This is a genomic window from Paenibacillus sp. J5 (assembly GCF_054955055.1).
Genome location: NZ_JBUEDD010000008.1, coordinates 288,358 through 338,949, shown reverse-complemented (window position 1 = coordinate 338,949; position 50,592 = coordinate 288,358). Strand labels below are relative to the sequence as shown.

The window sequence follows — 50,592 nt, the reverse complement described above, 5'->3', positions numbered from 1 at the left end:
CAATATGCTGTGTATTCGGATAAGAGGCTAATCAAGTTGATGATGACTCGGCCTATACCGCATCGGTCAGGAAGTCCAGACGCAGCTTCAGCTCCAGCTCCTCCATCTGTTGCATCAACTGATTGCGCGAGATGCGAAGCCGCAGACGATCCCAATCCGGCTCGGCTAATTCGGGAATGTCACAGCAGATGGCCGACAGCTCCTTGCTGATGATCGAGCTCTCCTTGCCCGCGAGCAGCTTCTTGTGATAGCGTGAAAATTGAGGCTCTAGCTGCTCTAACTGTTCATATAGCCGTTCCAGTGAACCGTAATGGTGAAGAAGCGGCAAAGCGGATTTGGGGCCAATGCCAGGACAGCCAGGAATGTTGTCGCTTGTATCCCCGAGCAGCGCCTTCAGATCAATCCACTGCTGTGCTGTCAGGCCGTACTCGCTGGCATAGTCCTTCAGTCGGTAGACCACATCTCCCTGCTTGCCTGCAATAATCTGCGAGGTGCTCTCGCTGAGCAGTTGGAACAAGTCACGATCATTGCTATAGATATAGCAGGCTCCGCTGCTCCAGCGCGCTGCCAGCGTCCCTATTATATCATCCGCTTCATGGGGAGCGATCGCCAGTTGAGCGATCCCGGCCGCTTCCAGCAGCGCTGTACATGTCTCATACTGAAGAATCAAGGCTTCAGGCAGCTCGCCGCGAGTTCCCTTGTAAAAATCATACTTCATCCTTCGAGCCGTCTCATCGCGCTTCACATCCCAGGCTACTGCCAGATGAGTAATGCCATGGTCGCGCGAGAGGTTGAACAGCTTCTGAAAAAACACGCGCAGTGCATTCGTATAGATGCCCTTGCTATTCTTCAACTGATCGTCCCTTCGTCCGTAAGCTGTTGCAAAATAACCGCGGCTCAGCAGGTTAAAGCCATCGATTAGCAACAAAGTCGAGGTTGTCATCCTTCATCCTCCCATTCTTCTCTATTATTCTAGTATAGGAGATGAGAGGGAGTTTGTCATGAGGGACCGCCATCCAGTTGATAGATGCCGAGCCCCCCACAAGAATGTGCCTACTGGAGCGGCTTGTCCTCTGCGGCGCTGCCATTTCCCTGATCGCCATCATATTCCCGCTCCATGCCAGCGTGCAGCTCGCGATTCTCGTAATCGAAGCGGACCGCGGAGCGCTGGTCGCTTCTCCATGGCGTGCTTTTGCCCAGCGATTCGGTTAGCAAGTCTGATCCGTAAGGCCCCTCGGGGAACTCTTCAAGCGTAAGGTCATTGCGTTGGGATTCTACAGTGGATAGATCGGTATATTTTTGCTTGTTCTCTTTGATGAACGGATGATCCATATATTGGCCCCCTCACTGTGCGCTGTTTATCCGTAACAGTGTGCCCCTACAGATCGGAAAAATTCACCGTACCGACGACCAGGCTCAAAAATTGCTTCAGCTCCAGCTCCTCCTCTTCCGTCAGCTTGAAGGTATATTCCAGATAGCCCTCCTCCTCCAGATCATCCGGCCCGATGATAGCCGTCTTGCCCGCTTGCAGGTCGGTTACGAGCTTCTTGCCATAGAAGCTTGCTGTTGTCGTAATGGCCAGGTCATAGCGCCTCAGGCTTGGCCCGATGAAGGTGACGAACCGGGTGCGGGTCTCCTCCGTTTTATCAGATAAAAAATCATATTCCGTCAGTGTCATGGCTTCCAGCCTCCTCATTGCAGATGCTAGTATTATACACTTAGAGCGGACAAGGAGCTATAAGGCTGCAACACGGAAATAAATACTTGTAAAGCTGGATAATATTATGGTAACATATAAGCAACCGAAACATATGTGCGTGTGAGGAAGCACCTCCAAGTTATTTTTAACTTGGGGGTGCTTTTTTTTGCGTCCACTTACGATAGCCAGGGGTCTGCACCTTATCAAGGCATAGGGGCACGCGGCGCGCAGGATGGCTCGGTATATTGATGGAGGTGGCGAATATGAGACTTATTTTTGCAATGATGATGGAGAAGCAGATGGAGGAAGGGCGCTTCCTGCGAGCGCAAGTCGCGATTGCGGAGCGTGAGGACAACTGGCAGGTGATCTGGGAGGAAGATGGGGCCGCGGGTGCGCCGGAAGTATGGTTCGAGGGGGCTAGCTGGGAGGAGATGCTGACCTCCTTCCGATATGGTTCCGCAGTGAAGATGGGCGAAGGGTTCGTCCCTCTGGTGGATGGCGTGCTGGAGGATCGCAACGCCCAGCAGCGGGGAGGGAGCAAGCTCTCTTATCTTCAATGCTTCGGCGAGCTGTATGCCAATGAGGAGCTATTCGAGGAGCTGCGGAGCTGGCGACGACGCAAGGCCAGGGAGCACAGGAAGGCGGCCTATCTTGTATCTACCAATCGGATGCTGCGGATGATCAGCGCCTTCATCCCGCATCATCAGGAGGAGCTGCTGCAAATCCCCGGCTGGGGAGAGGCCAAGCACAGCGCCTATGGCGAGGAGGTGCTTGAGCTCACGCGCAGCTTCGAGCAGCCGACCGCCTTTCCGCTCGATTGGGTGCAGGAGGCGTTAAACCCCACTGTGTACACGCAATGGCTATACAAGCAGAAGGAACAGAAATTCAAGGAGGAGCTGGATCGCCAGCAAGAGAAGCGCGCCATACTGGATGGTGCGGGGAGAGGACTATCCCTCAGCGAGCTGGAGACCACACTGGAATTGGGGAGGAGGGAATTGATTGAACGGATGGAGCAGCTACATCTGGAAGGCTACGATATGGAGCCATTGATTCAGCAGGAGCTGTCTCTAGTGCCTGATGAGGAGCTGAGAAAAATCAGGGAGACGTTGATTGCCGTAGGTGACCGCTACTTGAAGCCGATATTAAGCCAGGTCTATAAGGAGGAGGAACTAAAGGAGCAGCAGCTTGGCCAATTATACGATAGATTGAGATTGGCGCGTATCCGCTTTCGACAAGAACAGAGCAATTCACAGGCTATTTAACCGGGACTTAAGTCGTGTTTATTAGACTCTCTTACAAAAAATAGTATACTTGGCCTAATGTTTTAAGTATAATGTAACTAACGCTAATATACTATTTATGCTTACACAAAGGGGAGCTTCCATTATATGAAGGCAGAATTAGTTAATCCGTTTCTCGAGTCGGCCAAAAACGTCATAGAGCAAATGATTATGATTCGGCCTGAAACTGGTGAGCTTCAAGTGAAGAATGTAAAGCTGGTGCAAGGACATATCTGGATACAGATCGGTATGTCAGGACAATTGAGCGGCGATGTGATGTTTGGGTTAAGCGAGTCGGTAGCATTGAAGATTATATCTGCAATGATGGGTGGCTTTGTCATCACTGAGATTGACGAGATGGGCAAGAGCGCAATCTCCGAGCTTGGCAATATGATTAGCGGCAACGCGAGCACACTGTTATCGAATCAAGGAGTGCACGTAGACATAACGCCGCCCCGGGTGTTGTCCTCAGGACCGGATGGCGAAATGGAGGCTCGTGCGCTGACAATCCCGTTAATTATAGATGGCATAGGTGAGTTGGACATTCAAGTGCTTATCGCTTAACGATAGGAGAAGACGACCCGGTTCCTTAGCTTCATAGAGGAACGTGGTCGTCTTTTTGTTTAGTTTTGCGCTAGGGCGGCTTTATACAGTACACTGTTGTTAGGTGATGTAGATGGTGAGAGGAAAAAAGATTGTCATAACTGGAGCGACAAGCGGGATCGGGCTGCTGGCTGCCCAGATGCTGTCAGCCGAAGGCGCAGTGCCGATCATTACAGGACGCAATTCCGACAAGCTGACGAAGGCGTTAAGCCTGGTTCAAGGAGAGCGTTATGGCTATGTCATGGATGTGACCAGCACTGAGCAGGTGGCCGATGTGATGGGACGCATCGTGGCCGAGCATGGTCATGTGGATGTACTGATTAATAATGCCGGCTTTGGACGGTTTGAACGGCTGGTTGATGCTCCTGTGGAGCAGTTTGAGCAGATGATGGATACTAACTATATGGGAATTGTTCGTTGTACCAAAGCGATCCTGCCGCATATGCTACAGCGCGGAAGCGGGCAGATTGTGAATATTGCCTCTATGGCGGGTAAGCTGGGCACAGCCAAATCTTCAGGCTACTCGGCGACCAAGCATGCGGTGCTAGGCTTGACGAACGCACTGCGCTCCGAGCTGGCCAACACTGGTATTACGGTATCGGCAGTCAACCCCGGGCCGATCGACACGCCTTTCTTTGACATTGCCGATCCGCAAGGCACATATGTAAGCAATGTGAAATGGTTTATGATGCCGCCTGAAAAGGTGGTGCGTGCGCTAATTAAGGTGATTGATAAGCGGAAGGCAGAGATTGATATGCCGGGTCTTGCAGCCGCAGGCATCAAGCTGTATCAGATGTTTCCACGACTGCTGGATAAGCTCATCGCAAGCTGGCTAAACAAAAAATAATTGAGCGGAATATAAAGGAGAAGTTACCTATTATGAGTACAACCTGGAGCAGTCTGGCGGTATCTGCTGAGATTGCTAATCTTCTACAACAACATGAGATTCATGAGCCCACCGCAGTACAGGCCGAGGCGATACCGCTGCTGCTGGGTGGACGAGATGTCATCGCGCATTCGCAGACTGGAAGCGGCAAAACATTGGCCTATCTAATTCCGTCGCTGCAGCGGATCGATCCTGCACGCAAGCAGGTGCAGGCTATCGTCATTGCGCCCACGCAGGAGCTGGCGATGCAGATTGTGCAGGTGGCGCGTACATACGGGGAGCCACTGGGCATTCGCATACAGCCGCTCATTGGCGGGGCTGCGCTCAAGCGGCAAATCGAAAAGCTCAAGGAGCACCCGCAACTGGTCATTGGAACGCCAGGAAGGATGCATGAGCTGCTCAAGCAGCGCAAGCTGAAGCTAAACGAGGTGCAGACATTCATCATCGATGAGGCGGATCAAGTATTCGAGCTGGGATCGACACGAGATGTGGAGGAGCTGCTGCGTGCAAGTGGCAAGACGAAGCAACTGGCCTTCTTCTCCGCTACATACCCGCAGACGATGGCTGATCTGGAGGCAGCATGGATGAGCAACCCGGAGCGTGTGGCAATCAATCCGGGACAGCGGGTTGCCGCCTCCGTGGAGCATCAGTTCATCGTATGCGACAAACGCGACAAGGTGGAGACCGCGCGCAAGCTGATCCGGCTGCTGGAGCCGCGTTCGGCGCTGCTGTTCCTCAACGATACAGATAACATCAGCAACTGGCAATCGAAGCTATCCTACACGGGCTTCAACATCGAGGCGATCTACGGTGATGCCGACAAGGTGAAGCGTGCGCTGACGCTGGAGCGGTTCCGCAACGGGAGCTGTCAGCTACTGCTTGCAACTGATGTGGCGGCCCGTGGCCTGGACATCGAGCAGTTGCCGCTCGTGCTGAACCTGGACCCGGCGGTGGATGCCGACCATTATGTGCATCGCGCAGGGCGGACGGGTAGGATGGGCCGTCCTGGGACGGTGATTACTCTGATTACGCCGGATCAACTGTTCATTATGGACAAGTTCAGCAAGCAGCTACACATTCATATTCGGCAGATGGTCATGTCACATGGTCGGCTGTTGGAGGCTTCCGAGCTCAGGCAGACGGGGAGAGGCGGCTCAGGCCAAGCGGGTGCAGGAGCTGACAGACGCAGTGCAAGGCCAGGAGCGGGCGGCCCTGCGGGAGATCGACGTCAGCATAGCGACAACGGCCGGGCACATGGTGCAAGCTATGAGCGTGCTACGAATCGTCGCGGAGCAGGAGCCGCCGCTGCTGGACGTTCAGGAGAGGCGGGAGCCAGCGCTGCTGCGACCGGAAGAGTGAGCGGCACCTCAGGTCATGCTTCCGGCAGCCAAGCCAAGGTGCGCCGAGCGAAGCCACAGGCAGGCAAGGGTGCAGGCGACAAGGGAACAACCGCCAAATCCAAGGCGGTGCGCGAGCGCGAGCGCAAGGACAAGGGAGCGCCGAAGTGGCTCAAGGCCAAACGCAGCGAAGGCAAGCCGGAGGACGGCAACTAAAGCCGCTGCTTGCGAGCCGCTTGATGTGCAGCCCATCTCAGGAGATTGGCTGCATTGTGGCGGCAGGCTACATATTGAGAGAAGGAGCGATGAAGGTTGGAAGCTGTATTGCGTGTTGCGGGCTTGACAGGCGGCTACAGTCCGCGTCGGCCCGTGCTTCATCAGCTTGATTTTGCTATTAAGCCGGGAGAGATGGTCGGGCTGATCGGTCTGAACGGAGCGGGCAAGAGTACGACGATCAAGCATATTCTTGGATTAATGAAGCCGATTGCGGGCGAGATTTCGATCCGCGGCACGACGCTTGCCGAGGACGCACAGCGGTATCGTTCGTCCTTTGCCTACGTGCCGGAGACACCGATATTGTTCGACGAAATGACGGTACAGGAGCATCTGCATTTGACGGGGATGGCTTATAATGTTCCGCAGGAGCTGTATGCGCGACGCAGCGAGCAGCTTCTGCGGGAGTTCCATATGACCGCCAAACAGAATGCCTTCTCCAGCCATCTGTCCAAGGGGATGAAGCAGAAGGTGATGATTATGAATGCGCTGCTGCCGGAGCCGCCGCTGTATATTATTGACGAGCCATTCCTTGGTCTTGATCCGCTGGGGATACGCTCGTTGCTGGAGCTGCTGGTGGAGGTGAAGAACAGCGGAGCGGCCATATTGATGAGCTCGCATATTCTGGCTACCGTGGAGATGTACTGCGACCGCTTCCTAGTGCTGCATCAGGGTCGACTGGTTGCGCAGGGGACGCTGGAGGAGGTGCGGGCGCAATCCGGCGATCCGAAGGCTTCGCTGGAGGAAGTGTTCTATCGTCTGGTTACAGGAGGGGATGGAGATGCGCCAACCGCTTGAGGAGCTGTGGCGCAAGCGCCGTGCCGCCTTTCGCAAGGAAGTGTTTCCCTATGCGCAATCTATGGTGCAGAGCGGTTTCCCGGGCTTTGTCATATTGCTGTTGATCCTCGGGATGCTGGGCTATGGCTCGCTGCTTCGCCATATGCCGCCCTCGTTCCCGTATGTGGCAGTCGGCATCGCGGCCTTAACGCCGGTGCTGTGCTACAGCCCGCTGCGCACATGGCTCAGGCCCGCGGATGTCGCGTTCCTGATGCCGCGTGAGAGCGAGATGGGCGATTACCTGAGGTTGTCCTGGCGACATAATCTAATTGCCGGTGTACTGCTGTCAGCGCTCATGCTGGCGCTCTACATGCCGCTGTATGGGCGTGCCGCGACGGCGCCTCAGCCATGGCTGGCGATGGGCGCGGCGGCGCTGGGGTTGAAGCTGCTGAATGCAGCCGCTTCATGGAGAGAGCGCCAGTTGGCCTGGCCTGCCGCCAGGCGGGGGCTGCGGCTGCTGCGCTGGAGCTGCACAGCGCTCATCTTGGCCGCGCTGCTGCTGACGGCGCTATGGAAGGCTGCGCTGTTCGCTCTGCTGCTGGCGGGGGTGCTGGCGCTGGCGCTTCGTCTGCCGGCTCGGCATACGCTCCCGTGGGAGCGGCTGATGCTGGAGGAGGAGCGAACCCGGCAGCGATATTACCGATTCTTCGGCAGCTTCACGGATGTGCCGGAGCTGCCCTCATCCATTGCCCGCAGGCCATATCTGGCGTGGATGGCTGCCCGCATCCGTTACAGCCACAGCCACACGTATCGCTACATGTTCGCTCTGACACTGCTGCGCACGGAGCTGGGCGGCATCGTACTGCGGCTGACACTGCTTGGACTGCTTGCAGTCACGCTGGCTGTGCGATCCGCGCTGTTCGAGGGCTGGGGAGCGGTCTTCTTCACCCTGCTCTTTCTCTTCCTGCTGCGCATTCAGGCCAGCTCGCTGCTGCAGTCGCACCGCCATTCGGTATGGCGGCACATCTACCCGCTGCCACAGCAGCAGCATAATGATGCGTTCAAGCAGGTGGTGGTCACGACGCTCCTGATCTGTGCCGTAGCGCTCTGCCTGCCGCTCATCTGGCTGCTTGCGATCGGCATCATCTGGCCACCCATCATAGCTGTAGTCGTCTCCTTTGGCTATGTGCTGCTGCGGCTGCCGCGCCAATTGCTCCGCAAGATCGATGCGGAGCTGGAGGACTGATCGATCGTGTAGACAACAAGGGGCCGTCCCATAAACCGAGAAAACGTAATGATTTGCTCCCATTATAGTAGGGCGACCATGATGGGAGCTTTTACGAGAAGAGTTGACACCTGATCTACTACTGCCATTCCTCCCCGTTCAGGCCGAAATAGCCTCCCGCAATGCCACTATCCTTAACAACGGGGAAGGCATTTCCTCCAATTACAGCTCCGGAGGACATATATACAGAGACGGTTGTTTTCCCCAAGCCCTTCAGGCCGTTTGCTTGATAATGATCCAGCGGATGATTGCGAACGATAAATTGTTCGATATGGATCATCTGGTCAAGATACGGATCGGGGTCATTCCCGGGCAGAGTCCAGAACATACGATAAGAGAATAAAAAATAGGGCAAGCCCTATAAGGTGGTTGTGATTGCTTGCGCTAATAAGCTTTCCCATCACATTGACGCATCCTTAATATAAGCCAGCCCTACAAAGTCTAGTGCTATATTGAACTACATTCCTAACGATATAGATCCGAACTGCACGAAGGCGTGCCGCCAACAGGGGCACGCCTTCGCTTACTTGAGGAATAGATAATGTCTAATTGCTGCTGACATCGAGCACAGCCTTATGGATGCTGTCGAACAGCTCCTCCAGATGCTCTTCCTCGATACAGGAGAAGGCGACACGCAGATCGGACTTGCCCAGGGCGATCGTACCGATGCCGTAGCTATCCAGCAAGCGGGTGCGCACCGCTTCGGCATCCGCGTTCTTCAGCTTGAGGCACATGAAGTAGCCAGAGTTGAACGGGTAGTATTCCCATGCATCCCCGAAGTCTCCGCTGTCGAGAATCTGCTTCACCTTATTGGCGCGACCCTTCATAATCTCGAATTTCTCCTGCTTCTGTGCAGTGAAATCCGGCGATTGCAGCGCCTGCAGCACAAAGGTCTGCGATGGATGCGAGCAACTGGAGATGGTCGCGCGGATAATACCCATCGTCTTCTGCTCCAATGCCTTCAATATCGCCTCAGACGGGGAGGCATAGGTAATGAAGCCAACACGGAAGCCCCATACATATTCTTCCTTGGTTGCGCCGTCGACCTTCACAGCGAGCACGCGCGGATGCAGCTCGGCAAGCTGTCCGAACAGCGATTCCTGCAGCGAGTTCTCGAAGAACAGGCCGAAGTAGGCATCATCCGTTACGACAACGACGTTAATGCCCGCTTCCGCGGCATCGCGGATTGCAGCGACGATCGCAGCGCCTTCCTCAGCTCCAGGCGTGTAGCCGGTCGGATTGTTCGGGAAGTTCAGCACGACGATCGCCTTGCCCTTGTCCTGCTGGGCGAGCAGCGCTTCGCGCAGACCGGCTGCATTAAAGCGGTAGCTGCTATCATACAGCTCGAACTCCACGATGCTGGCGCCACGGCGAAGGCCGAAGGTCAGCTCGTAATTCTCCCAGTTCTTATTGGGAATGATGACGGCATCGCCAGCATCTGCGAACAGATCGGCTACGATGCTCAGGCCATGCGTGAGCGCATTGGTCACAATCGGGTTACCGAAGGACTTGCCCTCTAGCGCAGGATTCTCTTGCAGCATCTTGACGCGCCATGCGGATCGAAGCTCAGGCTTGCCCTCCGGTGGTGCATATGGGTAAAGGTCCTTGGGTTGATAGGCTGACAATGTATCCTGAATGGTCTTCAAGTGCATCGGCTTGCCGCCTTCAAGCGCGATGCCGATCGTTGCATTGAACTTGTTGGCCTTGTTCTTGGCTTCTGCAGACTGGCTTAGAATGCCCTCTTTTGGAAAATAGATGGCCTTGCCGATTCCGGACAGCATGTCATATACATGCGGATTGTCCTTCTGAATCGCTTCATTAAGCTGCTGGGCAAGTGAGTTCATGGATCTTCATCCTTCCGAGAGTGTTCGATTCGTTCGGGAGCTATTATATCACATTTTTAAAACCTTACATCACGGAGTTATGAATTTTTTAGAAATAAAACAGAAAGACCGCCAAAACAGGCGCAAAAGCTTGCGCGGTGATTTTGGAGTGTTGTATGATGGCATCGTTAGCACTCGGATGCATCAGGCCTTCAAGGAGGTTATCGAACTATGTTAAACGCCGCACCGTCGTCCTTCATCCTCAAGCCGTCGTTCGCCAAGATTGTATGTGAACCGGGCTGGAAGTGGCAAAAGCGAGAAAAGCCGCTCGCCAACTATGATCTGTTCTTCGTCTGGAGCGGCGAGGGAGAATTGGTGTTGAATGGACAATCGTATACGATTGGCAAAGGGAGTTGCTTTCTATTTCGTCCAGGCGATCACACGAGTGCAACGCATAACCCGCAGAAGCCGCTGGTGCTGACATACATACATTTTGATGTTCTGGATCATGTCGAGCTGGTGCCCAAGCCTTACCGGGTGCTGGAGGATACGGTGGACTTTGAATATCTGCTCTCCCGCTATGTTCGCCTGTTCCTGGTCAAAACCTATGCCGCCGAAGAGGAGGCGCAGCTGATTCTGAAGCAGTTGCTGATCCATCTGCTGCGGGATGACCTCGTGGAGCGGAGCGCGGTGGAGACGAGAGCCAGCAATCAACTGACAGAGGCGATTCATGAGATTGCCAACTATATTCGGCAAAATCCGGGTCATGCGCATCGGGTGGAGGATCTGGCTCAGCGAGCGCAGTTGTCGCCGCGTTATTTCTCTATCAAATTCAAGGAGCTGATCGGCGTCTCCGTACAGGCTTATATGATCCGCACCCGAATCGATCGGGCGAAGCATCTGCTGATGCACGCGGGGATGAATGTGACCGAGGTGGCCGATGCGCTCGGCTATCGGGACATCTTCTTCTTCAGTCGCCAGTTCAAGCAATATACGGGCAAGAGCCCGTCCGAGATTCGCTGAACGATGGACTCTGTCCATCCGCTGTCTTCAGAACGATGAGAGGCCACGCGCGCGGCAACGCTTCAGGTGTGCTCTTCGCCCAGCGCGAATCGGCGATCCTGCATGATCTTATCTATCGTCTCGGTCATAGCCTCGGAGCCTTGTCCGCTCGTATCGAGCATATGTCTGCTGCTCAGGCCCGAGGCTCGAAACTCTTCCAGCAGCACGAGGGATCGCTCTCCCATCCGGTGCTGAGGCTCCCTCAGCCCGTCTCGATGCAGCAGCGTCGCCGGATCGGTCCACAGCACGACATAGATGAACCTCGCATTCAGATCGCTGAGCTGCTCTTGCAGGCGGTATGCCTCATCAGGAAATGCCACATAATCGATGACGACGTCGATTCCCTCACGAATGAAATTACGCGTCAGACTCCCGATATTATTCCAGATGAGCGCCGTCTCCCGCTTGCTCTCCCACGGCCTGCACCTTCCCTTGACATGCATATGACTGACATCATCACCCGAAATATAGGCGCTGTTCTTCAAAGCATGAACGAGTGCGCGCGAGGTGGTGGATTTCCCGACTCCAGCCGGGCCTGACACGAGATATACAGTAGGTATGGCTCTACCCCCCTTGTGTCCTCCAGATCGAGGAACAGCAGTTTCCTTGACTCCGCGTCTACATCTTCAGCCTGCCAAGCTCCTCGCCCATCTTCACTCGTTTGCCGGTCATCAGATCCTTGCGCAGCGTGAAGGTATTGCCCTCCGTCAGCAGAACGACAGTCGAGCCGAATTCAAAATAGGCCAGCTCATCTCCCTTTGTCACCTTCGTCACGCGCTCATCCACATAGCGGATGCTGCTGACATTCATCGCGCCGACCTTGACCACCGCTACTTCTCCTGCACTGTGGCGGATGTAGCTGACGAGCCGCTCATTGCGGCTGAGGACGCGCGTCATATGGCGCAGCCCGAAATCATTGACAGGATAGACGCGACCTGGAAGATGATCTCTCTCGACGATCGTGCCGCTAACTGGCGCATGGATACGGTGGTAGTCCGTAGGACTCAGATACAGCACCAGGCAAAAGCCATTCTCATAGTTGGCGGCGCGCGGCGACTGCTGCAACAGCTCATCAATCGTATAGTCCTGGCCTTTAATATTCAGCACGGTACCATCTTGAATGGGGCCGCAGCCAGTAATGAGTGCATCCACGGGACTGACTAGCGAATCAGCATGGGGATGAATTGGCCGAGCGCCTGTCTTCAGCCTTCTCGTAAAAAATTCATTCAGCGTGCCATACTCTTGCAGCGGCTTCTCCGCCTCATCGACACGAATTCCATATAGTTTGGCAAATCGGGGAATAAAGTGCCGGCTAATCGAGGATTGAGCCAGCCTGCCCGTCATGTTGGAGATCCATTTGCGCGAGCTCAGCTCGGTCATGGATTTTAGCAGCCATTTGGTCATGGCGTTGAAGTCCACCCTTTCTATGCACCTTGTCCAGACGGTGCTCTCCACGTAAGTTTGCCATATTGCGCCATACAAATCAACATTCGGCTCGCCTCATAGGTGCTGATGGAGAATTAAGGAAAAAAAATGTAAAATCCAAACCCAAAATTAGGTCTATCTTCCGACAGATTCACTTGCTCTAGTACAGTATAATAGGGAGACGATAAAAATATGACAATAAATCGCTAGAGAGGTTGAGCATGAGAAAACTAGTAGGATGTATCGCTGCAATCATGTGTGTGATGATGATATGGAGTATGATGCCTGTATGGGCGGAACCGTCCGGTTCTTATACCGCCAAGGTGCTGAATGGTCCCCTTGATGTGCGAAGGGATGCAGACGCCAAGTCAAAAATCGTAGGCTCGGTAGATAAAGGAGATACGGTCAGCGTGCTGGATGAAGCATTCGGCTGGTCGAAGATTAACAAGGACAAGGTGACAGGCTGGGTAGCTGGCTATTATCTGAAAAAATCAGGCAGTGCGGACAGCAGCAGCTCATCCTCCAGTGCTGCCTCGGGGACGGTCAATACCACGGCAGCAGTGGCATCGGGCAGCAGCGGCAAGGTGACAGCCGATTCGCTGCGCATCCGGTCGGGCGCCTCCACGAAGCATTCGGTGATCGGCGGACTCTCGCAAGGGGAGACCGTGAAGATTATCAGCAGCAAGGACGGATGGCTGCAGATTGAGATGGATGGCGGCAAGAAGGGCTGGGTATCGGGGGAATTCATCGCGATCGGCGGCAAGACGGTCACACCAACGAAGACCGCTCAGTCAGGCAAGTCGACGACGAAGTCGGGGAAGGGTCTGAAGAATCGGGTCATCGTCGTTGATCCGGGACATGGCGGCAATGATCCGGGAGTCATCGGCTCGAAGCTGGGCACAGAGGAGAAAACCTTGAATCTGAGCACCTCTCAATATTTGGCTGAGGAGTTGAAGAGCCGCGGCGCGACCGTCGTCATGACCCGCACGAAGGATGAGAAGCCTTCCCTGTCTGGCCGGGTACAGACGAGCCAATCGGCGGGCGCGGACCTGTTCATCAGCGTGCATTACAACTCATCGAAGAAAAAAACATCGGGCACACTGACGTTCTACTATAGCGAGCACAAGGATCTGCCTGTAGCCCGCGCGATCTCCAAGCAGCTCAATGCCACGGAGACGAAGCTCAAGGACAACGGCGTCTCATTCGGCGACCTGCATGTGCTGCGAGAGAACAGCGTTCCGGCGGCACTTGTGGAGATGGGCTTCCTCTCCAACGAGAAGGATGAGCGAATTGTGATCACGGATGCCTATCAGCGCAAGGCTGCGGCTGCGGTTGCCCGCGGCATCGAGAACTATTTCTCGAATTAAGACGCTGCTTAGAGCAGCATGCTGCTCTAAGGGCGGCAGATGACATCATAGCGATAAAAGGCGAGGGAACGTGTGGAATTCGAGCATAGCTGCGCAAGTCAGCTACATATAGCTTAGCAGGCACAGCGGCCAAGCAGGGAGAACCTTGCGGCCGCTGTGTTTTGGTGTTGGCAAGGCAGGGAGTAGGGAGTAGGTAGGGGACACAAGTTGCATAAATGGTATTTGCGTTAAGGCTTCGACGGATGGCATAGGTTTATCATCGTGGTCGGATGTCTGGGGAGCGAGCGCGAACCCCAAGCTCACATGAAATCCCTGGGAGGTTCGCAACCCGCATGGATACTGGTTTTTTTGGAAAAAAGGGTCGATTTTTCGCAGATTTAGAAGTATACTAGAAGAGGTTCGCGGAATAGCCCCCCACATCCCTTGCCTGACAAGGGATGCGCAAGGGTGCCGTCGCTCCTCGTGCGGGAGCGTGGATTGAAACTACCATCCATATCCCTCCTCACCAGCATTATTTGGTCGCTCCTCGTGCGGGAGCGTGGATTGAAACTCTTAACCCTGACAATACGTATCCGCCACACCCGTCGCTCCTCGTGCGGGAGCGTGGATTGAAACGGGAAATAAGGAGATGATTTGATTAAGTGGATTCGATGTCGCTCCTCGTGCGGGAGCGTGGATTGAAACTGTTTTTCGAGCTAAACGGAAAGGCAATGTGCCGTCGCTCCTCGTGCGGGAGCGTGGATTGAAACTGGAATCGCAAACGAATCATGGTCAGCACGCCGGTCGCTCCTCGTGCGGGAGCGTGGATTGAAACCAACAGTTATGGCCGTGTGATTGAGTCTGTGCGCGGGGTCGCTCCTCGTGCGGGAGCGTGGATTGAAACGTTGCGTACCAGTATACGTTTATCCCCAGGATTGCGTCGCTCCTCGTGCGGGAGCGTGGATTGAAACTCATAGCGAGCGTCCAGGCTGAGTTGTTGGTTAGAGTCGCTCCTCGTGCGGGAGCGTGGATTGAAACACTATGCATGTACTGATTGCCTCGCTTAATGGCGTCGCTCCTTGTGAGGGAGCGTGGATTGAAACTGTTTCAGCCTCAGTGTAGCGTCTCCGGAAAGTTGTTGCTCCTCGTGCAGGAGCGTGGATTGAAACTCCGGGATTGACGATCCTTACGGGCTAATGGGCGTCGCTCCTCGTGCAGGAGCGTGGATTGAAACGGCTAGCGGGATTTGACGAGATCAACGCCTTGGGGTCGCTCCTCGTGCAGGAGCGTGGATTGAAACGTCGCCAACTACCTCATGTTTAATACTATGTACGTCGCTCCTCGTGCAGGAGCGTGGATTGAAACCAAATTTTCGCTACGGTCGACGGAGCAAGATCGCGTCGCTCCTCGTGCGGGAGCGTGGATTGAAACCTCTTGTACAAAATCTAATATATCATCCTTAAATGGAGGTCGCTCCTCTTGCAGGAGCGTGCTTTGAAACCTCCACCCCTTGACTACCAACGCGCCATCATAGGGTCGCTCTCCATGCGACTGCACAGATAACCTCCAAGTAAAGCTGCCAATACGGTTGCTTCCTTCACCCCACTCAGACTGTTAAAGCCTGTTCTGATCATCCTCATTTATGAAAGCGAATTCATAACCTTCACCACTCAATCTCTCGCTGCCCCTGACTCATGACTAGCGGACTTGGGTCAGGGCAGGGGCAATCTGCCGTGGCGGCTTGGTCATCTGCTCGATATGATGGGATAAAGATGCCAATCTATAAGGAGGTGGCTGTCATTACGAGGATGAAAGTCGGCTTTGTGACGCCCGGCTCCTACCCTCTGCCATCCGCCACGAGCAGCTCCGTGGAACGGGTTATCGAGCATGTCGCCGGACATGTGGCGCCTCATACGGATACGCGCATCTACGGGCGCACCGCGCCCAGACTTGCCCGCCGCTCTGTAGTGCGTGGTGCGCTGTGTGTCCGATTTCCTGCGGCAGATAAGAAGCGCTATATCACAGAGGTGTCGCGTTCGCTGCGGACATTCGCTCCTGACGTTATCGTGGTGGAGAATCGACCGTCCTATGTGCTCTCGGTGCGCAAGCGTAATCCTGGGGCGCGTATCTGGCTGAGCCTCCAGTCCTCCACCTTCATTCGTTCGCCCTACATTAGCGCAAGACGGCTGAAGCTGAGCTTCCGCCATGCGGAGAAGGTGATTGTGAATAGCTATTTTCTGCGCGATGTTGTGGCAGCGCGCGTGCCGGAGGCCGCACATAAAATTCATGTCATTCACCTAGGCGTTGATACCACGCGTTTCCCTTCGCAGTATTCGGCAGAAGGTGCCGTGCGGCGAGCTATGCTGCGGGCCAAGCGGGGCTGGCAAGGGCGAAGTGTCGTATTGTTCATGGGTCGCCTGATTCCGCTCAAGGGCGCGCATCACCTGCTCCATCTGCTGCCAGAGCTGGTCGCCCGTCACCCGCAATTGCTGCTGGTTATTGTGGGCAGCGCCTATTACGGATCGCATCAGATGACGGCTTATACACGCCAATTGCACCGTCTGGGTAGACGCTGGAAGAATCATATCCGCTTTGTACCCTATGTGCCGTATACTCAAGTGCCAGACTGGTTCCTGGCCGCCGATATGGCGGTGGTGCCCTCAGGGCGGCGAGAGGCGTTCGGATTGGTCAATGTCGAGGCGATGTCCTGCGGTCTGCCTGTGATTGCTACTCGTGTAGGCGGCATTAAGGAGATCGTCGAGCACGGCGGCAGCGGATTTCTCGTAGACCCTGATCGGGTGCGGGCCGAGCTGAAGCAGCGGCTGCTTCAACTGCTGGAGGATGAACAACTGCGAACGATGATGGGGCTGAGAAGCCGGGAACGGGTGGAGCAGCTATTCACATGGAGCCACACAGGGGATCAATGGCTGCAATTGCTGCGTGGAGCGGGAGGAAGGATATAGGAAGAACAGGAAAGGGTTGACAATACAGCCCATACCCGATATAGTCATAAGCATGAATCCACTAGGGGCGCCCGCTTGGGCTGAGATAAGGCGTTTTGCCTTGGTCCCTTTGAACCTGATCTGGTTAGCACCAGCGTAGGAAAGTGGGAATAATGCCTCGTGCCATTATTTCGTGCTGCCCTTCGCCGGGCAGCTTTTTTGTATCGAAGTAGCATGTGCGCATCCCCGTGGACAAAGCCGCAAGCATACTCGCTATTGAAGCTCCCGGTTGAATAAGGGTCGAAGATTATACCGCGTGAAGTGAATTCAGCATTACCTGCATCCTATACCTTTTGTACGTCCCATAATCCAGCGTGCCATAATGCCGCGCTCCTTCCAAGCGGCGCTAGCTAAGGCTGCACGAGCTGAGCAAGCCGTACCTGGCTTGGGGCTCGGCGATGTCGGTCAGCGCGCATACTGCCTTGCGTGTTCAAGCAGTGTGATGCTATGCATAGGCCGCACCGCTTGGGCTGTATTCGGGATGAGAGACCTGACAAGCCTGGATCACAGGCAGTCGGCACTGTGCGAAATTCTGCCGCCGCGTCACCGCCACTGCCAGTCTGGCAGGACGTTAGGGTATGCGGCTTCTCAGGTCTAAGGTGTACTGCTGTAAGCATCAGCTTCTCTTCGCGGGGGACATCCGGTCACATAGGCCGACTAACACGAATGAATGACAGGCATAGCCTCTATTCCAGCGAGCCTCCTAGGGATTCAAGCCATGGACGTTGCCACCGTAACAGCGGCGGTAAGCAGCCATCATCCTAAGGAGGTTATTTGACATGTCTACACCTATCGCAACAGGCGCTTTACCAGGCAGCAGCAAGGTATATGTGACGGGCTCCAGGCCAGATATTCGGGTGCCGATGCGCGAGATTGCACTGTCACCGAGCGTACAAGGAGAGCGCAGGTCGCCTAATGAGCCCGTTCAACTGTACGATTCCAGTGGCCCTTATACCGAGCGCAGCTTCGTACCGGATATTCGTCAGGGTCTGCCCGCGCTGCGAAGCGGCTGGATTGCAGAGCGTGGGGATACAGAGAGCTATGAAGGCCGCCAAGTGCTGCCAGAGGATAACGGCTTTGCGACCACGCAGCGCATGCTGGAGAAGGGAGCCGAGCAGTTCCCCGGCTTGCAGCGGTCGCCGCGCAGAGCGAGAGCAGGCTGCAATGTGACGCAGCTTCACTATGCTCGCCAGGGTATCATTACACCGGAGATGGAATTCATCGCGATCCGGGAGGGTATGGAGCCGGAGGTTGTACGGCGTGAGGTAGCGGAGGGACGAGCAGTCATTCCATGCAATATGAACCATCCTGAGAGCGAGCCGATGATTATCGGGCGTCGCTTCCATGTCAAGATTAATGCGAACATCGGTAATTCCGCAGTGGCCTCCTCCATTGAGGAGGAGGTGGAGAAGATGGTGTGGGCGACCCGCTGGGGGGCGGATACGATCATGGATCTGTCCACAGGCAAGAACATCCATACGACAAGGGAATGGATTATCCGCAACAGTCCGGTGCCGGTTGGCACAGTGCCGATCTACCAGGCGCTGGAGAAGGTGAACGGGGTGGCAGAGGCGCTCACCTGGGAGATATTCAGAGACACCTTATTGGAGCAGGCGGAGCAGGGTGTGGACTATTTCACCATTCATGCAGGGGTACTGCTGCGTTATGTGCCTCTGACTGCCAAGCGGGTGACGGGCATCGTGTCGCGGGGCGGGTCGATTATGGCTGCCTGGTGTCTGGCGCATCATCGGGAAAATTTTTTATATACTCATTTTGAAGAAATCTGTGAGATTATGAAGGCTTATGATGTGACGTTCTCGCTTGGTGACGGGCTGCGCCCCGGATCGATCGCCGATGCCAATGACGAAGCGCAGTTCGCGGAGCTGGAGACGCTGGGCGAGCTGACGCAGATCGCGTGGCGGCATGGTGTGCAGGTGATGATCGAGGGGCCGGGGCATGTGCCGCTGGACAAGATCAAGGAGAATGTCGACCGCCAATTGGAGGTGTGCAAGGAAGCGCCATTCTATACACTGGGCCCGCTTACGACCGATATTGCGCCGGGTTATGACCATATTACGTCCGCGATCGGAGCGGCGATGATCGGTTGGTTCGGAACGGCAATGCTCTGTTATGTGACGCCGAAGGAGCATCTGGGACTGCCCAATAAGGAGGATGTGAAGGAAGGGGTCATTGCCTACAAAATAGCCGCTCATGCGGCTGATCTGGCGAAGGGGCATCCCCGGGCACAGGTGCGGGATGATGCCTTGTCCAAGGCGAGATTCGAATTCCGGTGGCAGGATCAGTTCCACCTGTCGCTCGACCCGGAGCGGGCGATGGCCTATCATGATGAGACGCTGCCGGCGGAGGCGGCCAAGTCAGCCCATTTCTGCTCGATGTGCGGCCCCAAGTTTTGCAGCATGCGCATCACACAGGACATTCGAGATTATGCACAGCGCCATGGCATGGACACGGCGGAGGCGATAGAGGCGGGAATGCAAGAGAAGGCGCAGGCGTTCAAGGAGGCCGGGAGCACGCTGTACAGCTAGCCTGTCGGCTGCTTCCCCTGTCAGGCAGTGCGTAGTCTCCTATGCTTCGTCTATCTTTTCCCACAGGGCAGAGAGTCAAAAGCCTGGGAAGTAGCATAGGATAGGGAGACTACATTGCTATGAGAAGGGAAGAGCCATGAAAAAAAACAGGCGCACCAAAATTCGCAGGCCCAGAAAGCCGCTTTTTTACACGGCGGACCCGCGTACCTCGGAATTGAAATTTCTCGATGAACTGAAGGATCGCAAGCCTGCTCCCGCCAGGCCGCAGGCCAATAAGCCCGTGATGATCCATTCGCTCATTGCTGAATATGATACGACACAGGAAGAGGGGACTGCCCCAGCCGCGGCAACGGGGGGACAGCGTACCCTGCCACAGAGCGCTAAGCCTCGCGCAGCTCTGGCTGCGGCAGATGGAGCAGCGCTGAGCGAGAGCGTATTGGGACATTGGTCCAGCAAGGCAGAGGCGGATTGCCCCGCGACGAAGCCAGACAAGGGATCAGGCCGCGGGGGGCAAGGGTCTGCCGAATCGGAGGAGGCCCCGCGGAGCAGTGATCGAGCAAGCGCACCGGGCAGCTCGAATGCGGCGTCCAGCTCCATAGTAGGGCAAATGGCGTCTAGCCCTGGAGTGGGCAGCGAAGCCGGAGCGCGGAGCGCAAGCGCATCCCATGCGGTAGCTGAAGGCGGAGCAGGCGAAAGGACAAATGCGGGAGAGCAGGGCGGGTCAGAGCGTAGCGGCGGAAGTATACCGTGGAGCAGCGGGATCACAGTGCCCGAAGCGAAGCTGGAGAAGAGCAGTGCTGCCCGATTGGCCCTGGGAAATCAGGACGTAGCCGCAGGTGACGGGCCGAGAGAAGGGCAGGCGGCTGCTAGGGGAGAGCGTTCCCCGGCAGTATCTGCGGGATATTGCAGCGGAGTTGCGTCGTTCTCCATCCCGGATGGGGTGGAACGAATCCATGTAACGATTGTGCTGCCATCGTTCTTCGTCGGCAGCGTGCGTGGACGCCGCAGCTCCTATGCTCTGACTGCCGTTAGCAATCAGCCGGACTGCCAGGTGTTTGTATCTTCAAAGACAGAGACGAGAGCGACAGTGGCGGTGCAACGCAGCAAGCGTGGGGGAATTCTAACTGGTGAACTGAACTGGATTGCCGCCCAGATTGCTCCCATTCCATAAGAAGAATCGGATTAGGCAGGCTGCCGCATGTTGCGGGGGCCTGTTTTTTTTGCGTGCTGCTTGGACGGCTGCACCTGTACATCTGCCGTTGCGGAGCGCATGATACGGCATAGAATGACTCGTATAAGTATAGGTTCAACAAGTTGCCTGTCCAGGAGGTGAAAGCATGCGCAAACAACAAGTCAGTCGCGTGCGCGGCAGGGGCAGGGGAAAGGGAAGGGATCGCCGAAGAGGGGCGGTCAGAGCTTCGGCGCCGATCGTTAATGCCGAGCAGCCCAAGGTGTCGGTTGTAATCCCGTTCATGAATGAACGGCGCACCATTCGCCGGGTAATTCGGCAAGCTCGCGCTGTCCATCCTTCCACAGAGGTGATCGTTGTCGCGAATGGCTCAAGCGCTGAGGCGCTTGACACAGTGATGCGCAGTGGGGCTAAGGTTCTCGCCTACAACGAGCCGCTCGGACATGATGTGGGACGAAGCATCGGCGCAAGGGCAGCGAAGGGAGAGGTGCTGCTGTTCATCGATGCGGATATGGTGCTTCAAGCTGGCAAGCTGCGGCCGTTTGTTCAGGCTGTCATCAGCGGTAGCGCGGATGTGGCGCTCAATGATTATGCGGGCCCGACGGACACTAAAAAGGTTCATCCCGTCGTGTTAGCCAAGCATGCGCTCAATGCGCTGCTCGGGCATGAGCAGCTAAGAGGCGCCTCGCTCACGGCGATTCCTCATGCGCTCAGTCGCAAGGCGCTGGCAGCGATCGGAGTGGACTCGCTGCTTGTACCTCCGCTGGCTCAGGCCAAGGCGATCGGCAAGGGGCTGAAGGTGCGGGCAGTGCATACTGTACAGGTTGGCAGACTGAACCCGCTGCGCAAAGGCCGGGAGAGACAGTTCTCGCTGGCCTCCATCATTGTCGGTGATCATCTGGAGGCCTTGGAGTGGTGGGCACGACATACCGATGAGCGCGGCGGTATGGAGGACTTGAGCAGACAACGTCAGATGCTGGGGGGATACCATGGCTAACGTGTCGAGGATACGGAGAGGAACGGCTGGCACACGGCATGCTCGGTGTGCCGCTGCACAGAGGAAGAGGCGGTCGCTTGCCGTAGGGGAGGCTGCGTCGTTATCATTAGACAGATCAACCCTGCCCGGCGCGCCCGGCGCTCGCCTTCGCCTGCGCTGCGAGGTGCACGGCAGCGCAGGCGAAGGCGAAGGGCGCGTGGCGCTGGCTACGCCGGGGCGTGCCGCGGAGCCGGGCGCGTGCGGCATCGCCGCTGCATCGCCCGTCGGCGCCGCGCCCGCCTGCGCCGCCGCAGCCAGCGCCGGGGCCGCCCGCGCTGCCGGGGCGCGCGTCGCAGCCGCTAGCGCATCGCTCGCCGCGGGCGCCGCGGCCGTCCGCGCCGAGCTTGCGCCGGAGCGCCCGGCGCAAGCGAGCGTCGCCGCTACGGCGCGCATCGCCGCCGCGCCAGCGCCGGGCCGCCGCCGGAGCGCCAAGCGCCCGGCGCGCGCCGCCCGCGCCCGGCAGCGGCCGGGTCGCGCCGCTCGCGGAGCGCCCCGCCGCGGCCGCCGCTCGCGCGCCGCGCAGGCAGGCGGCGCACAGGCGCGCTCGCGCCGCAGCGGAGCGGCGCTGCAGGCTGCCCGCGCCGCTGGAGAGGCGTTGGCGCAGCAGCTTCGCGCTGCGCCGGACGGGGCGCCTGCAGGCTGGCAGCTACGGCAGGCGCTGAATGCGGCGTTTAGCCGGACAAGACAGGCTGGACGGCTGACATTGCAGGCCGCGCTACAGGAGGGGGCGGCATTGCGCGACGGATTCGCCCATAGCTGGGGACAGTCTGTGCCGCCCTATGTGCTGCTGCCGCTGCGGGGCAGCGCGGCTGCGGTGGTGACGGTGCGCAATGAAGAGGCGGCCATCCGCCAGGTGCTTCGGGAGCTGGCGCTGCTGCCGCTGGATGATACCATCGTGGTCATTAATGGCAGCAGTGATCATAGCTTTAAATATGCCCGCGAATTCGAGGGCGTGACCATCGTTCATGAACCGTCTGCTCTTGGTCTTGATGTCGGGCGAGCGCTTGGGGCCAAGATGACCGATGCAGATATAGTGTTGTTTATGGATGGCGATTTTCCTGTACCCGCGCCGGAGCTGGCGGCATTCCTGTACGCGGTAGATCAGGGCGTCGATGTGGCATTGAATGATGTGATGCCTTATTTGAGCAGCTTTGCCCATTGGGATGCGGTATCGCGCGTGAAGCAGTTCCTCAATAGCGCACTGGGCCGCGAGGATCTGGGGGCCAATTCCCTCACATGCATTCCGCACGCCCTGTCGCGGAAGGCCATCCAGACGATCGGCGTACAGACGCTCGCTGTGCCGCCCAAGGCGCAAGCCGCGGCCTTGAATGCGCGGCTGACGGCGGTTGCTGTCGCCAGCATCAATGTGTTCGCCAAGAACAGGCGACGCAAGCAAAATACCGGTGCAGACAACCCGGTTGCCCGTCTTATCCTCGGCGACCACATCGAGGCGCTTCACAGCCTGCAATATTCAGGCGGGTCGCGTCTGGCCTATGCCGACCGGATAAGACGGAGAAATCTCGCGGGAGGATGACAGGCGTGCGGTTGACCAGCATAATCATACCGACCTATAACGGGCTGCCGCTGCTCCAGCGGTCCTTGTCCGCGATCGAGACCTATACGGACCGGGGCGTAACACCGTATGAGGTGATCATTGTAGATGACGGCTCGCAGGATGGTACTGCACAGTGGTGCCAGGAGCGCGGCTTGCGCTTGATCTGCCTTCCGCGCAATCGTGGCTTCCCTGTAGCCTGCAACAAGGGGATGCGGCTGGCATCTGGCAGCCATCTGCTATTGCTTAATAATGATGTGACCGTAACGACTAATTGGCTGACGAATCTGCACAAGGCGCTTGCCTCGGATGAGGCGATCGGCATGGTGGGCCCGGTCAGCAATTATGTGAGCGGAAGGCAGCAGGTCGAATGTCACTACAATTCGATGGAGCAATTCCAGCAATTGGCTGCCGGGGCGAACCGCTCCGATACGCGGCAATGGGAGGAGACACCGCGGCTGGTGGGGCTGTGCCTGCTGTTCTCCCGCTCCTTCTATGAGCATGTCGGGGAGCTGGATGAGCAGTATTCGCCAGGACATTTCGAGGATGACGACTGGAGCTTCCGCGCGCGGCAGCTCGGTTATCGGCTGGTGTTCTGCCGGGATGTGCTCGTTCATCACGAAGGCAGCGCCAGCTTCAAGCGGCAGGATCAGGAGCAGGTGCAGCAGTTGCTCCAGCGCAATCGCGATTATTTCATGAGGAAGTGGCGAACCGATCCGCATAGCTTCATCTAATGTGTGTGCTGCAGCCTCGCAGCAAAGAGGATAGATAACGATACTGTGGGTGCGTGCAGAGCTCCCGTCGTTTATATCGTGTAGCTGACGTGCTGAGCGCAGAAGGCAGCGCCGGCATAACGACGGCAGCGGCCGTACTATGGAAGCCGATGCGTTCGTTCTGGCGAAAGCTTGGCATGGGCTTACATTTGGGAGGGATGGTATTGAAGGCAGTCATACTGGCCGGAGGCACAGGAACCCGGCTGCGTCCATTAACAACCTACTTGAACAAGCATATGCTGCCCGTAGGCAGATATCCAATGATTGTGTACGCCATTCGCAAGCTCAAGGAAGCAGGGATTACCGATATTGAGCTTGTGACAGGCAGGAGCAGCGCGGGATTATTCACGCAATATCTGGGCAGTGGTCGCGATGAGGGTGTGTCGCTCACCTATCGAATACAGGAGGAGGCCGGGGGCATTGCCGAAGCGTTGAAGCTGGCAGAGCCGTTCGTAGGTGCATCCGGCAAATTCATCATGCTGTTGGGAGACAATCTGTATGAGGATTCGCTTGCTCCACATATTGAAGCTTATCGAAGGCAGGCTGCAGGAGCGATGGTATTGCTCAAGCAGGTGCCCGATCCGCATCGTTACGGCGTGCCGCGCTTCAGCCAAGATGGCAAGGCGATAGAAAGCATCGACGAGAAGCCGCAGCAGCCGGCTTCGGATTACTGTGTGACCGGCATCTATATGTATGATGCGGCCGTATTCTCTTATATTGACGAGATCAAGCCGTCCGGGCGCGGTGAGCTGGAGATTACCGATGTCAATAATGCCTACGCATCGCGTGGATTGCTTCGTTACCGGACGCTGAACGGCTGGTGGACGGACGCGGGAACGTTCGATTCGCTCCATGAGGCTGCTGGCAGGCTGAAGGAGGAATCAGAATGACGGGACCTAGATGGTTGGTTACGGGCGGTCTCGGATTTATCGGGAGCAATTTTATCCGCTATATGCTTGACCGTTACCCGAATAGCAGTATTACGAATTTGGACGCGCTCACCTATGCGGCCAATCCCGACAATCTGCAGCAATTGGAGAACGATCCCCGCTATCGCTTCATCCATGCCGATCTGACGGATGCCGCTGCGGTCGACCGGGAGTTGTCCCTCGGATATGATGCGGTCATTCACTTCGCTGCTGAATCGCATGTGGATCGCAGCATCGCAGACCCCGGAAGCTTCGTGCAGGCCAATGTGGTCGGTACGCATCATCTGCTAGAGGCCGTGCGCAAATACAAGGTGCCGCGCATGATTCATATTTCGACCGATGAGGTATATGGCACGCTGGAGCCTGATGATCCGGCCTTCAGCGAGCAGAGCCCGCTAGCTCCGAATAGTCCGTATTCGGCGAGCAAGGCATCCTCGGACCTGCTGGCGCGCGCCGCTTATCATACGTATGGCTTGCCGGTCATCATTACTCGCTGCTCCAACAATTACGGCCCCTACCAATACCCGGAGAAGTTCATTCCAACGATTATCACCCGCGCACTTGCCGACCAGCCGCTACCGGTCTATGGAGATGGCCTGAATGTGCGGGACTGGCTTCATGTGGAGGATCATTGCGCGGCTGTCGATCTGGTGCTGCATGCTGGCGTTCCGGGCGAGGTCTACAATGTGGGCGGGGGCAACGAGCGGACTAATCTGGAGGTTGTCCATGCGATTCTGACAGCTCTCGGGAAGCCGGAATCGCTCATCTCGTTCGTCAAGGATCGTCCTGGACACGATCGCCGTTATGCGATTAATGCGGCGAAGCTGCAGCATGAGCTGGGCTGGCAGCAGCAGATTCCGTTCGATGAAGGGATCAAGCGAACAGTAGAGTGGTATGTTCGGCATGAGCCGTGGTGGAAGGCCATTCAGACCCGCCAACACGGCCATGAGGGGCAGAGCTGATGGGAGCGCGGGGAGCGGGCAGAGTGGAACGATCCCGCCGTAGCCGAGCAGGCAAGGGGGGACGCAGAGGCAAGGGCAGCTTGTCGGCTGCCAAGCGCAAGACGACCCGTGGCAACGGGCGCAGGCAGAGGCGGTCAGCGCCGCCGCAGGCTATCTCGCCGCAGGCGGAAGCGCAGCTCGTACCGCTGCAGCAGCATTATTATGAGGAGGGGCGGGAGCAGGGCCGCTATGATGGCGGAGAGGCATTGCTGGAGCAGCTTGTTCCTGGCAACCTGCTGCTGCCGGAGGTGTCGCTGGAGGAGGTCATCTCTGCCGGCGTGCAGTCGCTGCTGCATCGCTGCACGCCGCTGCTCGACGCCGGGCAGGTCTATAGCAGATTGCAGGCTGCGCTGGCTGCTCAGGCTCCCTGCTCGGTCGTCAGATTGGGGGACGGGGAACTGCTGGCACTGGCGCAGAATACGGTATACAGTGTGGAGGAGGTGGCGGCGGCCGGGGATTTCTTGCCTTATGCAGGCTTGAACGTGCCGGATCTTGCCGCACGCGACCTGCTTGCACATGCGGTTCGCTCTGCGGATATTGTCGGTGTGCCCCAATCTCGTCGCAAGCATTATCACCCGCTGCTGCATGCTGCGCTGCGCGCGCATCAGATCGAATTGAAGGAGCAGCAGGCGACATCATCGATGATTAACTATACCTTGCATCAGTCCGGTCTGCTATCTGAGCTGCTGCGCGGCCAGTCGCTGCTGCTGATCGGCAATGCGGCGCCTGAACTGGCGCCCATCCTGTCAGCAAGGGGCTACTCGGTTAGCGGTGTTATCGCGCCGGTGAACGGGTTTGCCGATATTGATCGCGTTATTGGCGAGGCTAGCGGCATGTCCTATAGTCTCGCGCTGGTGTCGGCTGGCATTCCGGCAGTTGTTATCGCCTGGCGAATCGCGACAGAGCTTGGCAAGGTTGCGCTGGACTTTGGTCATATGGCGAACTTTATTACAAGCGGCAGGATGACGCTCTAGCAGACTGTTCGAAGGAGGAGAGGGACTTGAGGTCGATCAGGCAACAGAGGCGCCTAGGGGGCAGAGCCCGAGCCGGGGCGAAGCGGGGTCGCAGGCGTATGGGACGGAAGCTGAGCCATCGCCGCAGCCGCACAGAGCCGTCCCATCCGCAGCCGCAAGCGGCAGTGCTGTCCGAGCCGCGCAGCGATGGGTATAGCGTGGGCTATGAGGCAGGCAGGAGGGCTGGCGAATCCAGCTATGGCACCTATTTTCACGGAACGAGCATTATCATCCCAAGCTATAATCAGGCGGATTACTTAAAGCTATGTATCGATAGCATTATCCAGCATACGCATCTCCCCTACGAGATCATTGTTGTCGATAATGCTTCGACTGATCATACCGCGGATTATTTGCATAGCATGGCGGGTCGCATCCGATACAGGATTATGGAGGAGAACCGCGGCTTTGCCGGCGCTGTCAATGCGGGGCTGATGATGGCCAAGGGCATGAAGCTGCTGCTGCTGAACAATGATACGCTGGTGACGGAGAATTGGCTGTCTAATCTGCTGGCCTGCCTGGAGAGCGACCCGCGTATCGGCCTGGTCGGGCCGGTGACGAATTTCATTAGCGGCGAGCAGCGCGTGGACGTCCCCTACACCGATGTCAAGGATATGCCGACTTTTGCAGCAGTGAACAATATCTCCGACCCGGCTCGCTGGCAGCGAGTCGATCGTCTGACCGGCTTTTGCCTGCTCATGCGGCGCGAGCTGTGGGAGCGCACCGGGTATTTCGACGAGGGCTACAAGATCGGCAATTTTGAGGATGATGATTACAATGTTCGTGTGCGTCTGCAGGGCTATTCGCTGGTCATTGCCAGAGATGTGTTCATCCATCACTTTGGCAGCGTCAGTATGAAGGCGCTTGGGGAGCAGCGCTTCCATGAGGTGAATGATCGCAACGAGCACTACTATATGGAGAAGTGGGCGAATCCAGGTGAGCTCATCCATGAGGTTCGGGAGCTGAGGGCACAGCGCATGGCGGATGGGCAAGTGGATTATCCCGTGCCGCTGGCAAGCAGTGAGGCAGCGTTCCAGCCACAATATGTGGCCATTAGGAGTGTGACGGGCCATGTCTACTGGGTAGAGGACGGCCATCGGCGTCCGGTAGAGGGAAGCATGTCTTTGCCAGCAGCGGAGCTGCCGCTCGTCGACGTGCGGCGCTGGCCGCTGGGAGAGGCGATCGGCGCCCAGGTAGTGGAGCAGCACTGGAACGACCAGCACCATAGTGATCGGGGGCGTCTCGTCGCCTGTGAGGGCGCGCTCTACTGGCTGGAGCCAGGAATAAGGCGGCGGATTCATACTGCGCTGGCAGCATCCTTGTGGGGATTGCACAGCAAGCAGCCGCAGACGATTGAAGCGGAGGAACTAAATAAGCGGGTGGAGGGGCTGCCGATCATTGCACCGGTTCGGATTGCGCAGCGTCTGTAGCCACCCTTGCCCAGCCCCAGCCCGAAGCTTATGTGCTTCGGGCTGTTCGGCGCTTGGAAGCAAGTAGCACCTCCATAAATTGTGCATATGCTGTACCAGACGGGGAGGGGAGCCATGATGCAGCACAAGGTCGATGAGATCATAGAGCATCTGTCCATTTCACACCAGCAGCTTGCCCGTGTATTGGAAGCGAAACGGCATGTCGCGGTCCGCATGGCGCAGATCGTACATGATATTCCGGATCAGCACCCAGACTTGGACGGCTTTGATGGTCTGGTGGACAGCGCCCAGGTTGTCTCCAAGAGTGTCGTCTCTTACTTGAACAGCCTGGCTGATCTGCAGGAGATGGTTGCGGAGAACCTGTCGCATATTATGAAAGAACTGCTGGCACAGGAGGAGGAGTAGGTAATCGCAGCAGCAGGAGGTGTGCGCCTGCTGTAGCTGAATGTAAAGGGGTGGAGCAGGCATGAGCCGGGAGCAGTCATATATGCGTGTGCTAGACGCTTCCGCGAAGCTGCAATGGAATGTAGCCATGATATTGGAAGCCAAGGCAGTGGAGGCTGAGAAGGTAAGGAACTGGCTGTGCAACCATATGACCTGTGATGTGTTCACCAGCCAGCAGGATCAGTTGAAGGGATCGATGGATGTACATGATCAACTGATCGAGGTGATTGAGGGACTGACCAAGATGGGCCAAGGTATGTCCAGCGTACTCAAGGTGGTACTGTCGGAGGAGTCAGAGAGTGGCGGAGACGGAGCTGGAGGCATGTTTGGTGGCGGCGGCTTTGACATGGGCTTTGGTGGCAAAGGATGAGTCGGCTGGAAAAGGAATGGCAAGTGAAGATGGAGCTGGTAGCCTCGATCACCCAGAGTCAGTCAGCGCTTGCCCGGATCTTGAACAGCATCGCCGACCTGGCAGAGCACTCTCCGAATCTAGCCAAGCGACTGAAGGATAATGTAAGCTCGCTGACGGGCTTGCAGGAGATGATCGCCCGTAATCTTGCCGGCATCACCTGGCGCCGGCCCTCCAGAGGCAAGCCAGGTCGCATCTGGCTGGCGAATACAAGCCTCCGGGTCGCTCGGGGAGATGGGCAGCAATCGGATAGGAGGAATCGGATTGAGAAGGAAGAAAGCAGTTGGACGGCCAACGTCAGGAGCGCTGAAGCGAGGACGCGCATTGCGCTCCAAGCGGACTACCGGCAAACGGCTGGTCGCGCCCCGCAAGCGCCGCGTTATGAGCAAGACTGGCGCCAAGAGTCGCTTGAAGAAGACGATTAGACGAAGAATCAGGCCGGCTCAAGCTGGAGGCAGCTATGGTCAAGGCTATGACAGCGCCTATAACGAGGGCTACAATGCCGGCTTTGCCAAAGGGTTTGAAGACGGCCACCATCTGGCCTACGAGCAACAGGGGTAGACAGAGCTGTCAAGCTTCATGCAGAGCACAGCGATGTCAGATTGAATCCATATAGGGCATCTCGCCTATGTCTCCCGCGCCTATGCCGGGGACATAGCGGGATGCCCTCTTTGGGTAGCGCGCAGCTCCAGCCATACGTGGATTCGATGCAGGATGTCCATTGCCTGATAGCGAGAGACTTTCTGATCAGCCATTACGGCTGTCTCCCCTGACTTGAAGCATGAGCAGATCGCCACCGGACATCTGTGAATTGGACAACACCCCGCCTAATTTCACCTGTGGACGGACAAGTGACCATGAGCATGCTAGCCTTGCCGCATATATTTAACCAATACATGATATGACTTTGTGGCAACAAGGAGGTGACAGCTTTACATGAAGGTTCATTCACGCAGGCCATCCAGAGCCAGACAGCAACCCCGCAAGGGGCATACGGACGGCTACCGGCACGGCTGGAACACAGGCATGCGAGACGGAGCCTGCAAGGCGCTGCTGCAGCATACGTCCCCCCCGGCGCTGACCCGCTATCCGCTTCGCGTGCTGTACGTTCCACAAGGGTTCGAGTCGATTGATTCAGGCATTATCGGCGCATTGCAGGAGATGGTGAATGAGCTGCACGTGGTTCAGGATCTGCACCAGACACAGGCACTGGCAGAGCAGCTTCGTCCTGATCTGGTTGTGGTGCTCAATGGGCTGCATGTCTTCCCGGCCAATCATCCTGAGCAGATCGATGCTATTCGCGCTATGGGCATCAAAACGTTGATCTGGTTTGTCGATGATCCCTATTCATCGGAGCAGAGCAGCCGGATTGCGCCCCATTACGATGTCGTGCTTACACATGAGCTGGGCGCTGTCGAGCCTTACCGAGAGCTGTGCAGCGGGCAAGTGCACTATATGCCGCTCGGAGCCAATACCTCATGGTTCAGGCCATCTCCTGTAGAACAGGAATATAGCAGCGATATATGTTTTATCGGTCAGGGCTTCTGGAACCGGATCGCGCTATTCGATGAGCTGGCTCCACAGCTCGCTGCCCGCCAGGTAGTTATCTGCGGGGGGCTGTGGGATCGGCTCCAACACTATAGCCTGTATGGCAAGGCGATTCGTCCAGGCTGGATGCCCGTCTCCGAGACGATCCGTTATTACAGCAGCGCCAAAATTGTCATTAATCAGCATCGCACCACAGAGCCGGGTTCTGATAATCACAATACTCGGCATTGGCCGGGACTGTCCATTAATCCGCGGACGTTCGAGATTGCCGCCTGCGGCACGCTGCAGATGGTCGATTGGCGAGAGGATCTTACCCGATATTATGAACCTGGCGTAGATATTGAGACCTTCACCAGCGCTTCCGAGCTGAAGGAGAAGATCGCTTATTACCTGGAGCATGAAGACGCTAGACGCGCGATTGCCCTGCGCGGGCTGAAGCGTACACTCCGCCAGCACACCTATGCATCGCGTGTTCAACAGATGCTTCAACTCATAACAAATTAGGAGGCAATAAAATGGCTAAAACTGCAAAGCAATCGATAAGAGACATTCGTCCGAGAAGGAGAAGGGTATCTCCATTTGAGCAGGGTCAGCGAGATGGAATGGCGACAGGATGGGATCATGGCTATTGGTTCGGACAGTGCGAGGCGGTCATCCAGAAGACGATTCGGCCTGTTGTACCCAGAGACATCCACCTCATGTACGTCTCGTCAGGCAAGGGGCAACCGTATGCGCCTATTGATGAAGCCATCATCGCTTCCTTGTCGGCGGTCGTAACCCATATTACCGTTACAGATGCGCTGCAGGATGTTGCGACGCTCGCCAAGGAGAGGCGTCCTGATCTGGTGTTGGTGCTGGATGGACTGACGCTTGATCCCACCCATGCGCAGGAGATGCGTGCTGCCGGGATTCGCACAGCGATCTGGTTCACGGATGATCCCTATTACACCGATGTGACTGCTGGTATTGCACAGCACTATGATCATGTCTTTACACTGGAGCGCAATTGCGTCGAATTTTATCAGCAACACGGCTGCCAGAGCGTCCACTATATGCCGCTTGGTTTCTTCCCTCAGATATTCCGGCCACGCAATCCCGACCGTGGGCGCAGAAGAGACATCTGCTTCGTCGGTACTGCGTACTGGAAGCGGATCGAGTTCTTCCATCAGCTTACAGATTATCTAGGCTCCAAAAACTCCCTCATCTCCGGCATCTGGTGGGATCGTCTGCCCAGCTATGCTCAGCTTGCCTCCAAGATTGAGCTGGATCGCTGGATGGGAGCGCCGGAGACAGCAGAGACCTACAACGGAGCGAAAATTGTCATTAATATGCACAGGGCACATGATGATGAGACCTTCAATAACAACTCGGCTGGCATCATGGCTGCCTCACTGAATCCGCGTACCTTCGAGATCGCAGGCTGCGGCACGCTGCAACTGACCGATGTACGCAGCGACATGGAACAGTTCTTCGTCCCTGGTGAAGAGATTGTTACGTATTCATCGCCGCAGGAATTCATAGAGAAGTCGGAATATTATTTGCAGAATGAAGGCGAACGTCGCCGCATTGCGCTCAACGCCCTGTATCGCACCATGCGCGACCATACGTATGAGCGAAGACTGGAGTCAATGCTGGGCGCTCTGTTCGGGTGATCACTGTGTAGGGGCGGCTACCCGACACGGTATAGCCGCCCTGTGCGCTTTGCTATGAATTTGTACGATTGTTCACGGTTCAAATGTCGTGCCGCTCCAGACGCCTTAGCAATATATTGGTGGAAGAAAAGGATAGGAGGTGACGCATACCCGTGCGATACCGGGTATGGCTGCCATGACAACACATCGACCAGTCTTGCTCGCTTTCTCTCACATATGCGGTTCCGATGTGATTACAGGCGCGGAGAAGCTGCTGCTGTTCATGCTGCGCGAGCTGCAAGGCACGTATCAATGCAGACTTGTAGTGCCCGAGGAAGGGCTGCTCTCCAGGAAGGCACACAAATATGGCATAGAGACGATTCATCTGCCGGTGCCGATCCAGCCTGTGCTCTACATGACCGCTCCAGATATAGGCCAGCAGATGGCTCAGCTCAAGCAACTGGCAGTCTGGCCTGCTCTTCTCTCGCTGCTCCATATTCAGCAGCCGCAGATGGTGCTCGTTAATACCTGCGTGCACCCACTGCCTGCAATGGCTGCCAAGGCGCTTAATATTCCGACGGTGTGGGCGATGATGGAGACCGTTCAGGAGACGCCGCATACGGATCAGTCCGCTTCCTTCATCTACCATCACGCCGACTGGATTCTGGGTATCTCTGCCTCTACGCTGCGTCCCTTTCATGCTGCCGGGCTGGCCGACAAGACGATGATCGTGTATCCGTCCTGGGAGATGGAGGATTATCAGCCTCATACGTGGGGAGAACATCGGGTTAACAAGCGAGCAGAGCTGGGGCTTCATGATGGCCATCAGGTCATCGGGTATGTAGCCGCCTCCATCTATGCCAGCAAGGGATTTGATCACTTCATGAACATGGCGGTGCAGATCGCGCTCCGCCATCCCAAAGCGATGTTCGTGGTAGCGGGAACTTCCGCCGATGCCGGGTATGTGGAGGCGGGATGGGATCAGGCGCGGGCAGCGGGTGTGATGGATCGCTTTCGGCGAGTACCATTTGAGCCGAGCATCCAGCGACTCTATCCGGCATTGGATATGCTGGTTGTTCCCAGCGTCGTCCATGAGGGGTTCGGTATGACCGCGCTGGAGGGGCTGCTGTTCGGCAAGCCGGTCGTCGCTTATGAGGCGGGTGGGCTGGGCGAGATTATGCATCTGACAGGCAATGAGAAAAATCTCGTGCCACTGGGATCAGTCGATGGCCTGATCAAGCGGGTATCGAAGCTGCTGGATGACGAGAAGCTGATGGTGCAGATCGGGATGCGCAATGCGTACAACGCGCCTGCGGTGTTCGGCATTGCGGCTTATCGCAGAAGGCTCTCTGCCTTCTTGGATGTCCTGGCGACAAGAGGCTATACTCCGCTTCGCCTTGTTCGAGCATCGCAGCCTACGGTCTATCTGCTTGAGGCAGGTAGACTGCGGCCCTTCGCTTCCGAGCACGCCTTTCTCGCTCATGGCTACTCCTTCTCAGATGTACGTCAGGTGAGTGACGAATTGCTTGATAGCTTCCCGCAGGGAGAGGTCATCGCCGAGCCGGAGGGCAAGAAAGCACAGGGAGGGAACGGACAACCCGCCCATGTCCCTGAAGCCGGGAGACAGCCTGGTAATGGCAAACGCCGCAGGCCCCGCAAGCCTTCCTCCCGTCGCAGGCGCCGCAAGGGAACGGCCCGTAGGGCGCGCCGCAGAAGCTCATCTGTTCGCAGAGCAGGATCGGGGAAGAGGGGGCGTAAGGGAAGGGCACGCTCGGCCAAATAAGTGAAATCATGCGGCGGAGCAGCAGGTTTAGACAGAGGCAGTACAGGAGGGAGAATCGGGAATTGAAGATTGCGACCATATTGGGGACACGTCCTGAGATCATAAGGCTGAGTCTGATTATCCCCAAGCTTGATCAGTTGGCTGGAAAGCATATTCTGATTCATACCGGACAGAATCATGCAGCCGCTTTGAGCGATGTGTTTTTCGAGGAGCTGGGTCTTCGCAATCCAGACTATCTGCTGGAAACCCATCAGCCGACGCTGGGCGGTCAACTTGCGGTTATGTTCGGGGAGATCGAGCGAATATTGACATTCGAGCAAATCGAGCTGGTGTTGCTGCTGGGGGATACGAACAGTGCGCTCAATGCGATTATTGCCGAACGGCTCGGTATTCCGGTTGTTCACATGGAGGCGGGTAACCGCTGCTTTGATCTGCGAGTGCCGGAGGAAAAGAACCGCAAGGTCATCGATGCCATCTCCAGCATTAATATGCCCTATACCGAATACAGCAAGGGCAATCTGCTGCGTGAAGGCTTTCCCCCGCAGCGCATCGTGGTGACCGGCAATCCGATCTATGAGGTGCTGGAGCATTACAAGACGCCGATTGCCGCAAGCGATATTCTGGAACGACTTGGACTGCAACCGCAGCACTATCTGCTCGTCACGGCGCATCGCGCCGAGAATGTGGATGAGCCGGAGCATCTGGCTGCCATTATGGAAGGCATTAATCGTGCTGCCGAGGAGACTGGGCTGCCGGCTATATGCAGTGTTCATCCTCGTACCCGTTCCAAGCTGGACAGCACGGCAGCGAAGGTAAAGCTTCATCCGCTCGTTCAATTGCATGAGCCCTTCGGATTTTTCGATTTTGTCAAGCTGGAGCAGTATGCGCTGTGCGCCATCACGGATAGCGGCACCGTGCAGGAGGAATGCTGCATCTTCCATGTGCCGACCGTCACGATCCGCAACACGACAGAGCGGCCGGAGACGATAGACTGCGGCAGTAACGTAGTGGCCGGATTGCAGCCCTCGCGTATCGTGCAGGCTGTCAAGGCGATGACCGCGCTGCCCGCTGCTTGGGAGCCGCCATCAGGCTATCTGGCGCAGGATGTATCGGATAAGGTAGTCAAATTCGTGCTTGGAGGGAAATGGAATGTTTGAACAACAGACAATTTTGGTTACAGGAGGGACAGGATCATGGGGTTATGAGCTGGTACGCCAGCTATTGCCGCAAAATCCAAAGAAGATTATTATCTTCTCGCGCAATGAATCCAGCCAGGTGGCGATGAGCCGTATGTTCGAGGACAGCCGCCTCAGCTTCTGCATCGGTGACATTCGGGACAAGGAAGCGGTAACCAAGGCGTGTGAGGGAGTGGATTACGTCTTCCACCTTGCCGCACTCAAGCATGTGCCGGTATGCGAGGAGCAGCCCTATGAGGCGTTGAAGACGAATGTTATCGGGACACAGCATGTGATTGATGCGGCGATTGCCGCTGAGGTGAAGCGAGTCATCTATATCTCTACGGACAAGGCTGCCAATCCATCCAATTTTTATGGCATGACCAAGGCAATTGGGGAGAAGCTGATTGTCTATGCTAATCTGCTGCGCACCAATACCAAGTTCGTCTGTGTGCGAGGCGGCAATGTGCTCGGCACCAACGGCAGCGTCGTTCATCTGTTTATGAATCAGATTCAGCACAAAAACCAGGTGCGGATTACCGACAAGCGCATGACCCGTTTTTTCCTGACGCTGGAAGAAGCAATTGTGTTGCTGTTCAAGGCATCGGAGACTAGCCTGGGTGGTGAAATCTATGTGATGACGATGCCTACTTGCCGCATTACCGATCTGGCAGAGGTGCTGATGGAATCGATGGGCAAGCAGGTGGAGATGGTGGAGACGGGGATTCGTCCGGGGGAGAAGCTGCACGAAATATTGCTGACCGAGTTCGAGAGCAAGAGCACCGTTGTCTATGATGAGCAATATCTGGTCATCATGCCGGCGCTGACGATTCCTGGGCTGAAGGAGCATTACAGCCATTGCCCGCCAGTCGATTTTGACAGCTTCTGCTCTAGCGAGGGCGTCATGAATAAGGACGACATCCGGGCGATGCTTATCCAGGGAGGCTTCCTGCCATGAAGCTCCTTATCATCGGCGGGGGCGGGATGGCTGGGCATTTGATGGTGCGATACTTTCGCTCCCTTCCCTCCTATCAAGTCGTCTATACGACGAGGCAGCCTGCAACGGAAGGAGGCGAGCCCTTCATCGAAGGGCGCCGCTTCCTGGATGCTTCGAACTATGAGGCCGTCGAGGCGCTGGTGAAGGATGAGCGTCCAGACATTATCGTGAACGCAGTCGGCATTCTGAATGGAGAGGCTGAGAGGCATCCTCTTAGAGCTTATCGAATTAACGGTTTTTTGCCGCACTGGCTAGGGTATCTGGCTCTATGCTGCGGAGCAAGGCTGATCCATATCAGCTCGGACTGTGTCTTCTCGGGATCGAAGGGAAGCTATACAGAGGAAGACAAACCAGATGGAACGAGTGTCTATGCCCGCTCGAAGGCGCTCGGCGAGTTACACCATAGTCCCCATCTTACCCTGCGCACATCGATTATCGGCCCGGAGATTCGTCCGCACGGCATCGGTCTGCTGCAATGGTTTTTGCGACAGCAAGGGCAGATTCAGGGCTATACCCGTGTGTTGTGGAACGGTGTCACGACGCTGCAGCTCGCCAAGGCGGTTCAGTATGCGATTGAGCAGCCGCATCTAACGGGTCTCGTACAGATTACAGCCTCGGAGACCGTCAGCAAGCACGAGCTGCTGCTGCTGCTGCAAGAGCATTTTCATCATCATCATGTAATGATTGAGCCTGATGACCGGATTGAGATTGACCGCAGCCTGCGGCCGATCCGCAAGGATTGGCAGTTGGAGCCGGTCGGCTACAGGGTGATGCTGGCTGAGCTGGCCGAATGGATGCGGGGCGTATGAGCATTCAGGGAAAGCGGCTGCTGATTACAGGTGCAGGAGGCTTCTGCGGCGAGCATGCCTGCCGCCATTTTGCTGCACAGGGCATGCAGGTGACGGCTGTTGTCCGCAAGCGGTATCTGAGTCAGGCCCGAGTTGAAGACAGCTACCGCCTTGCATGGCCCTCATCGGTTGAGGGGCGTCTATGCGAGCTGACAGACCGGGGTCAGGTGCAAAAGCTGGTTAACAGTGTAAAGCCCGACTATGTATTGCATCTGGCAGGCTTGAATGCGGTGGGTCCCTCTTGGGAGATGCCGCTGAATTTTCTGGAGACGAATGCAATGGCGACGGCCTATCTGCTGGAGGCGATTCGAATCGCTGGCTGCAGCTCGCGGGTGCTGGTTGCGGGTTCTATGCTCGGCTTCAAGCTGCCGCGCTCCAACCGTGCGCCCAAGCCCGCCCATCCCTATGGCATGAGTAAGACGCTCCAGGCCTTGCTGGCGCAATGCTGGGGGGAGCTGTATGGCATCGAGGTCATGGTAGGCGTTCCATCGAACTTGGTCGGTCCCGGACGTTCTACCGGCTTATATAGCCTATTGGCCGATTATGCTATAGCCTGTGAGCGTGCGCAGTTGGCGGGTGACCGTCCCCCTGCGCCCTTTCGACTATCCTCCCGCAATGAACGGCGCGATTTTCTCGATGTGCGAGATGCGATGGCTGCTTATGAGACCATGATGGAGAAGGGGGCGCCTGGCGGGGTATATCCGATCGCCTCCGGCAAGCTGGTGACGCTCGGGGAAACCGCTGATTTATTTGCTGAGCTGTCGCTTAGTCCATTGCAGTTTGAGGTGGGGGATTCCAAAGCGCCGTCGCCTGCTCCTGCCGATCCGTCGCAGCTCCAGGCGCTAGGCTGGCGTCCACGTATCAAGCTGAAAGATACGGTCCGCGACCTGCTGCTGCATCGGCGATTGCAATCTATGGCCTAACTCAAGAGAAGGGAGGCAACCTAGTGACTCCGTTGGTGTCCATCATCATCCCCTTCTATAACGATCGGTATATTACGTATGCACTGGATAGTGTGCTGGCACAGAGCTATCCATTTATCGAGATCATTGTAATTGATGACGGTTCTACACGCTGGCGCGGGCTGCTCCGTCCGTATCAAGACCGGATTATAATTATCCGCACACCTAACAGAGGAACAGCAAGCGCGCTCAATGTCGGATTAGCTGCTGCCAAGGGGGAGTATATCGCCTGGCTCAGCTCGGATGATTGTTTTGCTCCGAATAAGGTAGCAATACAGCTATATGTGATGATGCAGGCAAGGGCACCGATCAGTTGTACAGCGTATGATTATATGGATGCCGACGGCCTTGTAACAGATCATGATATCTGTCCGGCATCACAGCCGCAGCTATTCTATCGTTCCATGATTAGAGGCAATCCGATCAATGGTTGTACAGTCATGCTGCATCGTACCATCTTGAATCGAATCGGGAACTTCGATGAGTCGCTTGAATATACTCAGGACCTTGATTATTGGTGCCGTATCCTATTGCATGGGGTGCCGATGCTCGTTATAGAACAATCGTTGACTCAATATAGAATTCATCCGGCAATGGGAACCAAACAGCATGAAAAGGCGTTGGCGAAGGAAGCGGCTCTTGTCTTTAACAAGTATGAGCAGTCGTTGCTTCAGTTGATTGAACAAAATTTTACAGGATGAGTTGCCCGTTTCAACAGCATAAGAAGCCGGGTTGTCGACAGGATGACGGCAACCCGGCTCTTTTGTTGTAATGAACGTGCCGATCGAGGGACAGAAGGGAGAAGAGAAGCCACAGCAACGGATTACTCCGGCTGTGGCTGGTATCTTCTCTATACATACATGATGTTCATCGGAGCCGCAGGGTCTGACAGAGTCTAGCCTGGAACAGATAAGCTCAAGTGGTGGAGCATGGCGCTGTATTGCGCGCTGATCATCGCCAGCTCCTGCTGAATGGCTGGCATATGACGTACCGTACCCATCCCTGAGTGTCGCCGATAAACGGTGAGTGGCTGATTAATGTAATGAAAATCAATGCCGGAGAGCAGCACTCGAATCCATAGCTCGTAATCATGCGTGTAGCGGAGACCCTCATTAAACCCGCCTAGTTCAGAGAGGAGCCCTCTACGCATCATAATGGTACAGCCATTGACCGGACACATACTGCGGAATGAGTCGATAAAGCTTCGAGCCGTGCCGAACTTCATCCCTTCATCGACGGATGTGATGTGCCCATACTCATTCATAATATCGAAGTTGGTATGGCTGATCTGTGCATTCATTTGCTCCATGAAGGCTGTCTGGTATGCGATCTTATGTGGTACGAAGCGGTCATCCGAACTGAGCCACGCAACATATTTGCCGCTTGCTACCTGAAAGCCGTAGTTCATCGCGCTCGCGGTGCCGCCATTTCCTTTGCCGATATAGTGAATATGCTGGTGGTAGGGAAGGAGTCGTTCCTGGTGCATCGTAGAGCCATCATCGATGACGATAACCTCGATGTTCGGATAGGTCTGATCCAGAGCGCTCTGAACAGCTTGCTCAATGTAGGGACAATTATAGAACGGTATGACAATCGACACTAAAGGTAAAATTGCAGTTCACCTCCATCCCGCTATGCCATTCCCTCTACTATATGGCAGATCACGGATGGAGGGCACGGACAAAAGCTTGTTTTCGCTACAGTGGGAGTCCCAGTGCCCGAAAGACGTTTATCATATCCTGAGTGTAGCGCTCCGGCGAGAAATGCTGGCGAATATGCTGCGCTCCCTGTTCCCGAATCTGTAAGCGAAGTGCTGCATCCTGCATCAGCTCCAGCGCCTCCGCTGCAGCCCACTGGGAAATATGCTGTGCAATAAGCTTGCCAGTCCGGTTATGCTCGATGAAGAATCGTACTCCATCCGAGTCGGTGGCGAGCACGGGGCAATGGCAACTGAGCGCCTCCGCAACCGCGTAGCCGAATCCCTCGACATGGGAGGTAGAGAATAACAAGCCTCCTGAATGGCCGACGGCTGCAAAATAGTGTGCCATCTGCTCATGCGGGATGTTAGAGCGCAGGGTCAGGCGATTCCATAGCTGATACGTGGTGGTCAGTTGATGGAACAAGGCGCGTTCCTGCGGATCATACAGATTAGCGTCCTCGAACATCCATAGTCGAAGCCGTGGCTCGGTCTTCACCAGCTCTGCAGCCGTTTCAATGAACAACTGCCAGTTTTTATTGCGCTCCATTCGGCCAACCCAAGCCAGTATCGGCCCATCGGAGTCGCTGCCCAGATCCGCTGGCGGCAAGGAGGCGGGATGGGCGGAGAACACCTCCGTATCCACCGCATTCTGCACATAGAAGCGCGGGAAGTCAGGCAGAAATTCCTGATAGAGCTCGATCAGATGCGGAGTGGGCGTACACATGGCGGCATTCGCGTAGCTGCGGATATTGGGAACCGATGCATTCATCGCTTCCCTTGCCTGATCATACATCCCGAGCCCCTGCGCCTCAAAGATGAGCAGCCCGCCATAGCCCATGCTGCGTAGACGAGACAGCATATGATAGTCGCTAGTGCACATAATAACATCATACTGATGACTTGCAATAATGGGCTGAATCTCGTGATCCAGGTTGGACAGGAATAACGGAATATCCTTAATATTCTGTCTGCCGGCTCCGTCCTGCAGGTAGAGCAGATGAGCCTCGATCCCAGCCCTCATCAGGGCGCGGCAACGGGTGCGGTTTAAGGTGTCCACTCCACCGCTCGGCAGATAGTACGTAAATAATATTTTCAATCTAACACGCCTCCCCACCTTGAATGTTGCAACTAAGGCATGAGCAGGAGAAGCGTACTCCTCCTGCTATAAATTATGCCAGGGTGGCGTCAAACGATTGGGGATATAGCTGCCAGCGCCTGGATTTAGAGCGCCCATCTGAGCAGCAGCGCAGCCTGTGTCAAGCCGCCTCCAAAGCCATACAGCAGGAGCAGATCATCCTTCTGCACCTTACCCTCACGTATGCCCATGTCCAGTGCAAGCGGGATGGAGGCAGCGGAGGTGTTGCCGTAGTGCACCAGACTGTGCAGCGTCTGCTCCATAGTGATTCCCGTTCGCTCGCAGATTGCTTCAATCATACGAAGATTGGCGCTATGAGGGATGAACCAGTCAATATCGCCCGTCTCAAGCTCTTGCTGCTTCAGCAGCTTGGCGATGCCTTCGGAGACACGTGTTACAGCCCACTTGTACACCTCTCGTCCGTTCTGGATCAGCTTGCCTGTGGAGTGGATCGGCTGGCTGCCGATATGCTCTGACAGATGCGAGCAGTAGACATGATGGCCGCCTTCGCCTTCGGTAGCGGTATAGGTGGCGAAGAAGGAGTCCTGCTGCTCCGCTTCGACCAGCACGGCCGCTGCGCCATCTCCGAATAAGATACAGGTGGAGCGATCGGTATAATCGGTCACCTTGGTTAGCGTCTCTGCCCCGATGACCAGAATTTTGCGGCATATGCGCGAGGCGAGCAGTCCAGCAGCGGTGTGCAGTGCAGATACGAAGCCCGCGCAGGCGGCCTGCACATCCAACACACCACAGTTCTTGATGTGAAATGCTGCCTGGACACGCGAGGCAACGCTGGGCACGATCGTATCCGGGGTGGAGGTAGCAACCAATATATAGTCGACATCCTTCAGTGTAACTGGATAGCGGGCAATCAGATCACGAACAGCAGCTATGCTCAGATCGCTGGCGTACTCGTCGGCTGCGGCTGCACGCCGTTCTACAATACCAGTGCGCTTCACAATCCATTCATGGCTGGTATCAACGAGAGCCTCCATGTGAGCATTGGTTAGAACGCGCTCAGGAACGTAGCTGCCGATGGCTGTGATGGATGCGCGGGCGGACTCAATCATGCGTTGCATAAGAAATCGCCTCCTCAGTATATTCAGGTATTATAGTCAGGTATTATAATCAAGTATTAGTACCTGGTACTAATCATAAGTCACATACGTCCCCTTGTCAACAGATTACCCATCATTTGCTTGCATAAGCGTCGCCGCGAACTCGAACACTAAGGAGGATAATCAAGCACAATCTATGGAGGGAATGCGCGATGAAAAAAGGGGCAGTAATACTTGCAGCAGGTCTGGCGCTAACCGCTATGCTCGCGGGCTGCGCAAGCAATCAGGGGGATGTAGGTAATAAGAGCTTTCAGCAAAACGGTGTGAGACAGGATGCGAACGGCAATCGTATCATGAATAAGCGATTTGCTAATGATACCCGCAACGAGATGAATCGCGTAGGCGAGCGAAGGCTGAACAGCAACAATATTGTGGGCGCGCACCAAAACTACAAGATTGATATGAGCGAAACGGCTGCTCAGCGTGTTGCTGCGCTGAAGGAAGTTCAGTCGGCTTATGTCATGCTCGGGGATAAAAATGCCTATGTAGCGGTAAACCTGCATGATCAGGTGAACCGCGGCACCACGCCAGGGCAGGTGGGCACCTATGCGACAACGGATTCCATCGAGGTTCCAAGCGAGATCAAACGGAAGATCGCTGCAGAGGTCAAGCAGGTAAAAGGCAATGTGCAGCATGTCTACGTATCGGCTAATCCTGACTTTGTCGGACGCATGACCGGATACATGAATGATGTCCGGGCCGGGCATCCCATCCAGGGTCTGATTGCCGAATTCAATGCGATGGTGGAGCGGGTGTTCCCGCAGCAGGCAGAGCCTGTGCGTTAAGAGAAGCTGTTCGACTGTAATCGAAAAAAAAGAAGACAGACCCCTGGTGCGAGCATAATGCTCGTCCAGGGGTCTTGTTTATGAATTGCAAATGGGAGACGGAGTTTGCTACTTGGAGGACGTGTGAAGAACGTGGCTGGGATCCATGCTCTGGTGCCCAAATTTACAGCTTACCGCACCACTATGGAATCCGCTTCATACTATATTTTGACTGTATCCCTTAACCTTGTTATACCACAAAAACCCGCGCAAGGAGGGGTGACTCATTTGAAGGCCAGCGAACACAAGAGCAAATTTCTGTTGACGCATCGCGAACGCGAAGTATTCGAGCTGTTGGTGCAGGACAAAACAACCCGAGACATAGCCCAGCAACTATTTATTAGTGAGAAAACCGTACGTAACCACATCTCCAATGTCATGCAAAAGCTAAACGTCAAAGGCCGTTCTCAGGCTGTCGTTGAACTGATCAAGCTTGGAGAGCTTACAATCTGACAAGCGTCCGCCCTGGCTGAGTATGGAGCCTTCCCGTTGTCCCTAAGCAGATGACAGGGAGGCTTATATTTCTAGCGGTTGGTGTCGCAGATACCCGGATCGCTTGGTGGAATGAAGGGGACATTTGCTTGGCGGATTCGGTCGCTGGTGAAGAAGCTGTACCCAAGCAAGACGCGCCGGCAGCGAGGGGCTTGAAGGGTCAGCGATGCAACATGTGGCCGTTGCTGCATGGGCGATGGCTTTTGTATGTAATCTGAACGCCTGCAGTCAGGAAGCATCATTCCTGGCCGCAGGCGTTGTGCATTACAGAGCTGTAATATAATTGCGGTAATAGGTGTTGCCGTTGCGCTGATCGAAGCGGTCAGCGGCTGCCAGCGCATCCTCAAGGAAGCGTTCCGCCAATCGGGCCGCATTGCCTTCATTGCCAAGGGCATCTTCTGTCGACAGATGTGGGCTGGACTCTGGCAGACGCACCTGTACCGGGATGCTCTCCTGCGCCAGCCGCCGCAGCAGGGCTGAGGAGCAAGCGAGGAAGATCATTTTGTCATAAGGGTTCTCATGACTCAGCATCTGCGGATAATGGCGCTCCAGCAGCTCCAGTCCCTTGAAGGGATCAGTGTGGGCGAGATAATAGATGTGTTCGCCCTGGTGCAGCAGAAAGTCTATATTATGCTTAATCAACTGATAGCCTCTCTTATGCTCCTTATTCGCCTTGTCGAGCTGACCCAGACGGTAGAGGGGCATCAGCACCTTCGAGATGGTGACATGAGGCACCTCGGCGCAGGCCATTCTTCCGCTAAGGATCGGCTTGGCATAGGCAAGCGTCTCCTCATCCAGATGAGCTGCGGCAGCGAATTCGACGAGACGGTTCTGCTCGCAGGCCGGGCAATCGCTCATGTAGTCGCGATCCATCTGCTGGAACTGTGCAACCTCTTGCTCGGCTTCTGTGATTCGGCCTTGGTGGAACAGATTCACTGCCCGGTAGAAGTAGTAGGTACGCTCGCTGTGACCATGCTCCTTGTAGCGGTTACGCATGTCTTGAAGAAGCTGTTCAATCTGCCCCAGCGGAATCTCGGGGAAGCAGGATACTTTATCGAGTATCCATTTGTAGCCCCAGAGCAGGTCATGACTGTCGAACAGCTCCTTGTTCCTGTCATACTGACCGAGCATCCAGGAGAAGGCAATCATCGCCTTCATCGGATACCCGTTGAAGGTGGCGCTCTCCACGATCATGCTGCGAGCCTCGTAGCCATCGATGACCTCATTCGCCAGGTCTGCCGCGCGTGCAGCCTCCTCCAGCGTCGTAATCTTAGCCAAGCCATCGGGCAGCTCATAGGCCTCTTCCATTAATTCGTCAAAGGTTTTACTCATATGGTTGTTCCTCCATCCTTGCTGTACGCGGACAAGCCCCAGTCGATAAATTGAATAATGCCATTGTTCAACACAGCAAGCTCCTGCCGATTCATCGGGTAATGGCCCATCATCAGGGCATTGACATACAGCATCTCGATCGCCATCGGCATGATGTCAGCCTTGCCTGTAGCGAAGATGCGAGAGATGACCGGATTGTCCAGATTCAGATACAAGGTAGCGTAGCCAGCCTGCTGCAGTCCAGCGCTCAAGCTCCCCAGCACAGAAGAGAATAGCTCGGTCGTTGACTCGCGGGTTAGCTCGAGCGAGCGCAGGTCAGACGATTCCTTGGACAAGGTATAGAGTGCAGGCAGCTCGGATGGCTTAAACCGCTTGAGCTGAACCTGAGTGCGGAAGCGCTGGAGCACGGCATCTGCGGTCCGCGTGGCTTCATAATATTGTCTGCGCTCATCTGGCGTCAGGTCGGTGAAGGCGAACGAGACGTCCTCTGGTGTCAGCCGTTCCACCTGCACCCCTGGATGAACCAGCGGCAGTTGTGCCATGAGCTCATAATCATAAATATAACCGCCGTTAATGACAGGCAACGACTGGGCAGCGGCGACATGAGTAATCTGCCGATACTCATCCAGCGTCAGCGTATAGTATAGCTGTGAATATTCCTGCAGCAGCTCACCGAGCTCACGCTGACCCATGCTGCTGTGGAATGGCAGCCAGCGGTAGATTATGCGGTAGAAGGCTTCATCCTGAACAGCGAGTGCCTTCATGGACAGCGCATGGGAATTAATGATGGCTTGCAGCCGATCTGGAGCCAGCTCGGCCATGCGCACCAGCTCGTTGCGGATCGCATCGCCCAGTTCTTCGCGCACACTCTCAAGCTGCTCGTTCTCATAAAAATGCTCCCGTGAAGCAGTCAACTGCAGCTCGTCCGTCCAGATCAGACATTTAACGAAGAAGGCCCAGTCAGGCAGGATATTCTCCGCTCGATCAGAGACGAGCATATGCTTCATGTAGACGCGGTGGGCGCGCTTGGCGTTCAAATTAATGGCTTGTGGCAATATATAAGCGATGCCGCCTGTTCGACCAGAGGCGGTCTGCAGCGGAATAAAGTCCTTGAACCGCTCTCCGAGCAGCTTCTCCCCCCATTGCAATACCTCAGATCTGCTGCTGCGTGCCAGGTCGGGATGGCTGATCCATACCGGGCGGCTCTCGTTGATCGTCAGGGTGCCTTTCTCTGACTGAAGCTGGATCGGATAAGGCAGCAATGCGCCATAATAAAAGAGCGATTGCTGGACAAACTCCGGCGTATAATATTCCTCGCTGCCGCTCTTGCAGCGCAGGAAGACACGGGTGCCTGGCGTTAGCTGCGTCTCCAGCTTGCGGATCGCATAGGTGCCGTCCGGCTTGCCTCGCCATTCAAGCGACGGGCCTTCCTTGGCGGACTGAGTCAGGACGACGATCTCATCGCTCACCATGAAGCAGGAGAGCAGACCGATGCCGAAGCGGCCGATAAAGGAGTTGTTTTGCGTCAGCAGATCGCCGCCTCGCTTGGAGGACTGGCCGATGACCGCCAGAAACTCATGAATATTGTCCTCCGTCAAGCCGATGCCGTTATCCTCTATGGAGAGGGTGGCCGTGGAGCCGCTGCCGATTAGATCGAGCTTAATGCTCCCGGCAGTGCCTTGCCCGACCTGCTGCCGGGCGGTAATAGCATCAACCGCATTTTGCAGTAGCTCGCGCAGATAAACCTTCGGTGTACTGTACAAATGATTGGATAGGATGTCGATCATTCCGCCAAGATTGACCTGAAATCTGTAATTGTCTTGAGCGCTCATTGGCAATCATCTCCATTCCGCAGCTTGCTTGATTCCTCGCTGTATTTCTAGCATTAAGAACAAGCTGCATAATTTATTTTACTAGATTGGAAAAATAGATGCCAGCAAGGGGAGGTCAGACGGCATTCGATTCGTATGAAGTAGTCGTTTCTATGGCAGGAAAAATTAGCATTGACGCTGGCAGGGGGCATGCTGTACAATCATCTCATAAAGGGGAGTAGCTTTTACAACAAGGTCGTCATTTCACGAGGCAGTGCCTCCGGCTTTGTTGGCAGCGATTTCTGTTGTTAGCCAGACCTTTACCGCGAGGTAAAGGTTTATTTTTATGACCATTACCGCATGCGGTAATGGTCATTTTTTATTTGCGGAGGAGGGATAAGCCCAGATACAGAACACTGGACGGCGCAGACGAGAGAGAGAGGGCGAGTGGGCCGTCTCCAAGCGATGCTCCGTTTGAATAATGAAGCAATTGGACAGTTTAAACATAACCTACACATTTATGCGAAGGAGTGGCTTATATGGAGCTATTTTCACCGGAATTTTGGTCGGCGCTGCTGACGATTGTTATCATTGATTTGGTGCTGGCAGGGGATAATGCGATCGTCATCGGGATGGCGGCGCGCAATCTGCCTAAGGAGAATCAGAAGAAGGTCATATTCTGGGGGACGTTCGGGGCGATCGCGATACGAAGCCTGCTGACACTGATCGTGGTGTGGCTGCTGCTTATTCCGGGCTTGCGCCTCATCGGCGGTGTGCTCCTGGTATGGATTGCTTACAAGCTGCTGGTGGAGGAGAAGAGTCATGAGGTGAAGTCGGCCGGCAGTCTGTGGGCGGCGATCAAGACGATCATCATCGCGGATACGGCGATGGGGCTGGATAACGTGCTGGCGATCGGCGGTGCAGCACATGGCAACTTCCTGCTCGTTATTATGGGTCTGCTGATCAGTATCCCGATTGTTGTATGGGGCAGCACGATCATCCTGAAGCTGATGGAGCGCTTCCCAGTCATAATCTATATCGGCTCCGGTGTGCTGGCGTTTACCGCAGCGAAGATGATCGAGGAAGAACCGATGCTCTCCGGCATCTTCGGTGAGGCGGGGATAGTTAAATGGGGGTTCAGCCTGCTCGTAGTCGTGCTGGTGCTGCTCGCAGGTCGGATCAAAAATAAAAGCAAGACTCGCGCACAGATGTCTGCTGGCTAAGCGTGTCTCCAACCCCGCTCAAGGGGCATTGAGCTTAGAAGATGAAGTCATCCAACAGCAAGGGGCTGCCAGCATGGCAGCCCCTTGCAATGTATTCGCCTTGATCATCCGTCACGCTACCAGCGACTGGAGGCAGGGTAGGGGCAGCTTGATCTGGCCAGCTTGGCCCGCCACTCGACCAGACAGCCGCAATGGCGGCAGGTCGTCCCGTACTGGAGCGCCTCACACGAGAAGCACTGCTCCAGTCGCCGGCTATACTCCTCGGCTGAGGCCAAGTCTTCGGCGGCTGGCGACATTCGCTCCCATAGCCGCTTCATCTGCTCGTCCGTGACATGAACGGATGCGCTGCAGCCCTTGCAGGGTTCCGTGCGGCTCTTCGCATGGGCCACGTGTGCGGTCGTCTTCATAAGATGACGCTCCTTCCATTCAACAAGATTCTCCAGGGAGTGATGAGCAGCTCCCTGGAGGATAGGGGATGATCGACGTTCTGTGCTCGGGACTGCATTGGCGCCGTAGCTATAGAGGTGACTATTCGAGAGTCAGCACGACTACAGATGCTGGCGGCAGTGTTGCGCTCAGTGTCTGCCCAGCCAGCTCTGCGCCTCCGAACGACTGAGGCTTCACCGCATCAGGCTGCTCGAAGGTGTTGTGGCCGTTCAGCGCTTCGTGATGCAGGATTGTTCCGCTCACACGAGTACGCGCGGTGTCCTTCAGCACGCAACGGATGTCAGCAGACTCGGCATGATGCAGATTGCACAGCGACAGATTCAGCTTGCCATCCTTGCCGATCGAGCAGGATGCGCTGACTTGCGGGATGGATTCGCCATCTTGCGTGTAGCTCGGGGTGTCCAGCTCCAGAGAGACACGCTCGGCGTCCTGATGAACCTTGAACATATCCAGGACATGATAGGTCGGAGTCAGGATCAGCTTGTCGCCTTCGGTCAAGACCACTGCTTGCAGCACGTTGACGATCTGCGCCAGATTGGCCATGGTGACACGGTCGTTATGGTTATGGAAGATGTTCAGGTTAATCCCGGCAACGAGCGCATCGCGCATGGTGTTCTGCTGATAGAGGAAGCCTGGGTTCGTGCCTGGCTCAACATTGTACCATGTGCCCCACTCATCGATGATCAGCCCAACCCGTTTCTCTGGATCATACTTGTCCATAATCTCGCTATGCTTCGTAATCAGCTCGTCCATGAACAAGGTCTTCTTGAGGGTGCGGAACCACTCCTGCTCGTCGAACGTCAATGCAGCGCCCTTGTCCTCCCATTCATTCGGAACGGTGTAGTAGTGGAGGCTGAATCCGTCCATAAAGCGTGTAGCCTCGCGCATCATAACCTCTGTCCAATGGTAGTCGTCCGTGTTCGGGCCGCAAGCGATCTTGTAAATCTTGTTCTCGCCGTAGTTGCGAACATAGGTGGCATAGCGGCGATAGACATCCGCATAGTATTCCGGCCGCATATTGCCTCCGCAGCCCCAGTTTTCATTGCCTACGCCAAAGTAAGTCAGCTTCCACGGCTTCTCCTGTCCATTGCTCTGTCTCCAGTTCGCCATAGGCGACTCGCCGTCGAAGGTCATGTATTCGACCCACTCCTGCATCTCGTGCACAGTGCCGCTGCCGACATTGCCGCAGATGTACGGCTCGGTCTCAATCAGCTCGCACAGACGGAAAAACTCATGGGTGCCAAAATGGTTGTTCTCGACAACACCGCCCCAGTGCGTATTGACCATGCGTGGGCGTTCTTCCTTAGGTCCTATGCCATCCTTCCAGTGGTACTCGTCTGCGAAGCAGCCGCCCGGCCAGCGCAATACCGGCACCTTCAGGTTGCGAAGCGCTTCCACGACGTCATTGCGATAGCCTTCTGTATTTGGAATGGACGAATCTGGTCCGACCCAGATGCCTTCGTAAATGCAGCGTCCAAGATGCTCGGAGAAATGTCCGTAAATATTTTTGTTAATTGTGCCTAGCTTCTTGCTCTCATCAATAATTAAGTTTGCCATAGGATAAAGTGCCCCTCTCAGCAGATTTCGATAGGCACGGCTGTACAACCGTTCTACGGCTCCCATACCGCTACCGTCTACATATACTATATCAGCATTAATCGATTTATACAATTGCAAATCCAAAAAAACAAAATGAACGATTCTTAGCGATCGGTGAGAAATGAGGTATACTAAAAAGAAAGAGAGCTTGCCTAGGAGGTGGAAGATGTGAGTGAGCATGCAATAGTGCTTTATGATGGCGTATGCAGCTTCTGCCATAGCAGTGTTCAGTTTATCCTTCAGCGCGACAGGCGCGGATATTTTCAGTTTGCTGCTCAGCAGGGGGAGGTAGGGCGCGAACTGCTCAAGCAGTATGGCCTGCAAGGACTGGAGGGGATCGTGCTGGTGGAGGGCGGGCGTGCTTACAGCAACTCGACTGCCGTGCTGCGGATCTGCCGTGGCCTGCCGTGGCCCTGGAAGCTGGCTGCGGGGGCGCTTATCGTACCACGCCCATTGCGGGACGGCATCTACAGCTTCATTGCTCGCAACCGCTACCGCTGGTTCGGCAAGGCAGACAGTTGCATGCTGCCCTCGCTGGAGCAGCGGGCTCGCTTCCTAGATTAAGGAGGCCAAACACCAAGCGACCGTCTTGCCAGCCGCGGAGGCATAGCGAGACGGTCGCTTGTTCTGCTCGGCAAGAGGAGGCAAGAGAAGTTATCCGTTAATGATCTCGCCGCCGTTAATGTGCAGCATCTGGCCCGTCATATAGGAGGAATCTTCGCAGGCAAGGTAGACGTAGGCAGCCGCCAGCTCAGCAGGCTGACCCGCACGCTGCATCGGTGTATCCCCGCCGAATACGGACACCTGCTGCTCGTCAAATGTAGACGGAATAAGCGGCGTCCAGATCG

The 50,592-nt window shown here is 55.9% G+C and carries 48 protein-coding genes, 1 CRISPR repeat array and 1 riboswitch (1 of these 50 only partly in view); of the genes, 34 read left to right on the top strand and 14 right to left on the bottom strand.

Features of this window, described 5'->3' with window-relative positions; translation table 11 throughout:
* Positions 1-52: 52 nt before the first annotated feature.
* The 3 genes from ACY1JZ_RS16800 to ACY1JZ_RS16790 all read right to left on the bottom strand — a co-directional run bounded on the left by ACY1JZ_RS16800 (position 53) and on the right by ACY1JZ_RS16790 (position 1,678).
* Positions 53-943, bottom strand: coding sequence for a 5'-3' exonuclease (locus ACY1JZ_RS16800; protein ID WP_462630205.1), 891 nt, complete (start codon positions 941-943; stop codon positions 53-55).
* Between the two features lie 110 nt (positions 944-1,053).
* Entirely contained in the window at positions 1,054-1,332 is a 279-nt protein-coding gene (locus ACY1JZ_RS16795) for a hypothetical protein (RefSeq protein ID WP_462630204.1), read from the bottom strand.
* A gap of 46 nt (positions 1,333-1,378) precedes the next feature.
* Positions 1,379-1,678: a DUF3055 domain-containing protein gene (locus ACY1JZ_RS16790; protein ID WP_270169628.1), complete on the bottom strand. Its 300-nt coding sequence runs from the start codon at positions 1,676-1,678 to the stop codon at positions 1,379-1,381.
* A 284-nt stretch (positions 1,679-1,962) separates the two neighbouring features.
* Here ACY1JZ_RS16790 and ACY1JZ_RS16785 point away from each other — a divergent pair, with 284 nt between their 5' ends.
* The 6 genes from ACY1JZ_RS16785 to ACY1JZ_RS16760 all read left to right on the top strand — a co-directional run bounded on the left by ACY1JZ_RS16785 (position 1,963) and on the right by ACY1JZ_RS16760 (position 8,101).
* On the top strand, positions 1,963-2,961 hold the full coding sequence (locus tag ACY1JZ_RS16785) for an HRDC domain-containing protein (RefSeq protein WP_462630203.1): 999 nt from the start codon (positions 1,963-1,965) through the stop codon (positions 2,959-2,961).
* A gap of 126 nt (positions 2,962-3,087) precedes the next feature.
* Positions 3,088-3,543, top strand: a complete 456-nt coding sequence (locus ACY1JZ_RS16780) for a chemotaxis protein CheX (protein WP_270169630.1) — start codon at positions 3,088-3,090, stop codon at positions 3,541-3,543.
* Positions 3,544-3,655: 112 nt separating this feature from the next.
* Entirely contained in the window at positions 3,656-4,429 is a 774-nt protein-coding gene (locus tag ACY1JZ_RS16775) for an SDR family NAD(P)-dependent oxidoreductase (protein WP_462630201.1), read from the top strand.
* 32 nt (positions 4,430-4,461) lie between these two features.
* Positions 4,462-6,021, top strand: a complete 1,560-nt coding sequence (locus ACY1JZ_RS16770) for a DEAD/DEAH box helicase (RefSeq protein WP_462630200.1) — start codon at positions 4,462-4,464, stop codon at positions 6,019-6,021.
* Between the two features lie 96 nt (positions 6,022-6,117).
* Positions 6,118-6,876 (top strand): ABC transporter ATP-binding protein, encoded by a 759-nt coding sequence (locus ACY1JZ_RS16765; protein WP_462630199.1) that lies wholly within the window; start codon positions 6,118-6,120, stop codon positions 6,874-6,876.
* Entirely contained in the window at positions 6,860-8,101 is a 1,242-nt protein-coding gene (locus ACY1JZ_RS16760; protein ID WP_462630198.1) for an ABC transporter permease, read from the top strand. The genes ACY1JZ_RS16765 and ACY1JZ_RS16760 overlap by 17 nt, the downstream gene beginning before the upstream one ends.
* Before the next feature lie 584 nt (positions 8,102-8,685).
* Here ACY1JZ_RS16760 and ACY1JZ_RS16755 read toward each other — a convergent pair.
* Positions 8,686-9,984, bottom strand: a complete 1,299-nt coding sequence (locus ACY1JZ_RS16755) for an aminotransferase class I/II-fold pyridoxal phosphate-dependent enzyme (protein ID WP_462630197.1) — start codon at positions 9,982-9,984, stop codon at positions 8,686-8,688.
* A gap of 210 nt (positions 9,985-10,194) precedes the next feature.
* Between ACY1JZ_RS16755 and ACY1JZ_RS16750 the strand changes: the two genes are divergently transcribed.
* Positions 10,195-10,986, top strand: a complete 792-nt coding sequence (locus tag ACY1JZ_RS16750) for a helix-turn-helix domain-containing protein (protein WP_270169642.1) — start codon at positions 10,195-10,197, stop codon at positions 10,984-10,986.
* A 62-nt stretch (positions 10,987-11,048) separates the two neighbouring features.
* Here ACY1JZ_RS16750 and ACY1JZ_RS16745 read toward each other — a convergent pair whose 3' ends face one another.
* Entirely contained in the window at positions 11,049-11,567 is a 519-nt protein-coding gene (locus ACY1JZ_RS16745; protein ID WP_462630196.1) for a P-loop nucleotide/nucleoside kinase family protein, read from the bottom strand.
* Positions 11,568-11,643: 76 nt separating this feature from the next.
* Positions 11,644-12,429, bottom strand: coding sequence for an archaetidylserine decarboxylase (gene asd / locus ACY1JZ_RS16740; RefSeq protein ID WP_462630195.1), 786 nt, complete (start codon positions 12,427-12,429; stop codon positions 11,644-11,646).
* Positions 12,430-12,671: 242 nt separating this feature from the next.
* Here asd and ACY1JZ_RS16735 point away from each other — a divergent pair, with 242 nt between their 5' ends.
* The 23 genes from ACY1JZ_RS16735 (at position 12,672) to ACY1JZ_RS16625 (ending at position 38,765) form a co-directional block, all read left to right on the top strand.
* Positions 12,672-13,817 carry an N-acetylmuramoyl-L-alanine amidase family protein gene (locus ACY1JZ_RS16735; protein ID WP_462630194.1) on the top strand — a complete coding sequence of 382 codons (1,146 nt, stop codon included), beginning with the start codon at positions 12,672-12,674 and terminating at the stop codon, positions 13,815-13,817.
* Between the two features lie 452 nt (positions 13,818-14,269).
* Positions 14,270-15,297: direct repeats of the CRISPR family, unit length 32 nt; unit sequence GTCGCTCCTCGTGCGGGAGCGTGGATTGAAAC.
* A gap of 271 nt (positions 15,298-15,568) precedes the next feature.
* Positions 15,569-16,759, top strand: coding sequence for a glycosyltransferase family 4 protein (locus tag ACY1JZ_RS16730; protein WP_462630193.1), 1,191 nt, complete (start codon positions 15,569-15,571; stop codon positions 16,757-16,759).
* A 53-nt stretch (positions 16,760-16,812) separates the two neighbouring features.
* Positions 16,813-16,918: riboswitch (TPP riboswitch) on the top strand.
* Positions 16,919-17,577: 659 nt separating this feature from the next.
* Entirely contained in the window at positions 17,578-19,344 is a 1,767-nt protein-coding gene (thiC, locus tag ACY1JZ_RS16725; RefSeq protein ID WP_462630192.1) for a phosphomethylpyrimidine synthase ThiC, read from the top strand.
* A gap of 136 nt (positions 19,345-19,480) precedes the next feature.
* Complete coding sequence (locus ACY1JZ_RS16720) at positions 19,481-20,515, top strand: WIAG-tail domain (protein ID WP_462630191.1); 1,035 nt, start codon at positions 19,481-19,483, stop codon at positions 20,513-20,515.
* Positions 20,516-20,681: 166 nt separating this feature from the next.
* Complete coding sequence (locus ACY1JZ_RS16715) at positions 20,682-21,530, top strand: glycosyltransferase family 2 protein (protein WP_462630190.1); 849 nt, start codon at positions 20,682-20,684, stop codon at positions 21,528-21,530.
* Positions 21,523-23,103, top strand: a complete 1,581-nt coding sequence (locus ACY1JZ_RS16710; RefSeq protein ID WP_462630189.1) for a glycosyltransferase family 2 protein — start codon at positions 21,523-21,525, stop codon at positions 23,101-23,103. Before ACY1JZ_RS16715 ends, ACY1JZ_RS16710 begins: the two co-directional genes overlap by 8 nt.
* Positions 23,100-23,855 carry a glycosyltransferase family 2 protein gene (locus tag ACY1JZ_RS16705; RefSeq protein WP_462630188.1) on the top strand — a complete coding sequence of 252 codons (756 nt, stop codon included), beginning with the start codon at positions 23,100-23,102 and terminating at the stop codon, positions 23,853-23,855. The genes ACY1JZ_RS16710 and ACY1JZ_RS16705 overlap by 4 nt, the downstream gene beginning before the upstream one ends.
* 203 nt (positions 23,856-24,058) lie before the next feature.
* The gene (locus tag ACY1JZ_RS16700; protein ID WP_462630187.1) at positions 24,059-24,784 is read left to right on the top strand and encodes a sugar phosphate nucleotidyltransferase; all 726 of its coding nucleotides are present in this window, start codon (positions 24,059-24,061) and stop codon (positions 24,782-24,784) included.
* Positions 24,781-25,785, top strand: a complete 1,005-nt coding sequence (gene rfbB / locus ACY1JZ_RS16695) for a dTDP-glucose 4,6-dehydratase (protein WP_462630186.1) — start codon at positions 24,781-24,783, stop codon at positions 25,783-25,785. The genes ACY1JZ_RS16700 and rfbB overlap by 4 nt, the downstream gene beginning before the upstream one ends.
* A complete protein-coding gene (locus ACY1JZ_RS16690; RefSeq protein ID WP_462630185.1) occupies positions 25,785-26,798 on the top strand; it encodes a GT-D fold domain-containing protein in 1,014 nt (337 codons plus the stop codon). Before rfbB ends, ACY1JZ_RS16690 begins: the two co-directional genes overlap by 1 nt.
* Before the next feature lie 98 nt (positions 26,799-26,896).
* Entirely contained in the window at positions 26,897-28,267 is a 1,371-nt protein-coding gene (locus ACY1JZ_RS16685) for a glycosyltransferase family 2 protein (protein WP_462630184.1), read from the top strand.
* 114 nt (positions 28,268-28,381) lie between these two features.
* On the top strand, positions 28,382-28,672 hold the full coding sequence (locus ACY1JZ_RS16680) for a nucleoside-diphosphate sugar epimerase (protein ID WP_333485655.1): 291 nt from the start codon (positions 28,382-28,384) through the stop codon (positions 28,670-28,672).
* Positions 28,673-28,733: 61 nt separating this feature from the next.
* Positions 28,734-29,081, top strand: coding sequence for an alpha-helical endospore appendage domain-containing protein (locus tag ACY1JZ_RS16675; protein WP_270169669.1), 348 nt, complete (start codon positions 28,734-28,736; stop codon positions 29,079-29,081).
* Positions 29,078-29,545 carry a hypothetical protein gene (locus tag ACY1JZ_RS16670; protein ID WP_462630183.1) on the top strand — a complete coding sequence of 156 codons (468 nt, stop codon included), beginning with the start codon at positions 29,078-29,080 and terminating at the stop codon, positions 29,543-29,545. The genes ACY1JZ_RS16675 and ACY1JZ_RS16670 overlap by 4 nt, the downstream gene beginning before the upstream one ends.
* A complete protein-coding gene (locus tag ACY1JZ_RS16665; protein ID WP_462630182.1) occupies positions 29,529-29,681 on the top strand; it encodes a hypothetical protein in 153 nt (50 codons plus the stop codon). Before ACY1JZ_RS16670 ends, ACY1JZ_RS16665 begins: the two co-directional genes overlap by 17 nt.
* Positions 29,682-30,056: 375 nt before the next feature.
* Positions 30,057-31,172 carry a CgeB family protein gene (locus ACY1JZ_RS16660; protein WP_462630181.1) on the top strand — a complete coding sequence of 372 codons (1,116 nt, stop codon included), beginning with the start codon at positions 30,057-30,059 and terminating at the stop codon, positions 31,170-31,172.
* Positions 31,173-31,183: 11 nt separating this feature from the next.
* Positions 31,184-32,320 (top strand): CgeB family protein, encoded by a 1,137-nt coding sequence (locus ACY1JZ_RS16655; protein WP_270169674.1) that lies wholly within the window; start codon positions 31,184-31,186, stop codon positions 32,318-32,320.
* 175 nt (positions 32,321-32,495) lie between these two features.
* Complete coding sequence (locus ACY1JZ_RS16650; protein WP_462630180.1) at positions 32,496-34,082, top strand: glycosyltransferase family 4 protein; 1,587 nt, start codon at positions 32,496-32,498, stop codon at positions 34,080-34,082.
* A 62-nt stretch (positions 34,083-34,144) separates the two neighbouring features.
* A complete protein-coding gene (gene wecB / locus ACY1JZ_RS16645) occupies positions 34,145-35,239 on the top strand; it encodes a non-hydrolyzing UDP-N-acetylglucosamine 2-epimerase (protein WP_462630178.1) in 1,095 nt (364 codons plus the stop codon).
* Positions 35,232-36,215, top strand: a complete 984-nt coding sequence (locus ACY1JZ_RS16640; RefSeq protein WP_270169680.1) for a polysaccharide biosynthesis protein — start codon at positions 35,232-35,234, stop codon at positions 36,213-36,215. Before wecB ends, ACY1JZ_RS16640 begins: the two co-directional genes overlap by 8 nt.
* Positions 36,212-37,063, top strand: coding sequence for a dTDP-4-dehydrorhamnose reductase family protein (locus tag ACY1JZ_RS16635; RefSeq protein ID WP_462630177.1), 852 nt, complete (start codon positions 36,212-36,214; stop codon positions 37,061-37,063). The genes ACY1JZ_RS16640 and ACY1JZ_RS16635 overlap by 4 nt, the downstream gene beginning before the upstream one ends.
* Positions 37,060-38,025 (top strand): NAD-dependent epimerase/dehydratase family protein, encoded by a 966-nt coding sequence (locus ACY1JZ_RS16630; protein WP_462630176.1) that lies wholly within the window; start codon positions 37,060-37,062, stop codon positions 38,023-38,025. Before ACY1JZ_RS16635 ends, ACY1JZ_RS16630 begins: the two co-directional genes overlap by 4 nt.
* Before the next feature lie 23 nt (positions 38,026-38,048).
* The gene (locus ACY1JZ_RS16625) at positions 38,049-38,765 is read left to right on the top strand and encodes a glycosyltransferase (RefSeq protein WP_270169685.1); all 717 of its coding nucleotides are present in this window, start codon (positions 38,049-38,051) and stop codon (positions 38,763-38,765) included.
* A gap of 194 nt (positions 38,766-38,959) precedes the next feature.
* Here the strand turns inward: ACY1JZ_RS16625 and ACY1JZ_RS16620 are convergent, their stop codons facing one another.
* The 3 genes from ACY1JZ_RS16620 to ACY1JZ_RS16610 all read right to left on the bottom strand — a co-directional run bounded on the left by ACY1JZ_RS16620 (position 38,960) and on the right by ACY1JZ_RS16610 (position 41,977).
* Positions 38,960-39,664, bottom strand: a complete 705-nt coding sequence (locus tag ACY1JZ_RS16620; RefSeq protein ID WP_462630175.1) for a glycosyltransferase — start codon at positions 39,662-39,664, stop codon at positions 38,960-38,962.
* Positions 39,665-39,761: 97 nt separating this feature from the next.
* Positions 39,762-40,859 (bottom strand): glycosyltransferase family 4 protein, encoded by a 1,098-nt coding sequence (locus ACY1JZ_RS16615; RefSeq protein ID WP_270169689.1) that lies wholly within the window; start codon positions 40,857-40,859, stop codon positions 39,762-39,764.
* 125 nt (positions 40,860-40,984) lie between these two features.
* The gene (locus ACY1JZ_RS16610; protein ID WP_270169691.1) at positions 40,985-41,977 is read right to left on the bottom strand and encodes a ketoacyl-ACP synthase III; all 993 of its coding nucleotides are present in this window, start codon (positions 41,975-41,977) and stop codon (positions 40,985-40,987) included.
* Between the two features lie 191 nt (positions 41,978-42,168).
* Between ACY1JZ_RS16610 and ACY1JZ_RS16605 the strand changes: the two genes are divergently transcribed.
* Both ACY1JZ_RS16605 and ACY1JZ_RS16600 read left to right on the top strand, forming a co-directional pair.
* On the top strand, positions 42,169-42,801 hold the full coding sequence (locus ACY1JZ_RS16605) for a YhcN/YlaJ family sporulation lipoprotein (protein ID WP_270169693.1): 633 nt from the start codon (positions 42,169-42,171) through the stop codon (positions 42,799-42,801).
* A 267-nt stretch (positions 42,802-43,068) separates the two neighbouring features.
* On the top strand, positions 43,069-43,293 hold the full coding sequence (locus ACY1JZ_RS16600; RefSeq protein WP_028562177.1) for a helix-turn-helix domain-containing protein: 225 nt from the start codon (positions 43,069-43,071) through the stop codon (positions 43,291-43,293).
* Positions 43,294-43,596: 303 nt separating this feature from the next.
* Here the strand turns inward: ACY1JZ_RS16600 and ACY1JZ_RS16595 are convergent, their stop codons facing one another.
* Both ACY1JZ_RS16595 and ACY1JZ_RS16590 read right to left on the bottom strand, forming a co-directional pair.
* Positions 43,597-44,664 (bottom strand): hypothetical protein, encoded by a 1,068-nt coding sequence (locus tag ACY1JZ_RS16595; RefSeq protein ID WP_270169695.1) that lies wholly within the window; start codon positions 44,662-44,664, stop codon positions 43,597-43,599.
* Complete coding sequence (locus tag ACY1JZ_RS16590) at positions 44,661-46,496, bottom strand: HSP90 family protein (protein ID WP_270169697.1); 1,836 nt, start codon at positions 46,494-46,496, stop codon at positions 44,661-44,663. The genes ACY1JZ_RS16595 and ACY1JZ_RS16590 overlap by 4 nt, the downstream gene beginning before the upstream one ends.
* 518 nt (positions 46,497-47,014) lie before the next feature.
* Between ACY1JZ_RS16590 and ACY1JZ_RS16585 the strand changes: the two genes are divergently transcribed.
* Positions 47,015-47,698 carry a TerC family protein gene (locus ACY1JZ_RS16585; protein WP_462630174.1) on the top strand — a complete coding sequence of 228 codons (684 nt, stop codon included), beginning with the start codon at positions 47,015-47,017 and terminating at the stop codon, positions 47,696-47,698.
* A 116-nt stretch (positions 47,699-47,814) separates the two neighbouring features.
* Here ACY1JZ_RS16585 and ACY1JZ_RS16580 read toward each other — a convergent pair whose 3' ends face one another.
* Positions 47,815-48,105 carry a DUF6171 family protein gene (locus ACY1JZ_RS16580; RefSeq protein WP_270169701.1) on the bottom strand — a complete coding sequence of 97 codons (291 nt, stop codon included), beginning with the start codon at positions 48,103-48,105 and terminating at the stop codon, positions 47,815-47,817.
* Positions 48,106-48,226: 121 nt separating this feature from the next.
* Positions 48,227-49,702: an alpha-N-arabinofuranosidase gene (locus ACY1JZ_RS16575; protein ID WP_270169703.1), complete on the bottom strand. Its 1,476-nt coding sequence runs from the start codon at positions 49,700-49,702 to the stop codon at positions 48,227-48,229.
* 210 nt (positions 49,703-49,912) lie between these two features.
* Between ACY1JZ_RS16575 and ACY1JZ_RS16570 the strand changes: the two genes are divergently transcribed.
* On the top strand, positions 49,913-50,308 hold the full coding sequence (locus ACY1JZ_RS16570; protein WP_462630173.1) for a thiol-disulfide oxidoreductase DCC family protein: 396 nt from the start codon (positions 49,913-49,915) through the stop codon (positions 50,306-50,308).
* Between the two features lie 90 nt (positions 50,309-50,398).
* Here the strand turns inward: ACY1JZ_RS16570 and ACY1JZ_RS16565 are convergent, their stop codons facing one another.
* A protein-coding gene (locus ACY1JZ_RS16565; RefSeq protein ID WP_462630172.1) for an SDR family oxidoreductase crosses the window boundary here: on the bottom strand, positions 50,399-50,592 show its 3' end. Its footprint extends 679 nt past the window's final position; the window shows 194 of its 873 coding nt (coding positions 680-873); the start codon falls outside the window, past its right edge; its stop codon occupies positions 50,399-50,401.

What these genes read in the sequence shown, in the direction of transcription:
- ACY1JZ_RS16800 (WP_462630205.1), bottom strand. Translation starts at nt 943, where the DNA reads ATGACAACCTCGACTTTGTTGCTAATCGATGGCTTTAACCTGCTGAGC.
- ACY1JZ_RS16795 (WP_462630204.1), bottom strand. Translation starts at nt 1,332, where the DNA reads ATGGATCATCCGTTCATCAAAGAGAACAAGCAAAAATATACCGATCTA.
- ACY1JZ_RS16790 (WP_270169628.1), bottom strand. Translation starts at nt 1,678, where the DNA reads ATGACACTGACGGAATATGATTTTTTATCTGATAAAACGGAGGAGACC.
- ACY1JZ_RS16785 (WP_462630203.1), top strand. Translation starts at nt 1,963, where the DNA reads ATGAGACTTATTTTTGCAATGATGATGGAGAAGCAGATGGAGGAAGGG.
- ACY1JZ_RS16780 (WP_270169630.1), top strand. Translation starts at nt 3,088, where the DNA reads ATGAAGGCAGAATTAGTTAATCCGTTTCTCGAGTCGGCCAAAAACGTC.
- ACY1JZ_RS16775 (WP_462630201.1), top strand. Translation starts at nt 3,656, where the DNA reads ATGGTGAGAGGAAAAAAGATTGTCATAACTGGAGCGACAAGCGGGATC.
- ACY1JZ_RS16770 (WP_462630200.1), top strand. Translation starts at nt 4,462, where the DNA reads ATGAGTACAACCTGGAGCAGTCTGGCGGTATCTGCTGAGATTGCTAAT.
- ACY1JZ_RS16760 (WP_462630198.1), top strand. Translation starts at nt 6,860, where the DNA reads ATGCGCCAACCGCTTGAGGAGCTGTGGCGCAAGCGCCGTGCCGCCTTT.
- ACY1JZ_RS16755 (WP_462630197.1), bottom strand. Translation starts at nt 9,984, where the DNA reads ATGAACTCACTTGCCCAGCAGCTTAATGAAGCGATTCAGAAGGACAAT.
- ACY1JZ_RS16750 (WP_270169642.1), top strand. Translation starts at nt 10,195, where the DNA reads ATGTTAAACGCCGCACCGTCGTCCTTCATCCTCAAGCCGTCGTTCGCC.
- asd (WP_462630195.1), bottom strand. Translation starts at nt 12,429, where the DNA reads ATGACCAAATGGCTGCTAAAATCCATGACCGAGCTGAGCTCGCGCAAA.
- ACY1JZ_RS16735 (WP_462630194.1), top strand. Translation starts at nt 12,672, where the DNA reads ATGAGAAAACTAGTAGGATGTATCGCTGCAATCATGTGTGTGATGATG.
- ACY1JZ_RS16730 (WP_462630193.1), top strand. Translation starts at nt 15,569, where the DNA reads ATGCCAATCTATAAGGAGGTGGCTGTCATTACGAGGATGAAAGTCGGC.
- thiC (WP_462630192.1), top strand. Translation starts at nt 17,578, where the DNA reads ATGTCTACACCTATCGCAACAGGCGCTTTACCAGGCAGCAGCAAGGTA.
- ACY1JZ_RS16720 (WP_462630191.1), top strand. Translation starts at nt 19,481, where the DNA reads ATGAAAAAAAACAGGCGCACCAAAATTCGCAGGCCCAGAAAGCCGCTT.
- ACY1JZ_RS16715 (WP_462630190.1), top strand. Translation starts at nt 20,682, where the DNA reads ATGCGCAAACAACAAGTCAGTCGCGTGCGCGGCAGGGGCAGGGGAAAG.
- ACY1JZ_RS16710 (WP_462630189.1), top strand. Translation starts at nt 21,523, where the DNA reads ATGGCTAACGTGTCGAGGATACGGAGAGGAACGGCTGGCACACGGCAT.
- ACY1JZ_RS16705 (WP_462630188.1), top strand. Translation starts at nt 23,100, where the DNA reads ATGACAGGCGTGCGGTTGACCAGCATAATCATACCGACCTATAACGGG.
- rfbB (WP_462630186.1), top strand. Translation starts at nt 24,781, where the DNA reads ATGACGGGACCTAGATGGTTGGTTACGGGCGGTCTCGGATTTATCGGG.
- ACY1JZ_RS16690 (WP_462630185.1), top strand. Translation starts at nt 25,785, where the DNA reads ATGGGAGCGCGGGGAGCGGGCAGAGTGGAACGATCCCGCCGTAGCCGA.
- ACY1JZ_RS16685 (WP_462630184.1), top strand. Translation starts at nt 26,897, where the DNA reads ATGGGACGGAAGCTGAGCCATCGCCGCAGCCGCACAGAGCCGTCCCAT.
- ACY1JZ_RS16680 (WP_333485655.1), top strand. Translation starts at nt 28,382, where the DNA reads ATGATGCAGCACAAGGTCGATGAGATCATAGAGCATCTGTCCATTTCA.
- ACY1JZ_RS16675 (WP_270169669.1), top strand. Translation starts at nt 28,734, where the DNA reads ATGAGCCGGGAGCAGTCATATATGCGTGTGCTAGACGCTTCCGCGAAG.
- ACY1JZ_RS16670 (WP_462630183.1), top strand. Translation starts at nt 29,078, where the DNA reads ATGAGTCGGCTGGAAAAGGAATGGCAAGTGAAGATGGAGCTGGTAGCC.
- ACY1JZ_RS16660 (WP_462630181.1), top strand. Translation starts at nt 30,057, where the DNA reads ATGAAGGTTCATTCACGCAGGCCATCCAGAGCCAGACAGCAACCCCGC.
- ACY1JZ_RS16655 (WP_270169674.1), top strand. Translation starts at nt 31,184, where the DNA reads ATGGCTAAAACTGCAAAGCAATCGATAAGAGACATTCGTCCGAGAAGG.
- ACY1JZ_RS16650 (WP_462630180.1), top strand. Translation starts at nt 32,496, where the DNA reads ATGACAACACATCGACCAGTCTTGCTCGCTTTCTCTCACATATGCGGT.
- ACY1JZ_RS16640 (WP_270169680.1), top strand. Translation starts at nt 35,232, where the DNA reads ATGTTTGAACAACAGACAATTTTGGTTACAGGAGGGACAGGATCATGG.
- ACY1JZ_RS16635 (WP_462630177.1), top strand. Translation starts at nt 36,212, where the DNA reads ATGAAGCTCCTTATCATCGGCGGGGGCGGGATGGCTGGGCATTTGATG.
- ACY1JZ_RS16630 (WP_462630176.1), top strand. Translation starts at nt 37,060, where the DNA reads ATGAGCATTCAGGGAAAGCGGCTGCTGATTACAGGTGCAGGAGGCTTC.
- ACY1JZ_RS16610 (WP_270169691.1), bottom strand. Translation starts at nt 41,977, where the DNA reads ATGCAACGCATGATTGAGTCCGCCCGCGCATCCATCACAGCCATCGGC.
- ACY1JZ_RS16605 (WP_270169693.1), top strand. Translation starts at nt 42,169, where the DNA reads ATGAAAAAAGGGGCAGTAATACTTGCAGCAGGTCTGGCGCTAACCGCT.
- ACY1JZ_RS16595 (WP_270169695.1), bottom strand. Translation starts at nt 44,664, where the DNA reads ATGAGTAAAACCTTTGACGAATTAATGGAAGAGGCCTATGAGCTGCCC.
- ACY1JZ_RS16590 (WP_270169697.1), bottom strand. Translation starts at nt 46,496, where the DNA reads ATGAGCGCTCAAGACAATTACAGATTTCAGGTCAATCTTGGCGGAATG.
- ACY1JZ_RS16585 (WP_462630174.1), top strand. Translation starts at nt 47,015, where the DNA reads ATGGAGCTATTTTCACCGGAATTTTGGTCGGCGCTGCTGACGATTGTT.
- ACY1JZ_RS16580 (WP_270169701.1), bottom strand. Translation starts at nt 48,105, where the DNA reads ATGAAGACGACCGCACACGTGGCCCATGCGAAGAGCCGCACGGAACCC.
- ACY1JZ_RS16575 (WP_270169703.1), bottom strand. Translation starts at nt 49,702, where the DNA reads ATGGCAAACTTAATTATTGATGAGAGCAAGAAGCTAGGCACAATTAAC.